At 36.6% G+C, this 57,671-nt stretch carries 53 protein-coding genes and 1 pseudogene (2 of these 54 cut by a window edge); 11 read left to right on the top strand and 43 right to left on the bottom strand.

Translation table 11 applies throughout. The features are described 5' to 3' along the window. Positions 1-1,833 carry the 5' portion of a DNA polymerase III subunit alpha gene (locus tag BW951_RS14950; RefSeq protein WP_076394296.1) on the bottom strand. It extends 1,233 nt beyond the left edge of the window, so the window shows 1,833 of its 3,066 coding nt (coding positions 1-1,833); its start codon is at positions 1,831-1,833; the stop codon falls past the left edge of the window. 10 nt (positions 1,834-1,843) lie between these two features. Then, the gene (gene dinB / locus BW951_RS14945) at positions 1,844-2,992 is read right to left on the bottom strand and encodes a DNA polymerase IV (protein ID WP_076394285.1); all 1,149 of its coding nucleotides are present in this window, start codon (positions 2,990-2,992) and stop codon (positions 1,844-1,846) included. A 77-nt stretch (positions 2,993-3,069) separates the two neighbouring features. Here dinB and BW951_RS14940 point away from each other — a divergent pair, with 77 nt between their 5' ends. Continuing rightward, complete coding sequence (locus BW951_RS14940; RefSeq protein WP_076394284.1) at positions 3,070-3,852, top strand: XRE family transcriptional regulator; 783 nt, start codon at positions 3,070-3,072, stop codon at positions 3,850-3,852. A 71-nt stretch (positions 3,853-3,923) separates the two neighbouring features. Here BW951_RS14940 and BW951_RS14935 read toward each other — a convergent pair whose 3' ends face one another. The 9 genes from BW951_RS14935 to BW951_RS14895 form a co-directional block, all read right to left on the bottom strand. Continuing rightward, a complete protein-coding gene (locus BW951_RS14935) occupies positions 3,924-4,106 on the bottom strand; it encodes a hypothetical protein (RefSeq protein WP_076351056.1) in 183 nt (60 codons plus the stop codon). Positions 4,107-4,174: 68 nt separating this feature from the next. Beyond that, on the bottom strand, positions 4,175-4,810 hold the full coding sequence (locus tag BW951_RS14930; RefSeq protein ID WP_076394283.1) for a hypothetical protein: 636 nt from the start codon (positions 4,808-4,810) through the stop codon (positions 4,175-4,177). Positions 4,811-4,953: 143 nt separating this feature from the next. After that, positions 4,954-5,979 carry a hypothetical protein gene (locus BW951_RS14925; protein WP_076394282.1) on the bottom strand — a complete coding sequence of 342 codons (1,026 nt, stop codon included), beginning with the start codon at positions 5,977-5,979 and terminating at the stop codon, positions 4,954-4,956. Between the two features lie 28 nt (positions 5,980-6,007). Beyond that, a complete protein-coding gene (locus BW951_RS14920; RefSeq protein ID WP_139326169.1) occupies positions 6,008-6,328 on the bottom strand; it encodes a hypothetical protein in 321 nt (106 codons plus the stop codon). 25 nt (positions 6,329-6,353) lie between these two features. After that, the gene (locus tag BW951_RS14915; RefSeq protein WP_076394280.1) at positions 6,354-7,121 is read right to left on the bottom strand and encodes a DUF2314 domain-containing protein; all 768 of its coding nucleotides are present in this window, start codon (positions 7,119-7,121) and stop codon (positions 6,354-6,356) included. A gap of 140 nt (positions 7,122-7,261) precedes the next feature. Next, positions 7,262-8,239, bottom strand: coding sequence for a hypothetical protein (locus BW951_RS14910; RefSeq protein ID WP_076394279.1), 978 nt, complete (start codon positions 8,237-8,239; stop codon positions 7,262-7,264). A 38-nt stretch (positions 8,240-8,277) separates the two neighbouring features. After that, positions 8,278-9,045, bottom strand: a complete 768-nt coding sequence (locus BW951_RS14905; RefSeq protein WP_076394278.1) for a DUF2314 domain-containing protein — start codon at positions 9,043-9,045, stop codon at positions 8,278-8,280. Between the two features lie 16 nt (positions 9,046-9,061). Beyond that, on the bottom strand, positions 9,062-10,117 hold the full coding sequence (locus tag BW951_RS14900) for an RHS repeat domain-containing protein (RefSeq protein ID WP_076394277.1): 1,056 nt from the start codon (positions 10,115-10,117) through the stop codon (positions 9,062-9,064). After that, positions 10,038-11,540 (bottom strand): transglutaminase family protein, encoded by a 1,503-nt coding sequence (locus BW951_RS14895; protein ID WP_139326168.1) that lies wholly within the window; start codon positions 11,538-11,540, stop codon positions 10,038-10,040. Before BW951_RS14895 ends, BW951_RS14900 begins: the two co-directional genes overlap by 80 nt. 625 nt (positions 11,541-12,165) lie before the next feature. Here BW951_RS14895 and BW951_RS14890 point away from each other — a divergent pair. The 5 genes from BW951_RS14890 to BW951_RS14870 all read left to right on the top strand — a co-directional run bounded on the left by BW951_RS14890 (position 12,166) and on the right by BW951_RS14870 (position 20,740). Further along, positions 12,166-12,690 (top strand): sigma-70 family RNA polymerase sigma factor, encoded by a 525-nt coding sequence (locus BW951_RS14890; protein WP_076394274.1) that lies wholly within the window; start codon positions 12,166-12,168, stop codon positions 12,688-12,690. A gap of 94 nt (positions 12,691-12,784) precedes the next feature. Then, positions 12,785-13,615 (top strand): FecR family protein, encoded by an 831-nt coding sequence (locus tag BW951_RS14885; protein WP_076394272.1) that lies wholly within the window; start codon positions 12,785-12,787, stop codon positions 13,613-13,615. Between the two features lie 152 nt (positions 13,616-13,767). Continuing rightward, positions 13,768-16,857 (top strand): SusC/RagA family TonB-linked outer membrane protein, encoded by a 3,090-nt coding sequence (locus BW951_RS14880; RefSeq protein ID WP_076394270.1) that lies wholly within the window; start codon positions 13,768-13,770, stop codon positions 16,855-16,857. 11 nt (positions 16,858-16,868) lie between these two features. Then, on the top strand, positions 16,869-18,230 hold the full coding sequence (locus BW951_RS14875) for a RagB/SusD family nutrient uptake outer membrane protein (RefSeq protein ID WP_076394268.1): 1,362 nt from the start codon (positions 16,869-16,871) through the stop codon (positions 18,228-18,230). Next, positions 18,230-20,740, top strand: coding sequence for a S9 family peptidase (locus BW951_RS14870; RefSeq protein WP_084196450.1), 2,511 nt, complete (start codon positions 18,230-18,232; stop codon positions 20,738-20,740). Before BW951_RS14875 ends, BW951_RS14870 begins: the two co-directional genes overlap by 1 nt. A 17-nt stretch (positions 20,741-20,757) precedes the next feature. Here BW951_RS14870 and BW951_RS14865 read toward each other — a convergent pair whose 3' ends face one another. From BW951_RS14865 to BW951_RS14775, 19 genes and pseudogenes are all read right to left on the bottom strand, one after another. Then, complete coding sequence (locus tag BW951_RS14865) at positions 20,758-21,003, bottom strand: DUF6520 family protein (protein WP_076394264.1); 246 nt, start codon at positions 21,001-21,003, stop codon at positions 20,758-20,760. A gap of 111 nt (positions 21,004-21,114) precedes the next feature. Continuing rightward, a complete protein-coding gene (locus BW951_RS14860) occupies positions 21,115-22,605 on the bottom strand; it encodes a DoxX family protein (protein ID WP_076394413.1) in 1,491 nt (496 codons plus the stop codon). Between the two features lie 97 nt (positions 22,606-22,702). Continuing rightward, complete coding sequence (locus BW951_RS14855) at positions 22,703-23,473, bottom strand: helix-turn-helix domain-containing protein (RefSeq protein ID WP_076394262.1); 771 nt, start codon at positions 23,471-23,473, stop codon at positions 22,703-22,705. 287 nt (positions 23,474-23,760) lie between these two features. Further along, positions 23,761-24,237, bottom strand: coding sequence for a DUF3872 domain-containing protein (locus BW951_RS14850; protein WP_076394260.1), 477 nt, complete (start codon positions 24,235-24,237; stop codon positions 23,761-23,763). A 12-nt stretch (positions 24,238-24,249) separates the two neighbouring features. Then, on the bottom strand, positions 24,250-24,807 hold the full coding sequence (locus BW951_RS14845) for a conjugal transfer protein TraO (RefSeq protein WP_076394258.1): 558 nt from the start codon (positions 24,805-24,807) through the stop codon (positions 24,250-24,252). 11 nt (positions 24,808-24,818) lie between these two features. Further along, complete coding sequence (gene traN / locus BW951_RS14840) at positions 24,819-25,706, bottom strand: conjugative transposon protein TraN (protein ID WP_076394256.1); 888 nt, start codon at positions 25,704-25,706, stop codon at positions 24,819-24,821. A gap of 14 nt (positions 25,707-25,720) precedes the next feature. Beyond that, complete coding sequence (traM, locus tag BW951_RS14835; RefSeq protein WP_076394254.1) at positions 25,721-27,070, bottom strand: conjugative transposon protein TraM; 1,350 nt, start codon at positions 27,068-27,070, stop codon at positions 25,721-25,723. Continuing rightward, positions 27,051-27,338 carry a TraL conjugative transposon family protein gene (locus BW951_RS14830; protein ID WP_076394252.1) on the bottom strand — a complete coding sequence of 96 codons (288 nt, stop codon included), beginning with the start codon at positions 27,336-27,338 and terminating at the stop codon, positions 27,051-27,053. Before BW951_RS14830 ends, traM begins: the two co-directional genes overlap by 20 nt. A 63-nt stretch (positions 27,339-27,401) precedes the next feature. Continuing rightward, on the bottom strand, positions 27,402-28,025 hold the full coding sequence (gene traK / locus BW951_RS14825; protein ID WP_076394250.1) for a conjugative transposon protein TraK: 624 nt from the start codon (positions 28,023-28,025) through the stop codon (positions 27,402-27,404). A 2-nt stretch (positions 28,026-28,027) separates the two neighbouring features. Next, a complete protein-coding gene (gene traJ / locus BW951_RS14820) occupies positions 28,028-29,047 on the bottom strand; it encodes a conjugative transposon protein TraJ (protein WP_076394248.1) in 1,020 nt (339 codons plus the stop codon). A gap of 15 nt (positions 29,048-29,062) precedes the next feature. Further along, entirely contained in the window at positions 29,063-29,695 is a 633-nt protein-coding gene (locus BW951_RS14815) for a DUF4141 domain-containing protein (protein WP_076394246.1), read from the bottom strand. A gap of 31 nt (positions 29,696-29,726) precedes the next feature. Then, a pseudogene (locus BW951_RS14810) lies at positions 29,727-32,293 on the bottom strand (TraG family conjugative transposon ATPase). After that, positions 32,290-32,625 (bottom strand): DUF4133 domain-containing protein, encoded by a 336-nt coding sequence (locus BW951_RS14805; protein WP_076394236.1) that lies wholly within the window; start codon positions 32,623-32,625, stop codon positions 32,290-32,292. Before BW951_RS14805 ends, BW951_RS14810 begins: the two are co-directional and overlap by 4 nt. An 8-nt stretch (positions 32,626-32,633) precedes the next feature. Continuing rightward, positions 32,634-32,942, bottom strand: coding sequence for a DUF4134 domain-containing protein (locus BW951_RS14800; protein WP_076394234.1), 309 nt, complete (start codon positions 32,940-32,942; stop codon positions 32,634-32,636). Between the two features lie 200 nt (positions 32,943-33,142). Further along, the gene (locus tag BW951_RS14795; protein WP_076394232.1) at positions 33,143-33,934 is read right to left on the bottom strand and encodes a hypothetical protein; all 792 of its coding nucleotides are present in this window, start codon (positions 33,932-33,934) and stop codon (positions 33,143-33,145) included. Between the two features lie 162 nt (positions 33,935-34,096). After that, entirely contained in the window at positions 34,097-34,714 is a 618-nt protein-coding gene (locus tag BW951_RS14790; protein ID WP_076394230.1) for a hypothetical protein, read from the bottom strand. A gap of 6 nt (positions 34,715-34,720) precedes the next feature. Continuing rightward, complete coding sequence (locus BW951_RS14785) at positions 34,721-35,017, bottom strand: DUF3408 domain-containing protein (protein ID WP_076394228.1); 297 nt, start codon at positions 35,015-35,017, stop codon at positions 34,721-34,723. Positions 35,018-35,023: 6 nt separating this feature from the next. Further along, on the bottom strand, positions 35,024-35,425 hold the full coding sequence (locus tag BW951_RS14780; RefSeq protein ID WP_076394226.1) for a DUF3408 domain-containing protein: 402 nt from the start codon (positions 35,423-35,425) through the stop codon (positions 35,024-35,026). Positions 35,426-35,436: 11 nt separating this feature from the next. Then, the gene (locus BW951_RS14775) at positions 35,437-36,204 is read right to left on the bottom strand and encodes a ParA family protein (RefSeq protein WP_076394224.1); all 768 of its coding nucleotides are present in this window, start codon (positions 36,202-36,204) and stop codon (positions 35,437-35,439) included. A gap of 673 nt (positions 36,205-36,877) precedes the next feature. Here BW951_RS14775 and mobA point away from each other — a divergent pair. Together mobA and mobB are read left to right on the top strand one after the other, a co-directional pair. Further along, a complete protein-coding gene (gene mobA / locus BW951_RS14770) occupies positions 36,878-37,303 on the top strand; it encodes a conjugal transfer protein MobA (RefSeq protein ID WP_084196455.1) in 426 nt (141 codons plus the stop codon). Continuing rightward, positions 37,303-38,580 carry a conjugal transfer protein MobB gene (gene mobB / locus BW951_RS14765; protein WP_076394211.1) on the top strand — a complete coding sequence of 426 codons (1,278 nt, stop codon included), beginning with the start codon at positions 37,303-37,305 and terminating at the stop codon, positions 38,578-38,580. Before mobA ends, mobB begins: the two co-directional genes overlap by 1 nt. Positions 38,581-38,616: 36 nt before the next feature. Here mobB and BW951_RS14760 read toward each other — a convergent pair whose 3' ends face one another. Both BW951_RS14760 and BW951_RS14755 read right to left on the bottom strand, forming a co-directional pair. Then, entirely contained in the window at positions 38,617-38,904 is a 288-nt protein-coding gene (locus BW951_RS14760; RefSeq protein ID WP_076394209.1) for a hypothetical protein, read from the bottom strand. A gap of 64 nt (positions 38,905-38,968) precedes the next feature. Continuing rightward, complete coding sequence (locus tag BW951_RS14755) at positions 38,969-39,223, bottom strand: hypothetical protein (RefSeq protein ID WP_076394207.1); 255 nt, start codon at positions 39,221-39,223, stop codon at positions 38,969-38,971. 232 nt (positions 39,224-39,455) lie between these two features. Between BW951_RS14755 and mobC the strand changes: the two genes are divergently transcribed. Then, the gene (gene mobC / locus BW951_RS14750) at positions 39,456-41,441 is read left to right on the top strand and encodes a conjugal transfer protein MobC (RefSeq protein WP_076394205.1); all 1,986 of its coding nucleotides are present in this window, start codon (positions 39,456-39,458) and stop codon (positions 41,439-41,441) included. A gap of 89 nt (positions 41,442-41,530) precedes the next feature. Then, positions 41,531-41,707 carry a histone H1 gene (locus BW951_RS14745; protein ID WP_076394203.1) on the top strand — a complete coding sequence of 59 codons (177 nt, stop codon included), beginning with the start codon at positions 41,531-41,533 and terminating at the stop codon, positions 41,705-41,707. Positions 41,708-41,777: 70 nt separating this feature from the next. On the opposite strand, the gene BW951_RS14740 is transcribed toward BW951_RS14745, so the two are convergent. From BW951_RS14740 to BW951_RS14705, 8 genes are all read right to left on the bottom strand, one after another. Further along, positions 41,778-47,126: an N-6 DNA methylase gene (locus BW951_RS14740; RefSeq protein ID WP_076394201.1), complete on the bottom strand. Its 5,349-nt coding sequence runs from the start codon at positions 47,124-47,126 to the stop codon at positions 41,778-41,780. Next, the gene (locus BW951_RS14735) at positions 47,113-47,550 is read right to left on the bottom strand and encodes a DUF1896 family protein (protein WP_076394199.1); all 438 of its coding nucleotides are present in this window, start codon (positions 47,548-47,550) and stop codon (positions 47,113-47,115) included. Before BW951_RS14735 ends, BW951_RS14740 begins: the two co-directional genes overlap by 14 nt. A gap of 175 nt (positions 47,551-47,725) precedes the next feature. Beyond that, positions 47,726-49,810 carry a type IA DNA topoisomerase gene (locus BW951_RS14730; RefSeq protein WP_076394197.1) on the bottom strand — a complete coding sequence of 695 codons (2,085 nt, stop codon included), beginning with the start codon at positions 49,808-49,810 and terminating at the stop codon, positions 47,726-47,728. Positions 49,811-49,821: 11 nt separating this feature from the next. Further along, positions 49,822-51,234, bottom strand: coding sequence for a DUF3945 domain-containing protein (locus BW951_RS14725; protein WP_076394195.1), 1,413 nt, complete (start codon positions 51,232-51,234; stop codon positions 49,822-49,824). 72 nt (positions 51,235-51,306) lie between these two features. Next, positions 51,307-51,606: a helix-turn-helix domain-containing protein gene (locus tag BW951_RS14720; protein WP_076350974.1), complete on the bottom strand. Its 300-nt coding sequence runs from the start codon at positions 51,604-51,606 to the stop codon at positions 51,307-51,309. Between the two features lie 318 nt (positions 51,607-51,924). After that, positions 51,925-52,767, bottom strand: coding sequence for an RteC domain-containing protein (locus BW951_RS14715; protein ID WP_076394193.1), 843 nt, complete (start codon positions 52,765-52,767; stop codon positions 51,925-51,927). Positions 52,768-53,208: 441 nt separating this feature from the next. Next, positions 53,209-53,412: a hypothetical protein gene (locus BW951_RS22795; RefSeq protein WP_076394191.1), complete on the bottom strand. Its 204-nt coding sequence runs from the start codon at positions 53,410-53,412 to the stop codon at positions 53,209-53,211. A gap of 727 nt (positions 53,413-54,139) precedes the next feature. Beyond that, on the bottom strand, positions 54,140-54,706 hold the full coding sequence (locus BW951_RS14705; protein ID WP_076394189.1) for a hypothetical protein: 567 nt from the start codon (positions 54,704-54,706) through the stop codon (positions 54,140-54,142). Positions 54,707-54,837: 131 nt separating this feature from the next. On the opposite strand from BW951_RS14705, the gene BW951_RS14700 reads away from it, so the two are divergent. Next, complete coding sequence (locus BW951_RS14700) at positions 54,838-55,086, top strand: helix-turn-helix transcriptional regulator (protein WP_076394177.1); 249 nt, start codon at positions 54,838-54,840, stop codon at positions 55,084-55,086. Between the two features lie 134 nt (positions 55,087-55,220). Here BW951_RS14700 and BW951_RS14695 read toward each other — a convergent pair whose 3' ends face one another. From BW951_RS14695 to BW951_RS23180, 3 genes are all read right to left on the bottom strand, one after another. Further along, positions 55,221-56,420, bottom strand: coding sequence for a ComEC/Rec2 family competence protein (locus BW951_RS14695; protein WP_076394175.1), 1,200 nt, complete (start codon positions 56,418-56,420; stop codon positions 55,221-55,223). A 233-nt stretch (positions 56,421-56,653) separates the two neighbouring features. Then, a complete protein-coding gene (locus BW951_RS14690; RefSeq protein WP_139326167.1) occupies positions 56,654-57,475 on the bottom strand; it encodes a hypothetical protein in 822 nt (273 codons plus the stop codon). Between the two features lie 181 nt (positions 57,476-57,656). Beyond that, a protein-coding gene (locus BW951_RS23180; protein ID WP_338076390.1) for a hypothetical protein crosses the window boundary here: on the bottom strand, positions 57,657-57,671 show its 3' end. Its footprint extends 141 nt past the window's final position; 15 of the gene's 156 nt are visible here — the last part of the coding sequence; its start codon lies beyond the right edge, outside the window — the gene reads right to left on this strand; it ends in the stop codon at positions 57,657-57,659.

Below are 57,671 nucleotides of genomic sequence, written 5' to 3'. Positions count from 1 at the left end.
CGCAATCTTAATAACATCTTCCTGGTACACCATGATGCCGTAGGTATCTCCGAGTTGGTCTTCAAAAACTTTATGGAAATATTCAAACTTATCTGGATTGTTGTGCCGAAAGATATATTCCCGCATCATGCCGCTCTGAGCGACCCCTGGACGTATAATAGACGATGCTGCCACCAGCACTTTATAGTTGTCACATTTTAACCTTCGCAGCAGCCCGCGCATCGCAGGACTTTCGATATAAAAACAACCTATTGTCCTTCCCTGGCTTAAAAATTCATTGCATTTTTCTTCATCCTTGGAAATGTTAGTGTCTTTGATGTTTACCTTAATTCCTCTTTTCTCTTCCAGAAGCCTAACTGTATCATTGATTGTACCCAGACCCCGCTGGGATAAGATATCGAATTTCTCAAATCCGATTTCCTCTGCCACATGCATATCCCATTGTACGATCGGAAATCCCTTGGGCGGCATTTCCAGTGCGGTAAAATTTGTCAAAGGTTCTTCAGAAATAATAATCCCACAAGAATGCATGGAACGCTGATTTGGAAACTTTTCTAAGAGCTTTCCATATTTCTGAACTTGCTGTACTATCTCATCTCGAAATACTCTTTCAGGATATTTCGACAATTCATCGAGTTCCTCTTTCGGTAAACCAAACACCTTCCCTACCTCCCTGATAATAGATCGGTACTTAAACTCAACATTCGTCCCACAGAACGCAACGTAATTTTTACCATAACGGTCAAAGATATAATCCAATATAGTATCCCGATCCTGCCAGCTCCAATCGATATCAAAGTCCGGTGGGCTTTTTCGGTTCTCATTTAAAAACCGCTCAAAATAGAGATCGAGTTCCAAGGGGCAGATATCGGTAATACCCAGACAGTAAGCGACAATACTATTTGCACCACTACCCCTACCAACATGCATGAAGCCCACACTATTACTATACCTGATAATATCCCATGTGATCAGGAAATATCCACTAAAATTAAGTTCATCAATAACTTTCAATTCCTTTTCGATCCGCTGTTTTGCCTTTCCGTGACTTTTCCCATAACGCCTTTCCAGTCCAACAAAAGCTAAACGTGTTAAAAGCCTCAGGTCATCTTTCTTAGAGCCTGTATAAAATTTTCTATTGCGTGGTGTTTCGAATGTAAAGTCAAAACTGCACTCCGAAAGAATTACAGTTGTATTCTGGATAATTTGCGGATAATTCCGGTAGGCATTTAAAATTACTTGTGGAGATTTTAAATATGCTGTTTTCGAGCAAATTTCGCTTTCTGGTAATTTAGAAAGCAATATATTATTATCAATAGCCCTCAAAATCCGGTGCAGATTGAATTCCTTCTTCGTGCTGAAAGTCACGGGGTGCAATATGACCATTTTGGGAATCAACCTATGATATTCTTTGCGGATCAACATATTTAGCTCTTCCTCCTGAATTCCAATATATTCATTATCATTAAGCTGTTCAGGTCTGTGAGCATTCAGTGGATAAATGATACAACAGTTTTCAAAATCTGGTCGCTCAGGTAGATCGATACCATCACAATTATAAGATGTTAGAACCCGATTTACCTCTCCTATACCTGTAAATTCTTTTGCAATGACAATATAGAGCAATTCACTCCCTTTACGTATCTCAACACCAACAATCGGCTTTATTCCTTTCTCTTCACATTTTTTCTTAAATTCATAAATGCCCGTAATCGTATTGATATCAGTAAGAACAAGCTCTTTAATACCCATTGCGGCTACCTGGCATACAAGATCGTCAATGGATAACGTTCCATAACGTAAGCTGTGATAGGAATGGCAGTTCAAATACATAGTTGAGCAATTAGCGTGAAAAATTAAAACCCACGGCTCTGCCGACCGCATCTTTTCCGAAACGATTCTTAATATTATCCATTGCCTGATAAAGGCTGATGAGCTCAGCATTATCCTCAAATAAATTCATCTGATAACTACCGTGGACAAGATCAGTAAATCTTAAACCCACTAAACGGAGACGCATTCTTCGCACATATACCTTATCGAAAAGTTCAAGCGCAACTCTTGCTAAAGTATGATCAGATGATGTATAGCTTACACGGCTCTGTTTGGTTTCGGTGTCAAAGTTTGAATACCTGATCTTAATTACTACGGTTGCTGTCAACCATTTTTCCTGGCGAAGCTGATGGGCCAACTGTTCAGCCATTCCCGAAATAATACTTCTAACTTCATACACATCCATCGTATCGCTACTAAAGGTTCTCTCTTTCGAGATTGATTTTCTCTCTGAATATGGTACGACAGGAGTTTCATCAATTCCATTGGCTTTCTTCCATAGATCAACACCATTCTTTCCGATCATCTGTTGGAGCACCTCAACCGGCATTTCTGATAAGGTGCCTATAGTTCTTATTCCAACTCTTGAAAATAGCTGAAAAGTTGCATTCCCTACCATAGGCATCTTTTTGATCGACAAAGGGTTTAAAAATGAATGAACGCCTACTGAAGGTATCTCACGATGACCGTGAGGTTTGGATTCCCCCGTTCCAATTTTGCTCACTGTTTTATTTATTGACAAAGCATAACTGATCGGAAGTCCTGTTTCTTTTTCAATTTTGGCACCTAACTCATTCGTCCATTTATATGCCCCGAAAAATTTATCCATACCGGTAAGGTCAAGATAAAACTCATCGATGGAAGCTTTCTCCATTACCGGTGCGCTTTCTTCAATAACTTCTGTAACAGTTTGGGACATCTTACTGTACAATTCCATATCGCCCTTCACTACTTTAGCCTGTGGGCAAAGACGTAGCGCCATTTTCATTGGCATGGCGGATCTAACGCCGAAAGTTCTTGCTTCATAACTACAGGAAGAAACCACACCGCGGTCTCCTCCACCAATAATCAATGGGATACCATTAAGCTGTGAGTTTACAAGCCGCTCGCAGGAAACAAAGAAGGTATCTAAATCCATATGTACGATAGACCGATTCATGTTTACTAAATTATTTAGCAAAATTGAGAAGATTTATCACAATTTATATTACTTTTGTTGTGATAAATTGTCACAAAATGTCAACACTCTCTATTCTAGCGGATAACATAAGGTATTTGCGACTTAAACAGGCTCCTAATCTCTCACAAGAAAAAATTGCTGAGAAATTGATGATTTCCAGAGATTCATACGCAAAATATGAAACTGCGAAATACACTCCTCCCCTGGATGTATTGTTAGGTATTTCCCGCTATTATCATATTAGTACAGATCTATTATTGACTGTTGACCTCAGAAAATATAAACTGGAAGAAATGCTCAATCTGCCGGATAACAGAATACTGCTTCCTATTAAGACGGACTCATTAGGGGAAAACAAGATAGAAATAGTTCCTTACAAAGCTAAAATGGGCTATCTTAAAGGATATGCAGATCCTGAATACATCGAGGGGTTACAGACAATGTCTCTTCCATTTCTAAGAAATGGTAAGTATAGGGCTTTTCCCGCAGAAGGCGATTCCATGCCCCCTTACAAAGATGGTACTTATGTTATTGGAGAATACGTAGAGCGTATTAGTGATATAAAATTAGGTAAAGTCTATCTCCTTATCACGCGAACCGATTTTATATTTAAGCGGATAGAAAGCGTAAATAAAAAGTCCATCACCGTGAAATCAAATGAAAGCTTCTATGAAAACTATGAAATTCCTTTTTCTGACTTATGGGAAATCTGGCAACATGCTGGCAGCTATTCACCCCAGGAACTTGAGATTATCGACTTTGCAAGCGAAGATGTAAAATCAATGTTATTGAGATTAATGCAGGAAATAAAGGAATTAAAGGCAGCTATAAAGAATTGAGTGAATTTAGGAAAACAATCGGGAGCCTGTCACCTTAGGAGACTTCCGATTGTTTTTGAAGATAACTGTTGCTATTCACTTTCATATTTAACCCAGGCACAGCCTGAAATATAAACTGCAAATTCGGTATCTCCAATGTGGCAGATCGTAAACTCGTCTTCCCTATCCGTATTGAATTTTTTAGTGAATTCTACACCCCCAAAAATAAACTTTTTATTCTCTGGAAGCGATCCTAGCGTTATTTCTTTCGTCATTATCCCAAAAATAATAAACAAAACACAGAGATTTTACGGTTTACCGTAATTCTTTGAAATAATCAGATTTATATTTTGATCAGCTTTGATATAAAAGAAATATCCGAACTTTTAACAATGACCCTAACGCCAGAAGGATATTCAATCATAACTGGAGTTTCAGCATAGTTAGAATCTCCTTCCACTGCATTCCCATTCATTAATTCATTTCTAACAATCTCCAGTGTATGACTTTGCGGCGAAATTGGCTCATGAAAGTTTTCAGGGGCTTTCACTTGAACAGATAACATCGAATCGGATACACCATGCTGCTCCAGATATGGATTGATCGGTTTTCCGGTTTCCTTGTGCTTTAAATATGCAAAATAGCTATACGGACGTGGTGTAAAATTCAAAAGCCAGGCCGCCATTTCTATAGCTAGTTCAGAAGTATTCTTGTCCTTTTTCAGGAAGTAAATTAAAGGCTTAAATTTTGCCGGATTAATCATTTTAACTTCCAAAAGCGAAACCTCGTCCTTCATCGACTTATCCATGAAATTTTTGAGTGTACGCATATCATAATGGTTCGAAATTTCCATGTAGCTCATAATACACTCATTTCTAACCTTCGCTGGAGTTAAGTACAGCATATTATTTGAAATTATCCCTTGTTCTTTGAGTATCAAATAATGGTTTCTTACAGCATCTCTATATTCATTCGTCATAATTTGAATTATTTATATGTCCTAACTATGATTTAAAGTTCATAATTTTTGGCATAATTTAATAATTCCGGACTGCTATAATACTATAATATCTTTTGTTAAAGGGAAATTTATTTGAGTCTACACTTAAAAACTAAACCGAACTAATGGGACAACCTCGTGTCTTCATATTTTTTTCGTTCAGTTTTCAAAGAAACCAACCATTCCAAATACATTCCTTCAGGCATATTTCGATAACCTATTTCATGAATATGCTTATATTCTTTATTCAACAAAGAAAGCAATTCTTTTGCTTTTGGTTCAGTAGCAACTAATTTTTGATATTGCTCCTTATGCGTTTCTGCTTTTAAAATCAATGCAGTCACTAAATAAGGATAAACCTCCAAAGCTCTTTCCGCACATTTCAGGGCGAAGCTTCCATCATTTTCGGGAAACGATCTCTTATAGCCATTGGCAAGATCCACCAAACATAGGGCAAGGCTTTCACGATCAGTTAAAGCCTTCATATAAACACCGTTCTGTATTGCATCCAAATGTATAAATCCCGATGCCATAAGCCATGCATCCTGTGGGAAAACACCACTCGTCAATTCCGTATTGTACCAACCTATTGACTTTATATTATGCTTAATATAGATGTGGTTTGGAGCTAGCGCCAAACTCGCATCAGCACCAATCTCTTCTGCAAGTATTTTATATAGGTATGGTAGAGAATTACAGTTACCTTTCTGCGTATTGACCAGTTTGGAAACAAAAAGGTTTGTTAACTCTTTATGACCAAATACGTCATTAAAATCATAAGAAAAGGGTTTATAATGAAGCGTATCCTTATTCATAACAATCGGTGTTTCTTGGCAGATAATTGAAAATATAGCGGCATATTTACTCACTGCTACTCTATCGTTTCCGTCATAGGTCAAGTCTCTACTTTCTATAATTTTTTTTGCAAAGTTGGCCATGAATTTTATTTTCCGGTTTACTTCGACTGTATCCAGCTTACCTTGATAATAAGCATCCTCAACACTTAGCACAGCAGTTTTAAAACTATAAGCCTGTTTATCAACCAACATATTATTTATCGTCTGAAAAGCATCATCGTAAAACTTATTTTGTTGTGCTTTGGCAAAATTGGTTATTGAAAGAACTAGGGTAATAATAAAGTATTTCATAATTTGGAACTCTTAATCATAAAGAGTATTAGATTTTATTGTTATCAAGATGATCAATGATTTCGATCACCAATACATCATCGGTTTTTTTATCATATTTCGCAAGGAACAAATCTATTAGTCGGCTTAATTCCTTCAACGAGCACAGACGTTCATAACTAATATTATGCTCTTTTAGCAATTCGCCCATGCCTATTTTTGACTTAAAAAACCGATATTCTGTATCTGTACTAACAGAATGTTCTGCAAAAATTATAATCTTGTCAAAATCCAGCTCTATATACTGATCGCCTAACAAGGTAGCTAGTGAATTGCGTCTGATTGCTTTAATAATATCTTCTAATTTCATCTCTATTCGCATTTCATAATTAATTTCATTCAACAAGGTTCAATACTTTCCAGCCATCTTTGCCAGAATACCATACCCACAGCCTATTTATCGTAACTGTACCGTCACTGTAAATAACCTTCTCCTCTATTAATTGCTGATCTTCCCTTTGATATTCAATGCTGAAAACCCTGTCTAAACCTTCAAATTTTGGAACCCCATTTAACTCTAACTCTTCAAAAAATGATACTTTCAAGGCTGATGTTATCATCTCATGGGTCTTCTCATTAATTTCTACAGAATGTTCTATCATAATATTCTCAGCTTCCTTTCTGAAATCTTTACAGGAAATAATTCCATCAAGATCTTTGTGGCTATAAAACTCCTCAATACTTAAAATTGCACCTTCAGGCGTAGAACGATCTGGTCTGAAAAAATCATTACCCTTGTCAATTCGAAATCCACATTCTATTTCAAAATTGAGTTTTTCCTCTTCTCCCAGCGTATTCCAATAATGTCTTATAGAATAGCCTCCAAGCATTCTTTGCCCCTCAATAATCATCCAGTCTATAGCTGTATTTAAAGGGACTTTTTTCGGCTCATTACTTTCTGACAAAACTCCACAGTAATAGCTATCTTCAATCCTGATATTTTCCAACCAAACAAAAATGCCATCCTTGTTCTGAAATTTGATCGCAGAATAACCAGAATAACCACTTTTAACTAGCTCGTTGAAATACCAGATTGTATTTTTTGCTTTATATAATAAATAGAGATAATCCTGATTTACCTCTAACTGAAAACTTTTATTCATGTTTCACAGGTGAATGTCACCGTTGTTTTATGGTTATCGTATTATAGCCGGGGAGACATCTTTTAATTTATAACTTTACCCATTGTATTTGGGTTATACAATGCAGTTCAAACTGATCTCAATTTATCGAGGATTATTCATCACAAAATAGCTCTTATCCACTGTGCCGATTTCAAAAATCGTTTTGCTGTATCATCCCCCCATTGCGCCCCATAATCAAACTCAAAGTTTTTGCAATTGTCATTTTTCAAAATTGTATTGGCGGTTAGTAAAAGCTTTTTACTATCAATAATTCCTGAAAGCTCCTGAAATTTCTTTTTCCAACCTGCGGATGGATTAGCACCACGCCCAGTATCAAAGAAATTAATAAGCTGAACTTTAATGTCAAAATCATCCCAATCGTCTTCAGAAAGCTCTAAATTAAAAATGCCATTCAAGATTTTATAGCAGCCCTGCTGATTTTCCACTTGAAATTTTTTCAGATAATCAATTAATGCGACATCCTTAGCCGAAACCAATTTTAAAATCTTTTTAAAACAGATAATATCATGGTGAAAGGTCTTTTGCTGAATAATATGCAGTATATTTTTCAAAGTTGAAAACTTAACATCGTCAGTAGCCTGTTTAAAAATACCACGAACGTGTTCTATTTTTAGAATGTCTTCTATGAAATTACTGTTAGGCGAAACGAAATAGTTATCTCTAAGATAAACAGTAATATGAAAAAAATCTTCTGGCGAATAGACAGTCATCTTATCATTTACTAACTTGGCTATCAAATTATCTCTGAGTAATGCTCCTAACCTTGCTACATATAACGATCTTAAAAAAGCACCATTAAATTCATTATTATAATTCAATAACTTAGGCAAAATGTATTTATAGCTTTTCCTCTCAATTTCTGATGAAATCAGTTCGTTAAAAGCGATTTCGAGATCCTGTTCTGTTTTTAATTGTTCTTCCCTATCACTAGATGATTCTTTATGCTTAAAAAGTAATAAGTCAAACCAGTTTTGGATTTTAATGAAATCACTCTCAGAAATAGCTAGTTCCCTAGCCAAGATTCTTGATTTTGCCAGTTCATCTTTTTTAAAGATTAAATATTTATCATCCATCATCGATATCACTTAATAACTGCTTACCTTTATCAAAAACACTATTCTATATTATTCAGCACTTTCCATTCCTGAGCTTCTGAATAAGCCACCCATAATGTATTGTTTACTGTAACACCATCAGGATAAATTACCTTTTCTCGGATCAGACATTTATTATCATGCTTCTCCATTAAGATAAAATTCCGTTCTATATTATTAAAAGAGGGAAATCCATTAGATTCTAGGTCTTCAATGAAAGATGCCTTCAAGGTTCCCGCAATTTCAAGTTGTAGCTCCTCAGTAACGTTCACCGACCTTTCTTCTAACAAATGTTTAGCTTCCTCCATAAAGTCTTTACAGGATAAGACCCCCATCAAATTCTTTTCTGAATAAAAGTTTTCAATTGTGATAATTGCTCCTTCTGGCGTTACTAAATCTGGTTTAAAAAAATCATTGCCATCGTCAATTTTAACGCCAAAGTCATTATCAAATGAAACCTTAGTATCTTCATCGAGCGTATCTCTATAATGTCGTATCGTGTAGCCGCCAATCAAACGTCCATCTTCGATAATCATCCAATCAATTACATCATTAATTAATACTTGTTGAGAAATACCATTTTCAGCGAGTTCACCCACAAAATAAATATCTTCAATATTTACCTTTTCCAACCAGACATAAACTCCCTTTTTATTTTTAAATTTAACGGAGTTATATCCAGAAAACCCTGCATAAATCAACTCATTAAAATACCATAACGTGTTTGCTGCCTTATATAGGTTGTAATTATAAAGATCGTTTTCTTCGATTTTTGCACTATTATTCATTTCATATTTATTTTAATTACGCACACCCAGGTATCCCTGCGCATGGATCTTTGGGTTTGGGAACAGGCATTAAAACAGGAGCCGGAGGATTATTAACATTAATATTATCCTTTTTAATCGGCGGTGCTTGTTTCAATTTTAGATCATTCAATTTTGTATCAGGATTATTATTTATCGCATCTTTTGCTTTATCCCTCAGATTTCTAACTCCATTTAATGCCTCAGACTTTGGTATTTCATCAAGCAATTGCTTAATTTGTTCATTGAGCTTTGGATGGTTTCCATGCCTGCCTTCTCCAGTAGCTTTATTGAACTTCTCCACAGTCAGCTTATTTTCTTTTCCTTCAAATTTATAACCTTCTTCCCTTGCTTGCTTTACAATTTCGTGATTTTTATGTTGTCGCGGTATTAAATGATGCTCATTTGATACTTTTCCGGTTGTCTCAGAGGTTTTAGTAACAGTTTCGACAACTGGGCTGGGACGCACAGATGAATTCTCCAAAAGCGGCATTAAACGAAATAGTCCCCAACAGCATTCAACTGCATCTTCTGGCGCAAGCCCTGTTGGATCTTTAAATTTCACAGGGTTGTTAAATGACATGTTATATGGGGTCCAATCTGGGAACTCCTCACTTAGCGGATCGGGACTTATCCAACGACCATGTGTGTCTCCAATTGGTTGGGCATCTGGATCGTCAAGATCGAATTCCAGAAAATCGACAACCTCACCCTTTTTGACATTGAAGCGTACTGATCCGATAGTGACAACACTATCCTGATCGTGAAATTCAAGGTATTTCCCTTTGCTTAATGTTGCAACTTTTGGATAGTACCCATATTTTTTAAAAGGATTTCCAGCAGCAATATTCTTTCTCCTTCTCTCGGCCTCTTCCGGACTAAGACTATCTCTAGTTTTTAGAACTTCCGCCATGTAAGGACGGGAGCGCTCTTCTTTTGTCAGCTTAACAGGATTGATCCACTCCTTTTTTTGGCTAACCTTTTTCTTGTGATTTACCTGCGCTTGGGAAAAGCTTAGCAGGAACAACACAAGAAAAAATAAAATCTTTCTCATAATTTGTTTGTTTTTGGTTAATGGTTAATAATTCTCTAAGTATTCTATAATCTTTGGGCTTTTCCTTTTTTGGAGGCACCGGTTTTGTTCGCTCCTTCGCTTTCCTAAGTTTCTGCGCATTTATGATTTTAATACGCTCGGCGATTTCGGCACTTTTTTGCTTGTTTTCTGTACTCCGTAATGAGCCAAGCCATTTTTCATATTGGTCAAGTGGCATCTGCGTAAAGCCTGATTGGTCTATATAATCGAAGTCAGACTTAATTTTAAGAAATTGTTCTTCTAATGGTGGATAATTACGGATATTTTGTAGCTGATCCTTATTTTCAGGATCAATACCAAATCTAGCACAGGCTTGCATAAAGCGCATTTGATCGGTATTGCTCTTCCATAGCGTAGCATTAATATTATTTGGATTTAATGCTAATGCTTTATCTAAAACTTTGGATACAAATTCATCATAACCATATTTATGAATATATCCACTGGCAAGATCAACATAGGTCTGTGATAAGATCTCCTGCTTACTTAGGTTCTGCATATACAATTTATTCTTTAATGCCTCAGCCTTGATATAGCCAGAATTAAGCACAAATGAATTGGCAGAAAACATTCCATTGGTGAGCTCTACACTTAGCATTTCACCATCAGCATCTTTAAACCGAATGTAGGAGTGATTAGGAGACATAACCAGATAAGCTTCTGCACCGATCTGTTCAGCTAAAATAAGGTATAACAAGGGCATCGAATGACATTGTCCTGTATTGGTTTTCATCAACTTGGAAACAAACATTTTGGAGTAATCCTTTGCGCCCATATAATCATCAAAATCATACTTCATTGCTTTATGCACTACTTTTCCGTTAAGTTTACTGTCTTCCGCGAAGTATTTGAAAATGGATAAGTTTTTAGAAACATTGTCGGAATCTTCAATTCCACTATTTTTTATTTCTTTACGAATGATATTTGTGGCTTTCTGGATTTGACCCTGATAAGTTACCTGAAAATTTTTATCATTGTTATTGTATGCATTTTCCACTATAAAAACTGCATCAGCAATTGAATAACTTTCAGAATCAAGTTTTGAAAGATGTTCAAATGCATTGTAATATGCACTAGTTCCTTTCTTGTCTGACAATGGAGATAGCTTAAAATTTCTTGAAAATGCTTCCGCACGAATCTCTGCCATCTGACGTTCAACTTCTTTATTTAGATGCTCCTGATCGGACTGGTAATTAACTTTCTTCTGTGGATTAACATAATTTGGGTGATTATTCATTCTAGAAGACAAATTGGATGTCTCATTCCGAATCACCGGAACACTATTTAAATTAGCTTGCTGAGGAGTTTCAGGAAGTTTTGGTAATCGTTGGCCATAGCAATAACATCCAACTATAAAATAGTAAAGTAAAATAATTTGTCTCATCGGTTTTAATGTGTTCTTATAGGTCGCTTTTTGGCTTCGCAATATATTTATTTTATAAAAACTAAAACATAGGGGTTTTCACGGAATTTTGAATAATTCTCTCTGCTTAGCTTTTCATTTCTAATTCTTTAAAAACAAAATTAAACTGCGATAACGCCAAAACCTGTCGTAATATAATAGATGTTATTACGAATTTGCACTTATGTACTTTTTAGGGGTAAAATACAAAAGGCATGGAACTATGACGCTATGTTAGAGAGGTACTGCGAGAACCCGACAACCATATAGACGACCTAGCCCATGCCCATATAATGGTACACGGGCGTAAGTCTGTCAAAAAATGGTTGTAAAGAAGATTCGCAGTTTTCTCTAACCAGTTGACAGCTTACGCTTTATTTGTTTTCGATAAATTTTAGGATGTAAATATATAAATATTTTTTAAACGAAATTTAATTTCACCATCAAAGGATGTAATTACACATATCTTAGACAATTATTGAGCAATTCCAATTTTACATAAAATTATTCAAATAATTGCAAGGTTTAATGCAAATCTATTACAAAAATTAACTCATTCAATAAAATATAATTAAATTTGTAAAGCGAGATCTCCGAAACCTTTTTAATGACTTTCTTTTCTAAACATATAATTGATGTCGAGGATATGTATAAATCCATATATAATACATATCGGGAACGTGTGTTTCATTATATCAATGGAAAGGTTAAGGACAGAAATGATATTCGTGATATCGTACAAAATGTGTTTTTCCATCTATGGGAATATAAAGAGTCTCTGGGAGGTGCTAATACTGAAAATATAATTTTTAAGACCTGTAATCAAGAAATTTCAAAATTTTTCAAGACACAACGAAAACATATATTTGAAAATAATTATAATATTCCTGAAACACCTGATGATGCTGTCGATCAGTTGGATTCTAAACTCATTAAAGAACAACAATTGCAAGCAATGCAGGATAGCATTGAGTTACTTCCGACTTCAAGCAAGAAAATGTTCACTATGAACAAGCTTGAGGGCGTCACTCAGGAAAAAATTGCGGTTCAGCTTAATTTGTCAAAAAAAATTGTGCAAAAACAAATTTCAGAAGCACTAATTTTTCTTCAAAATTTTCATAAAAACTCTTAAAACAAGTTAAAGTCAGTTAAAAAGAGTTAAATAAATGCTCCAAGAGGGGATCTTTTTTCATTTCGTTCCTAAATGTAATAAAAGACCCCTTTCTATGAACAATAATGAACCTTACGTAGAACCACTCACCCCCCAGGAGGCAGAAGAGGATTGGCTCGCTATTATCGCTCGGATAAGAGCGCACGAAGCCAAAAAGAGAAAAAGAAAAATCACCCGCTTTGTATCTGCAATTGCAGCATCAATCCTGCTGTTAATCAGTACTGTTTTAACTTACAGAATGTATGTGTTACCTGACATATACTTCGCTAAGGATAGTGATTTGGCAATAACCTTAAAGGATAATTCTCATATTACCCTTTCCAAAGGTGCAAAGTTAACAGTATACAAAACCTTTCCTTCTGATACTAGAGATGTTTTTCTTGAGGGTGATGCAGTCTTTAAGATAAGCAAATCAAAAGAGCATCCATTTATTGTACATGCAGGTTCCTATGAAGCTAAAGTTTTAGGAACTGTATTTAAAGTTGTGCAAACAGGCGCTACTTTTAACGTTGATCTGTATGAGGGAAAGGTTCAGGTGAGCAACTCTACAAAACCCAAAGAATCTTATATTATACAGCCCAAAGAAACATTTTCTAATATGGGCTCCAATCAAGTTGCTACTGTAGCACCAACAGCCCAAGGCGATTTCAAAAAGAAAAAGATAAGCGCTACACTAGCTTTTACCGACTTCTATTTACAGGACGCCTTAAAGATCATAGAAAGGACTTATGGGATTAAAATCATATTTCCCGCAGACCGGGCCTCTTCAAAAATATCTATTTTAAGTAAGGACGCCACGGTAGATCAGCTAATGGAAAATATCTCAATACAATTAAACCTAAATATAAAAAAAGCCAATGTTAATACTTTTGAACTGGAGGAATAAACTCCGGTCTTTGATTACTGCGGACATAATCCCAGACATTTGCCCTAAGTTAGGTTGGACTTAATAAAGAAGACCGACGGGCGCAACCGTCGGTCCTGTATCCAACTAATAAAACTGAACGGAATTATTAATTTTTAAATACATGCAAAAATATGAAAATTTTATGCAGTGCCGCTGTATTTCTATTATTCGGCTGGCACGGGCTACATGCCCAACAGAATCTCTCGCAAATGAGGGTAACTTTTGAAATCGGTAAAACTCCTGCAACAAAAGCAGTTGAAAAATTTCTAACCGAAAACAACATACAGTATAACTACTCTATTGATGACCTAAAAAATTATACGGTACAACCGCTAAAGTGTAAGAACGAACCTGTAATTGACTGTTTAAACAAGCTATTAAAAGATATACCGGTTGAAGCTTTAATAAATAATAATAGCGTCATTATTCGACGAAAAAAGAACAGACTAACAGCTGATAATATTGAATTTTCTGACCCCGCTATCGCAAAAGCAGATACCTTACGCGAAGCATCTAAAGTACAATCTATAGAGGAAGTTATCCTAAATGCTGGATATTACAATGTAAAGGACAAGGAACGTACTGGTAGTATTTCTAAGGTAACAGCAAAAGAAATAGAAAATCAACCTGTAACCAATGTATTATCTTCCATCCAAGGTCGTATGGCAGGTGTGAACATTGTGCAGAATAGTGGCGTTCCCGGCGGTGGTTTCGATATTCAGATAAGGGGACAGAACAGTTTGCGAACAGGCACTTTTACCGATCCAAGTGGTAATGTTCCACTATATGTCATAGACGGCGTTCCATTCAGTGAAATCTTATCTCAAAAATCCCAGATTTCCTCTACTATTTTTCCAACTGGAAATATCAACCCTTTGAATAGTATTAATCCAAATGATATTGAAAGTTTTGAGATATTAAAAGATGCCGACGCTACTGCAATCTACGGTTCCCGTGGTGCGAACGGAGTCATTTTAATCACTACTAAAAAAGGAAAAACGGGGACAGTTCGTTTGAATTTTTCTACCAATTATGGAATCAGCGAAAACATTTCAAACTTAAAATTATTGAATAAAGATCAATACCTAAAAATGCGTCGTGATGCTTATGCAAATGACAAAATTAACACATACCCTGTCAATGCCTATGATATTAATGGTACCTGGGATCAAAATCATGAGACCGATTGGGTTAAGACTTTAATCGGCAAAAAAGCAACCTTAAGTAACACCCAGCTTTCATTAAGTGGTGGAAGTGAAACAACAAATTTCATGATAAGTCTGGGGCATAACGAACAATCAACTGTATTTGGCAACGATTTCAAATACAATAGCAACAATTTCAATTCAAACATTTCACATCTTTCTAAAGACAACAAGTTTCTAATGAGTATATCAAATATGTTCTCTCAACAGAAAAATAACGTTGTTATGACAGATATGACCAGAAATGCCTATTTGTTATCCCCCATATCACCCCCACTTTATAAGGACGACGGAAATCTCAATTGGGCGAATAACACATTCACAAATCCATTGGCTGCTTATAATGCATCATATAATAATGACACAAAAACATTACAGAGTAATTTCAATTCCGAATACCGTCTTTATAAAGATCTCAAAATCAAATTGAATGCAGGTCTCAATTATACTACTATTAATGAATTAGCTTTAACTCCGAACACCATTTACAATCCAAATTTAGGAGCTGGAACATCAAGTGCTAATTCACAAGCAAATAAAAAGAACCAAGAGATATTCTCATATATAATTGAGCCACAAATAAATTGGCAGAAGAATTGGAACAAACATAAATTGGATGCACTTGTTGGAGGAAGCTTCCAGAAGAGTGATCGCCAAACGGATGATCGCCTTGGATTTGGATTTGAGAGCAACCAGTTTATTACTAACATTTCTGCGGCAAAAACCATATTAACCTTTGAAGATTCCGATATCGAATACCGTTATGCTGCACTATTTGGACGGCTTAATTACCAATTTGATGGTAAATATATTGTCAACGTTACAGGAAGACGGGACGGTAGCAGCCGTTTTGGTCCCAACAAACGCTTCGCCAATTTTGGAGCAGTAGGAATGGCCTGGCTCTTCTCAAAAGAAGGAATTTTCAAAGATTTGAAATGGCTAAGTTTTGGTAAACTTAGAGGAAGTTACGGTTCTGCGGGTAGCGACAATATCGGTGATTTTCAATTTCTTGATAACTATATTGTGTCATCATCCTCGATTTACAATAACATTACAGGTCTATCTCCGTCTCGTCTCTATAACCCAGATTACAGTTGGGAAATTACAAGAAAATTAGAGACAGCTCTTGAACTGGGCTTTTTCAAAAACCGTTTAAACATTACAACAGCGTGGTATCGTAACCGTTCTTCCAGCCAGTTGGTAGGTTACCAGCTTTCGGCAGTAACTGGGTTTACAAATGTGATAGCGAACCTACCAGCAACAATTCAAAATACCGGTTTAGAAATTGAACTATCAGGCCGTCCTATAACAGGAGAAAATTTCCGATGGGAATCTGGTTTTAATATTAGTTTTCCCACAAACAAGCTTTTATCATTTCCTGGACTTGCAGGCTCTTCCTACGCCAATCAGTACGTAGTAGGACAACCCACGAACATTATTAAGCTTTATCAATTGGAAGGCATTAACCCAGCAACAGGTCAATATCAGTTCACAGACTTCAATGGTGATGGTAAGATATCAGCTCCGGATGATCGTCAAGTTATAGAAAATCTTGGTGTCAGATTTTTTGGCGGATGGAATAACAATGTGTCTTTTAAGAATTGGAACCTCTCACTACTATTCCAATTTGTAAAAAAGAAAGGATTAAACTACAATTCAGTAATGACGATGCCGGGTTTAATGAACAATCAACCTGTTGAGGTCCTAAATGTATGGTCAGAAAGTAATCCTTCTGGATTTTATATGCCTTACAGTACCAAAAACGCAAGTAACCATGCCCTGTTCCGATCAAGTACGGCTACAGTCTCCGATGCATCTTTCATACGGCTAAAAAATTTACAATTAACGTACAAAATACCCCTGAAAAACGAAATTTTTAAAAGTGTTTCAATTTACTTTCAAGGACAAAACCTCTGGACATGGACAAAATTCTTTGGAGTAGATCCAGAGGCCTTGATTCCTGGTTTTTTGCCCCCTCTGAGAACCTATTCCTTTGGAGCTCAATTTAACCTTTAAAATCTATTAAAATGAAAAAAACAAAATTTATAATAATGATGATTGTAATATTGATTACTGCATCATGCGAAAAATTAATTGAAGTTGACATTCCTGACAATCAGATCGATAGAGAGGCTGTTTTTAAAGATGTACAAACAGCTAATTCGGCATTGGCGGCGTTGTATGCTGATGTAATGAAAAACTCGCCCATCGCCGGCGCAAACCTGGAAACCAATTTAAGCGCATATACTGATGAACTAGATAATTATACAACAGCTGCATCAGACACGAGAGATATTTTTCTTAACCAGCAAATAGATACAAACAGTATTGTTTATAGTCTTTGGGCAAACTCCTATAAGCATATTTACACGGCTAATTCCATCTTGGAAGGCATCGAAGGTTCAACTGCCATAACAGCTTCAGATAAGAAATATTTAAGAGGTGAGGCACTACTGACTAGAACCATTATGTTGTTCTATCTTAACCAACTTTATGGTGATATTCCTTATCCTGAGACCACTAATTATAACATCAATAATACGATCAATAAAACCGCTTCTACAGAAGTCCTTTCAAAAATGGAAAGCGACCTGCTTGAAGTTTCTCTCCTTCTCCAAAATGATTATAGGAATGCTGAGCGTATTTATCCCAATAGAATGGTAGCAAGATTGCTTTTGGCTAAAGTTTACATGGCAAAGCAAGAGTGGGATAAAGCTGAAAGCGCGCTGAAGGAAATTACACAAAGTCCATTGTATCAAATGACGAATGACATCAATAAGGTCTTTCAAAAAACGGAAAAGCACATCTTATGGCAGTTAAAGCCTCACAACAATCAGTCCTTGCCACAAGCGTCGATATACTATTTTGTTAATGCCGCACCTTCTACATATGCATTGGCAGCAACGTTAATTAACTCATTCTCTGTCGGTGACCTGCGAAAACAGCATTGGATTGCCGCTGTTAACTTTAATGGAAACACATATTACCGAGCAGAAAAGTATAAAAACCGGGACTTTAACAACACAATGGAATATTCCATTATCTTCAGACTTGAGGAAGCTTATTTATTACTGGCTGAAACACTTGTTCAACAAAATAAATTTACAGAAGCCTTGCCATATTTAAACACTACAAGGCAGAGAGCACAGATTCCCATTTTAGCCATGCCCATATCAAAAGATTTATTAATGGATGAAATTCTGCTTGAAAATAAGAGAGAGTTTTTTACAGAAATGGGACACCGTTTTCTTGACTTAAAAAGAACCGGAAAACTGAATACCCTTCCAAATACAAAACCTAGTTGGAAAGACTACCACAAACTCTGGCCTATTCCACAAAAAGAGATTCTACTTAACGCTAACCTTAAACCCCAAAATACAGGTTACTGATGAAGAATATTTTTTTTATATTATTGTTTGCTGGATGTCTAATGATTTCGGCGCAGGGACATCATGACACCATAACAAAATGGAAAGATAAATTTGCAACACTTGGCGGTGTTCCAAAGATATCATCGAATGGAAATTGGATTGGTATTCATAAAACGAATAAAATAGATGGAAACTGCTCTTTTGTTATTAGTACAAAAGGTGCTGCAAAAACGATATACAAGATACCACATTCCAAAATAGTCTTTTTAAAAGAAGAAGGTGTATTGGCGCAGACGGGACCAAAGGTCGAATTTCTAAATCTTATCACCGGTAAGACCTATAAGTATGAGGATAATTTAAAGGCTTATATCTTAGAAAAACTTAACAGATATGCACTTTTAACCAGCGATCATCATCTTAGAATCTTTGATACCTCAGGAAAGCTGCTTTGGGATATGACGGAAGTAGATGGGGTGGTCATAACCGATTCTAAAAGTAAACTATTCATCAAAAAAGAGAATGCTGGTAGGTCGGAGATTATAGAGATCACCGGAGATAAAGAAAAAGTTATTTATTCTACACAGAACTCCATCCGGAAAATGGAATTTACTGCTTCTTTAAAACAGTTGGTCATTACAGAAACCACAACAGATCTTGACAATGACAAATTGATTGTAATAGATCCTGAAAATTCTGGTAAAAAGTTGTTGGAACTGAATCTTCCCAAGCAGGCAGAAGTTGAATTAAATGAAGTACAAGAGGGCAAAGCCTACCTTATTAGTGCAAGAGTAAAATTCACCGAAGAAAAAGACCCCATTTTAGAAATTTGGTATGGTAATGATCCTTATGTCAATGAACATTACAAAATGTTTATAAATAAAAAATTCTGGATTTGGCATACGAAGAATAGCAAGTTGCAAGAGATAGTAGTTCCGAACGATAAGGAAGTTAATTCTCTTAACAACGATCGTTATTTCCTCACCTATCCACCTCGCAAAGATCATAATTTTGTTACCAGCGAACCGGAATTAAATGCCGCTAAAATTTATGATTTGAAATCAAATACCTTGACTGACATAGGAAATTTTAAATTGGTAAAACGGTTGTCCAAAGAATGGCCCTTGTTGCTTAATCATGAAGTTTTTTGCTCAGCAGACGGAAAATGGTTTTTAGCTAGCAAAGATGGTGTCAAATGGATTTTGTACAACTCCAATGGAAAAAAAGAAACTCTGATTGACAAAACAGGATTAGAACAACCTGTATTTTCCAAAAATGGAGATTACGTCTATTTTGAAAGCAGTGATGATCTCTGGAGTTTTAATATCAAACAGAAGAAATTGACCAGTCTGAGTGTCGGAAAGGGAAAAATGACCAGGATTATAAATTATGTTTCTAAAAGAGATAACTATACAATGATTTCTTTTTTGCCTACAGAAAGAATGATAGTTGAGATATATGATAAAGAAAAAAATGTAATCTCTTACAAACTGCTTGATTCTGGAAAATGGAAACTGGTTATACCACCAATGGAAAATAGAATAACTATGAATGGTTTGATGCATAATCCTGATATGACATTCTTTTATACCATGGAAGAAAATTATAATATGCCACCAGCTCTGTACAGTTATGATACCCGAGGGCAAAAACACATGATTTTTGACGGCAATATTCAAGATAATAGGGCTAAAAAGATAAGACAGGAAATTTACGGCTATTCAGCAGTTGGAAAGAACCTTAATGGAATTTTATATTATCCAATCAACTTTGATCCGAAGGACAAATACCCGATGATAGTTCTAGTATATGATATGCAAAGAAATCTTTCCAACCATTATCTTTCGCCCAATAGAGTACTACCTGAAGGCTCTCAGATAAGAACCTTACTTGAACGGGGCTATTTTGTATACCTACCAGATACTACTGTCAGTGAAAAGGGCCCCGGGCTATCAGCGCTGGAATGTGTGAACAATGCGTTAGATGCTGTACTGAATAATACCAATATCGACCACACGAAAATTGGGCTTTGCGGGCAATCGTATGGAGGTTATAAAACCAATTTTATAGCTACGCATTCCAATCGCTTTGCTGCTTACATATCTGGTGCCGGAATTAGTAATATTATCAGTGATTTTTATTCGTATAATTATAACTTTAGAAAACCAAATTATTTTATATATAATACAGTTTATCAGATGCACACCACTGTTTCAGAAGATAAGAACAGGTATATAAAAAATAGTCCTATTTTAAATGTTGAAAAAGTAAATGCCCCGATACTATTATGGGCTGGAAAAAATGATACTACTGTACCATGGAATCAAACAATGGAGTTTTATATTGGACTCAGACGTTATCAAAAAAATGTTGTCGCACTTTTTTATCATAACGGAGACCATTCATTCCTAAATGAAACCCCTGAAGAATTAGACCTAAGTTCCAAGGTACTCGACTGGTGGGATTACTTCCTATTGAATAAAAAAGATATAACCTGGATAAATAATCAAATAAAAAAGGATGCCCAATAGGGCATCCTTCCTGCTTATTAATTACTTCTGCTAAGCGCAGTAGAACAAGTTGTCTCATTCAGTTTGAATTTGTACAATTGCGTAACTCCATCATCATTCAAAGTACAAATTACGCCAGGTGCTTCATTACATTCCTGTTGCACCTCAACACATTGACCTTCTTCTATGTGATAAGTTGGCATTGCTTTACTTACCTTACTACCTGCATAAGCACCACCAAATCCCATTGCTACAATAAGAGTTGGTAATAATAATTTTTTCATGCGATCATAATTTAATTGGTTATTGCCTAATCTGTTACAGGGTTTTCGGCTAATCCCCTATATATCCGTATCCATTGAAAATTCCCAGAATCATCAATTTCGTTTTGTTTCTTATTTAAATGCGTCCTTTCTAATCCTATAGCGTTGCAATTCGTTGTCAACAAGCACATACAAGTAAATCCCGTCGCTTATCATAGCTGACATCGCTTTACCATTTTTATTCCTTATGTAGAAACTTCCTATATACCGCTGTTCATCTGTCCTGTAGACATCAATTATAGAAGAAGTTTTCCATGAGCCCGCCGGTTCATGTTTTCCTTTTAAATTCGAACGGTTTAAAATTAAATCACCTAACAAAGCAAACCCTTTATTTACGCTGAAAGATGGCGCATTCATTTTTTTTCTTCCGTCAGACAGCTTGGTTACAGATATATTCGCGGTTTTAGTGGTATCAATCGTGTTAAGTCGCTTACGTATATTCAAGTTACTGTCCATTACGATGTATTCATTTCGATAATAATAAGTATAAACTACTTTATCTGCACCAGCTTCAACTCCTAAGATACCATCTACATCAAAAACACCGTCAATCTGTTTCTCCAGAACTGTAGGCTTTAATTCAAGCTTCGGGTTTTTGTTAAGGTCTAGCGAGGCCATCGAGTATTGCTTATCGGACCTTTTTTGTACGCGGAGTACAAATTTCCCTGAATCTAAAACCGATAGTTGATTGAAAAATGCATCCCCGTAGCTAATTGTATGTGCTATAGAATCATTAAGTTTCCCACGATAGATAATAGGTACATTACCATCATACAGATAATAGTAAGGGGACTTGACTTGAAGCTGGATATTTCTAAAGGGATAGTCTTTCTTATCCAAAGTTATCTTAACTCTTGTCAGGTTTTGGAAACCGGTATCAATCATTGCTATGAACAATGGTGTAGTCAGATTTCCGAGATAGATTTTACCCTCTGCTATTCCTGCAAAATAATAGGAATTCACACTCAAATTCACCGTTTTATCGTCAAAAATAGGATGCTGCAAGAACCGTCTTGTAAAGTTGTTTTCCTTCTTAATAATATTTTCCGAAGAGATAAACATGATAATTACAACAAGACAGCTGACAATGACCGTACTTATTGATAAAAGTATTGCGTTCCAAGTCTTCCCCTTGTTTTTTCTAACAAGAACGAAAATTCCTAGTGCAGACAAAACAACAAAACAAATATTAAAGATTAGATGCTCGGTCCAGCCTAAATTTTCAAGAATTCCTCCACAACTACAGGGGATGAAGTCACTGTAATTTAGTATAAGATAGATATAAATGGTAAAAGCACTCATTAATCCAAGGGATGCATACAACCCCGCCTGTCTGGAATCACTCAAACAGAGCATGACTGCAACAATTAATTCAATGGTAATAATTCCGTAAGATATTATCCCAGCATATGCGCTCAGAAGCGGTGATTGTGCCAATTGCACCTGAAAGTTTTCAAAATCTAATAGTTTGTTGGCGGCAGCATACATAAAAAGCAAGGCCAGCAAAATACTGACAATCTTCACAAAATGCTTCCCTATAAAATTTACAACTATCATAATCATTAGCATTGATTATGACAAATTTCGCCAATATAGGAAATTATAATACGGACAATATTGATGATAATATTTCCATTTTGAGGAAAAACATGCCAAATATTTATTTACCAACCTTAAGTTTGGCCAATCGCGGAATATCACCAAGACGAATTCCATTCCTTACAAAAACCTTGTGCATGTTCTCGTAATCAGAAAAATTGTTTTTGAATGCTATTTCCTTCAAGCTAAGGGTAGTAAAGGCGATATCACCAACAGCTTCCAACATCTTAATTTTTAACCAAAACCGATAGAAAGAATCACCAAGACATAGCTTGGAGTCGCGCTGAAAATGTTCGTAATTATAACCTTTGGATTCAATATAATTTTGAAGGGTCTGTTTAAATCCCAAATTATACGACTTTAGTAAATCCTTTATGTATGAAACATCGGATGGCACGTCTTGTAGTACATGCTTTGGGACCGATAGGTCAACAAAATGCAAGTAACCATTCCTTATGTCTTCCAAATATGCTATTCCAACCACAAGGTGCATGCTGTCCCCTTCTGTATATCTGTGATGAACTGGAAACACATCCTTAAAAGCCTGGGCTTTCCAGTTCAGCTTAGCAATAACGTCAAGCACGATAGGTTCGTAATCATTTAAATCTGTAAAATCAAAACTACATACATGCTCCTTCTTAAATGCTTCTTTTGGAATAATATCAAGCTTTTTTAAAATAGCATAAAAGCTATCCACAATACTTTGCAAACGCCCAGATAATTCCAGTTGGTCGGAGAACAAAACGGCTGGCTTCACAAAGTTTAAATTGCAAAATTTAGAGATATTTCGCCCAGCCAAATCATCCAATAATGAAATGGTGTAAAAATTCATTGTAACCTTTAATTAGTTTTCAAAGTAAGACCGATCTCAGAGCTGGCTTTGTAATAAGTTTTCGTATAGTGTAATTTACGGCCTATAGTTTTTTAAATATAATATTTTTAATCTAATAAAGAAATAACAGCCAATAAATTACCAATTAAATGCATTACCATACATTACCAATCCTTTAATTGTAACAAAAAAGGACGGCTTTAAGGCCGTCCAATCGAGCATGGGCTCATTCTGGTAGTGTAGGATTTTCGTTTTATAAAAGTAACAAACAATTACAGATTTAGAAATTATCTAATTGGACCAATAATAATAGGGCCTAGCTTCTTATTGTTAAACTGGAAAGATAGCTGCTTTTCATTACCAAAACTATCACTGATCCATACGTCAAAATTCTGTGCTACAAATGACTCAGAGGTATAATAAAGTCTGAATTCCTTTTGCATTAACGGGTAAAGATCATTTGGCAGATAAGGTTTATGATCAAAATATCTCAATGTTCCTTGTCCATCGTTCTGAAAATAGCGAATGTGATACTTATTTTCAGCATAATCCCCAATGGAGATAATCGCCATTCTAATTTCCACTGTTTCACCCAGTGCAATATCTTTTGGTACAGGCATTACCTTTACCTCAAAAGGAAAATTCTCCTGGATATCCAAATTATCTTTTGTACATCCTGACAAGGAGAGAATTCCAACAATCGCCATCAAACCCAGTACAAGCGTACCAAATGACATTTGACTAATATGCATTATATTTTTCATAACATTATTTTTTCAAAAGTTAATGCGTAATCCAATCCCTGAAAAGGGTCTGAATTGATCCAAATCTGTTCCCCAAAGCACCCTAACGCGCCCCTGCAAAAGCAAAACGATCCTATCCGACAAATAAGTTTCAAGAGATAATCTACCTGCAGTACCGAAGATGAAACCACCGTCATTCAATAACAGCGCACCGTCTGAAAGTATGCTATCACCACGATTCAAAACTTCATATCCAGCAACACCGGTCAATCCCGCATTAAGTGTGATAAACTTTCTTGCATCCGAAAGCAACTGTACACTATATCCAATCTCACCCAAATAATTTTCCAAAGGGAGCGTCCACTGCTTATAATCTGTAGTACGCCGCTGAAATTCTGCACTCCAAATCCAGTAGTTCCCTCGCCTTCCGAAGCTATTTACGGTTAAATTGACGTAGTAATTGGAACTTAAATCTTTACTTGCCAGCATTCCGACACTTACCTCTAGCGCTTTTTGTTTATAGACCATGCGTTGGGAATATCCATGAATACTTATAAGCATAAGTATCAAAACAATGATATAATTTTTCATAAGATATTTTTTTACTGACTAATTTTGATTTTCATATCCGAAACAGATTTCGCATTCACCAGATCGGAATTCTCTATTTCTAACACCTGATTTCGACCTCCATTCTTCTCATACAATCCTATCTTTAGAACCTGATCATCACTAATGGTAAATTGATCGAGAAGCACGACATTTGATGCCGATGATTCATCTGACACGATCTCCATCATCGGATATTCACGTAATGGTGCAAGCTGTTTTTCCTGCGATACTGTCCTTTTACCAACCTGTTTATCCACAATCTTGAAAGTGCAATAATCAATTAAGTAAGGAACGTTAGATTTATTCTTAACCTCCGTATGAAAGTAAAATTTACCATTGTGCACAAATATGCCCTTCAGGATAAATTGCACACCATAGGATTTAGATCCAATGTGTCTGATGTACCGTTTGTCTTGCTGATAAATGGTCTTCATCACCGTTTCTGTTAATGATGGTGGGTTAAAACCAAGTTCCTCAAACTGGACATTTTTTTGCTCGACACGTTCACCCTCTTGTTGCATTTTAAGCAGGTCATAATTTAATGTTTGCGGATAACCATTGTATGTCACATTAAAATTATAGAATTGCCCATCCTTTGTAATTACACTAAAATTAGTTTCTTCACTAAAATCCTTTACCGCAGCTTTAACACGCAGAACGTTCTGAGCATCTTCCGCTATTCCAGCAGTTAGAAACTCTGAACCCAGATCTGCATATCTTATCGCAACAGGAAAGATTAAATGAGTAGTCTTGTTGTAGGTTACCTCAAGCCTATAGGCTTCGACCCTTCCCTTTTCAAGATCAGATTGTTGTCCAAAAGTTTTTATAAATAGTCCCACCAAAAGGACTAATAAAACTGTATTCCTTATGATATTCATCTTTTTAATTTTTGTTAATTATTCTTTTTCGTAACCAGCAAGACTTGCTGGCCGGCTTTAAGGGTCACCTTGACAGTCCTTATTTTTTTTGAAAAATATCCCGAAACTCCCTGCACAAGACCGCGTGTCAGGTCCCCAACAACCTGCTGTCCTGCTGAACGCGACATGGAAATATTCATACCGGAACTTTGACTCATATTAGCAGCTATCTCCCCAGCAGCATTAATTTCGTCAGACCTTGGAACGGATAACCCTAATTGACCATTCACATCATAAGCAAGTACCTCAACAGGCAGGATATTCCCCTTTACCTCAACTGATGAAACTTTTAACTGTAACCTATTCCCCTGAAATTTTGTACCAGCCTCCAGTTCCGTCCCTTTGGGAACGCTGTAGCCTGCAATCGTTGCATCTTCCAATAATCTCAGTTTTACAGAGCCATCCGCAGTAACAGTTTTAGTTTCCATAATTATAGCGCGTATACTATTTCTTGCAATCCCCTTTTTTTCTCTTGCCCCTACCGTTAAAAAGGAATGATTCCTTTCTCCTTCCAGGCTTGCCAGGAAAGTGCTGTCATCTTGTTCGCGATATAAAGCGCTCACTATACTTTTACGTACTCCCTTTAAACTCTCCGTTTTTTCGGTTTTACTTTGAATTTTATGATTTGTACCATTTGCTGAATCTGTAATAGTTGTTGAAGCTGTCATATCCGTTCCTTGAGTTCCACTAGGAAGATATTTTGACGCCATTTGATATGATTTTTCCATTAAAGTTAGCTGGTCATTCAAGGTAGGAGCAGCCGGAACATCCTTTGCAGAAAGCTTCTCTTGCAATTGATCAACTTTCCTGCGCAATTCCAATTTCTCCCTGTCATCATCTTGATAAAAGGAACTCAGCGTACTTTGCGCATTTCTGTAGCTCGTTAACGAATTATTTTGGTAACCTGGGTTTCCATAATTTCCAGATGTATTTCCAACACTTGCGGTAGAAGCAGGAAATTCTGCTGTAGTACTATCGCCGTTGTTATTCCAATAATCAGCCAGTGATTGCAATGAACTTCTTTTTTCAGCTTCCTTTTCATCCAACATCTCTTTCTCGTATGCCTTTTGTTTGTCCGCCTGCAAACCTTTGTCCGTAGCTTCGGGAACAACATTTTTTAATCCCTTTTCATCTATTGCGCTACCAGAGCTTTTCGGCTTAAATATCAAATACAGGCACGCAATAAAGACAATTCCCAGGAGCCCAAAAATCAACGGTTTTTTGAGCTTGTCAACTTTTGATTTGCTCTCGGTTAAACTGGAATTATCACCCCCAGTTTCATCATCGACGATTAAACTTATCCGTTTATTTTCTTTCTCTTCCATTTCTATATTTTTTATAGTTAATTATGGTAGAATCCTTCCTCGCTGATGAGCCTTCACTAATGGAGGGAGATTCTATATGGCTTATCTCCATTTGCCGATCCTCTTTGCCCAGATCATAACATACCTTGACAAGCACACCAACCCCCATTGTGAGGTAAAAAGCAAAAAGAATAATGACATATCTGCACTGGGTCTTCAGCGGTAATGCCTGCCACCTATTATCGAGTTTTTCTAACTCGGTTTCGATTGTATTTCTAAAATTTTTCATACTAGTTTTTTAGCTATAATGAACCTTTGTTATGCAGTTTTTTCATTCGTTAACAACTTATTTCTACCGCTCAACAACCTCCTCGTCCTTATTTACTAATACACCGAATTTCAAAATCTGAAATCCCTGTGGGTTATTATCTGATTTCACACTGTTCAAGAGTGTACAGGAAGTGACCAAACTTCGCCTCGTCAGATTACTAGATCTGATAATGAACTGCTTGGCATAGGTAGTTACAGCATAGGGGTAAGAATTAAAATTGCATACAACGCTATCAACCTCAATTCGTTGCTGCACATTACCAGAGATAATCCTATTATAGTATCCCTTCTCTGAAAGATCATGGTAGTAGTCGTAGGCACTTTTATCTGCCAGATCAAATGCGCGTTTCATATTACTTTCAATAGCCGCTTTGTCCGGAGCAAGCGTAAAAAACAGCTCGTGAAATCTACGCACATGCTCTCTGGCCATAACCGGCCTATTAATGGCAGCGTCCTGAGATAAAGCCAACATTAGCGATTTACCTTGATCCAAAACATAAATCTTTTCCCGTTGTACATTTGCAAAAGAATAGGATTTCCAGACTGAAAATCCAGTCACTCCAAAGCAAAGCAATGCAAAAACAATAGCGTATAGCCGGATCTGTCTAAAGCTATTCTCTATATTTCTTAAAGTTTTAAACTCCATAACTATTTCGTTTTTTGCCCACCTTGATTATTACCCATAAGCTGACCTCCTACTTCGCCGATGGCAGCTCCAGCACCAGCAGCTGCGACATTTCCGCTACGCATAGCCATCTGACTAACATTTCTGGTAAAATTCCCAGCGCCACCAGCCTGAATAATCCATCCCGTTACCGTAGGTATGGTGAAGTAACCAACAATTCCAATGATCATGAATATCACATATACGGTGTTACTGGTGTCGGGAATAAATGTTGGATCATTGAGCATTTCAATATCCCGCTCTAATATTAAAGACTGGATTTTCGCAAGCATTGCACTGAACATATCCGCCACAGGAAGCCATAGGTAAACACTTATATACCTTGTCAGCCACTGGCTTAACGTACTTTGAAAGCCGTCCCATACGCTGATCGCAAATGCTATGGGGCCTAAAATCGACAGCACGATCAGAAAAAATGTTCGAATTGTATCGACAACCAAAGCAGCTGCCTGAAAGAGAATTTCCAGCAGTTCCCGAAGCCACTTTTTTGTTGCCTGCTCCATATTATAAGCCGTGCGATCCATATACATTCCCGCCATCGTAACCAGATCATTTGGCGCCCATCCCAACTCTTCCAGTTTTTTGTCGAATTCCTCGTTATTGACCAGATAGGCTGTTTCTGGATTTCTCAGTGTTGCTTCCTTTTCCAATAGGTCTTTCTGCTCCTGTAACTTATTGAGGTCAAGCACCTGATCGTCCAGCATACTATGTGTTCCTTGAACAACCGGGCTTAAAACTGCATTAATAGTTCCCAGTACGATGGTTGGAAAAAACATGATGCAGATTCCAATCGCAAACGGTCGCAGTAAAGGGAAAACATCGATAGGTTCAGCTCTGCTCAATGCCTGCCACACTTTTAGTGCTACATAGAACAATGCACCCAATCCGGCAACACCTTTGGCAACAGTTGCCATTGTAGCAGACATCGGAAGCATCTCATCGTAGAGCCCCCGAAGGAGCTCATGTAGATTATTAAATTCCATAATTTTTCTTCTGATTTACCAATACTTTTGTCCATCTGTTCCATATAATTCCATTACCCTTTTGGTATTGTTTTGCTTCTTTGCACGAAGAATACTGACAGAAATATTTTTACTCGTATAGTATCGAACAAGGCTGTGGTATTCTTTGACCTCCTTATATACGCGGTCGATAATTTCCATTCGTTCCTTATCATTCAATGAAAGACTGCTGGAAGTAACGATCTGCTTGAGATCCTTAAGCAGATCAGTACTCTCATTTAACAGTGCAGAATAGCCGTTACCGATAGCCATAAGTTCATTCGGAGAAAAATTCTTGTCATTCAACATTTTCCCAAAATTGTTTACATACATGGAACTGACATCTCCGACCAACAATACCGTCTGCTGCACCTTCCTGGCATCTTTGACTAAATTGTTTACGGCCTTTAGCTTATCATAGTATTCCTTCCCCTGCTCGTAAACTTTCTTGACTTCGTTAAAATTTTTCACAACATTTGATACCGTACTAGAGGTCTGTACAATTTCATTGGCGGAATTTAAAATTCCCGAAGCAAGATTTGTCGGGTCGGTTACGACCCACTGTGCTTGTACTTTTTGGGTAATGGATACTGTTAACACCATTACTACGGTGATAATAAAATTTTTCATTTTCTAAATTTTTAGGATTGTTATTAAATAGTTAATTGTCTTCTCTCGACAGTCCCTTGATCCTTCGTAAGGATATTTTCTTGATTGCTCCCTCAACATCGCCACCCATTTCCTGCGCAAGATTCATCACTTCTAATTTTTCAGATTCTTCAGTTGTATACGCCAAATACTCGTGGTGGCTAACTTCTGTGGCATATACTGCGGAATGCGTTCCACCTAAACCGATCCAAACTTCTTTGTAGAGGCGTGTGGGGTCATTATCCTGATTAATACTTAAAATCTGAGATTTTTCGCGTTCGGTCAGCCCCAGCATTTTTTGAATATCATCAAACTTATTAGCGTACTTTCGTTGATCGAGCAGTATCTTGCAGTCTGAATTATTAATAATACTTTCACGTACAATCGGTGAATGAATAATGTCGTCCACTTCCTGGGTTACCACTACGGCTTCGCCAAAAAACTTCCTAACCGTTTTAAAGAGATACTTTAAATATTCCGCCATTCCTTCCTTCGCAATGGCCTTCCAGGCTTCTTCAATTAGTATCATTTTACGAACACCTTTTAACCTACGCATCTTATTTATAAAGGTTTCCATTATGATTATTGTCACAACAGGAAATAGAATTTTATGATCTTTTATTGCATCAATTTCAAAAACAATAAATCTCTTATTAAGCAAATCAAGCTCTTTTTCTGAGTTTAGTAAATAGTCATATTCTCCACCTTTGTAATATGGTTCCAGCACATTTAGAAAATTTGCCAGGTCGAAATCTTTTTCGCGGACTTCCTTTTCCTGAAGGACCCTTCTATAATCTCCTTTCACATATTCATAAAAGCCATTAAAACTTGGTTGAACAGAGGATGATTTTATTTGCTCGATGTATCCCGCAACCGCATTTGACAAAGCCACCTCTTCACTACGCCTCGGCGCTTCGTCATCACGTTTCCAAAGGGTAAGGATAAGCGTCTTGATGCTCTCTCTTTTTTCGATGTCAAACACATTATCGTCCGTGAAGAAAGGGTTGAACGCAATCGGATTATCTTCGGTGTAAGTAAAATAAACGCCATCACCGCCTTTCGTTTTTCCTTTGATAAGCTCACATAAACCCTGATAAGAATTTCCAGTGTCCACTAAAAGTACATGCGTCCCTTGTTCATAATACTGTCTCACCATGTGGTTGGTGAAGAATGATTTTCCACTTCCATTTTTTTGGAGGGTTGGCGGGCTACTCAATTAAGGGTAGCCCGCCAACCCCCAGATGGCCCCAGAATGAAACGGTTTCTATTGGTAATAATACCTTTTTTCATAGGCAAGTCCGAAATATCCAAATGAATTGGCTTACCAGTCAGCCTATCTGCGAGTTTGATCCCAAATGGCGACAATGAATCCTTATAGTTCGTTTCCTCTGTAAAAAAGCAAAGAGCTGGTTCAATGAAGGTGTAAAAGGATTCTTCAGAGGGGAAGTCACCTGCGTTGCCGGGTATCCCCGCCCAAAATAATGTGGCAGCGTCAACTGTGTTGTGACGTGGTTTACATTCCATCAATGCCAGGGCACTTCCTACATCGTTCTTTATTTGTCGTAATTCTTCTCGATCTTCAGACCAGGCAAATACATTGAAATGCGCCCGAATAGAAGGAGACCCATGAGAATGTGCCTCATTCAAATACCTTTCGATCCATTCCCTATTTATCTGATTGGCACGGCTATATCTTGCGAGTGAATGCATATTACGGGCAGATTTTTCGAACTTTCGTAAGTTATCGGAACTATTGTCAATGAAGAGGTATTGATTATAAATGTGATTACAGCTCAACATTAGACCAACCGGGGAGGCAAAGGATAACATACAGTCACTTCTGTCGGTCGATAATCTGTCATAGCGTTGCGATTCAGAAACGGCACCGGGTAGATCATCGGTATCTGAAAGAGCATGCAATACCATTCGGTTGCTTCCAATTCTTAGTTCCTCGGCACCGAGTGCCAGATCTTCTAAGGGTACATCTTTTTCGCGTGATAGTGTGAAATACTGATCCAATAATCCACGACCATCTTTAGTACCGATAATGTCAGACTCTTCGAGCTGATTCATTTTGATGTATCCACTGTCATTGATGATACGCTGGAATTGCGCAACGTTCTCTACAAATCGTCGCATACCTTCCCTATCTCTTACCTCCTTTGAGATTAAGTTTCCCTTACAAAGACTACTGAAATTGCTTTGCATGCGCATCCTATCTTTAGTAGTTTTGGTTATAAAAACATAGCAGTAGTGATTTAAAAAAGGGCGTTCGTTAAAATGCATTTGAAAGGAGCGCGATAAAAAACTGTGCTCAGCATTTTCTAAGTCGGGTCTATATTTTTCTTTTAAGTACCAATCCTGCTTATGCACAATGGTAAAATCAGGAAGTGTTTTTACAGCCTTGCTCCATGTAGAATGAATAGATTCGTAAACATCTGCTCCTACGGTGAAGAGCTCAGGAAGAAAAATTTGAAAACATAGCGTGATATCTCCTTCCTTTGAGATGATGCAATTATTTTCTACTGCCAGCAATGGAAATCTACTTTCCAAGGTGGTCGTTTTGGATATGTTTCTCATAAAATTTGTTTTTTGGTGGTGAGATTTCTTTTTAAATACCTATGGACTGGTTTACGGCAAATAATGTATCGGGGATGCACCCTTCTTGCACCAAGTTTCATTAGCCCATGCTCACCATATTTTGCATTAAGTGCGAAAGTTTTCCAGATTATAATTGATGCAGCACCGATTCCGAAACTCAAACAGATGTACGTATGAATTCCAGCCATATACATGATCATCACAAGAATGAGAACTGTAAGCAGTCCACCGGCGAAAACAAAAAGATATTGAGCTTTCAAACCTTTGAATTCAACCGTCCTTCCTATTCCTTTATTGATATGATACTTCATAGTCAATTTTATAGAAAGAATGAACGCAGTATTGTTGCTGCCACAATGAGGAAAATACAAGCTCCGAACCAGCTCGCCGCTGTTTTACTCGTGTCAGGGTCTCCAGAAGAAAACTTGTTGTACACTTTCACCCCTCCAATCAGTCCCACGACAGCACCGATCGCATAGATCAGCTTGGTTGCAGGATCAAAATAGCTGGTTACCATTTGGGTTGCTTCTGAGATACCTGCTACACCATTTCCTTGGGCTAGGAGCACACTTTGGAAGGAAAGGCAAATAGCAAATACTAACAGAATTTTTAGTCTTCGATTTTTCATGTTTCATTACATTTTTTGTTCGTAATCCCCGTCTGTGCGGGCTTGGAAACAAAGGTGTCACCGGAATGAAATGAAATTGGGAAGAGTGGTATAGAGCGGACTAAATTGGCCTAAGGTTTCCTAATTGGGCATATTTTGGGACAAAAAAACCGCCAAAGTACTCAACTTTGACGGCTCCTTATTGTTACCCATCTATATAATTATAGCTTTGGTCCTCTTTTGTTTTTGAAAGAATTTTCCTGTGCTTTGACGGCTTTCTGGATAGGTTTCTTTAATCTATTTTCAGTAATAAGATCATCTATCCCCGTTTGTTTCCAGGGAATGATCTTAGCATCAAATTCGAGCGTCAATCCAACCCACTTTAGATCATCTGTTTCAGGCCATCCGTTTCGCCTGTTCCAGCCGACAGGATCGAGTACCTTCACATCTGGAATTTCAACAAATAACAGATCCTTTGGATATTCAGTAATATTCTCATAGTCCAGTTTTGCAATTTCATGCGTTCGCGGATTATAGGGAAATGCATAAGTGTTGGTTTCCACAACATAATAATCGTCAAGGTCGTCAAAACGGATTCCCATTGTTGAAAAATCATCTTTGGGCCTTAATAGATCTATTCGCGCATCTGCATAGAAAATACTATCGCCAATTGTAATAGTTGGAAGTTGACCGGAAGAAATTCGATTTTTAAGCAAGCCCTGATCTACCATAACCTCAAAATCACTTGCCCCCTTAATTTCTTCCAGGGACTTATTGTATTTTAAAGCCATACCACTCGGATCTAAAGTCATTAACGGGGGCAGATTGACCTTGACGCATCTACCGGTAGATTCCTCGTAGTGCTCAAATGTGTAACCGTCTTTCCCAAGATCGTCCATTTGCCATAACAAATAGATATTTTTTGGATCTGATTTTTCCCATACATTGTTGTTCTGAACATCAATGATAAACTCAAAATTTTCCCATTTAAATACTGGCAAGTTTGTTTCCATAACATTTTGATTTTAGTTTTTCTTAATTCCAAGACTGCTAAAATCTGCGGAAACAGGAAAAGGATGAGCAGAATGAGATAATGAAATACTAATTATTCCTATAGTGTCCCATTACTGCATTGTTTTTCGTCAAGCTCTACCTTCCAATCGAAATTGACCCACTCATAAAAAATTACCAATGTCAAAATCGTCCAAGTTGCCTTCAGATGGCGCCAGATCGTTCAAGTTCTTGCTATCTAAAGTTTTATCAAGTAAGATTGCTACCCTTTGGGAAGCACCTTCAATTGTATTCTCTAAAACATTGTATAAATCCGTCCCCTGTATTTTTTGCATAACATCAATTACCTTATTTTGCTGCTCCGATCCGAGATCATTTTGCTGGAGAAGTTTTCCTACCGTCAACAACTCTTCAAGAGAAACACCCTGACTGAATCTTTCATCATAAGGTGGAAATTCATCCTCCAACCATTCTTCATCCTCGATCGTATCAATAGGTAGTTCACTCTCCAGTTGTGGCTTTAATGGATTTTCCAAAACTTTGTTAGGTTGATCAAATTCATTATTTTTAGGTTTTATCAATGGCCTACCGCTAATTCTTTCTTCTCTTAAGCTATGATCTGCGTCCTTATGGGTTTTGCCCATAACGTCGGGTAATTGGGAAGAAACCGCCTTCGGTTCCGGTGTTTCCACGGACTTAACTATTTTAACCTTATCAATAGCAAGCAAAACGATAATTGTAAAAAGGCAGAACAGGATCACAATTTGTATTACAGCTTCCATAACAAATCAAAAAATAGGTTTACAGTTAGCTTCAAATTCCTCAATTATCATCGACTCAAATAGGTCAAAAAGATGTGAAAGTATATTGTCGAGGTAGCTGTGGAGGGGGATCTTATCTCCGCTAATGATTTGGGCAATCCGGGATAAACGTTGGTCGTACTCTTCCCGCAAATAGATACTTTTTTCACCTCTTTTTTCCATATTTTTTTTGTTCAGGAACAACTTTTCATATGTTCCCTTAGCAATTCCTGTTTCTTGATTTACCTTAATGGTAACTTCAACTTTGTTTTGTGTCTTTTTCATTGTCAATTATATTATCGGTTTAAAGCGGTCATTGAAGTAATCAGTGATGTCACCTCCAAATTCCCTGAAATGATATTCCAAAATATTGTCGATGTAAGAGTACAGCGTTACTTTATCTTCCCTTGTCAATTGTACGATCCGTAGCAAACGTTCATGGAATTCCGATCGAATGTATACAACCTTACCACTTCTTCCCGAAGGAAAACGGTTGACCAGAAACGTTTCTTCATAATCAACTTTCTTAGCTAATGATGACTTTGCCCGTTCGCGGGGTTTGCTCTCTTTTTGTTCATCCTGTTTATCGATAATCTTATCTGGTGCCGGCTCATCCCCACTCATAATCTGCATAAGATAATCTTCATCGACGACAGGTCTGTCAAAATCTTTTCGTTCCTTTCCTCTTGCCATTTCTTTAAAATTTATAAGTGAATGATCTTTAGAAACTCCGTTATAAACAGGTCAAAGCGAGTAACCTTCAATAGCTGCAATTCAGCTGGTAGCAGACTGGATCGAAAAACGTAATTAATCGTATCATCCGTCTCTTTTCTAAACCGCTTACTATCCCGAATACCTGTTTTCATCATAAGTAGACCAAGCTCCTCGATCACCTCTTGGTATGCATTGTAGAGACCAGTCTTTTCACGACCGTCAACCTGGTTCCAAAACAGCCAGAGGGCTAGCCCTTCGTTCTCATCATCTGAGGGAGGAAGCTGAAGAAAGGCCTTACTGAACGAAAGTGTACTCTCCACGACCAGACGATCAGCAGTAATCGGAGAAAAAATAAAATCCATCGACTTTAACGCGGTTAACACGCCTTTAGTATTGGCTGTACCCGGTAAATCAAAGAATACAATATCTGGCTCAACAGAAAGCTGACTTATATTCTCTAAAGCTGCTTCCAGAGCTGTATCCGCCTTACTCTTTATAATCGGGTACGCTTTCTTATTAATGGTCTGGAACTGCTTCATAGCTGCCTTCTTGTGATATTCACTTTTCATGATACTTACTTTATCTCTTTCTCGCATATTACTCAGACTATGCTGTGGGAAGTCACAGTCCATAACCATAACATTAAAACCTAATCGATAATGCAGGACACTTGCCAACAAAGTTGTGATTGTGGACTTCCCTACCCCTCCTTTTTGAGTATAAATGCTGACCTTTAAAGTTTTCTTCGTTTTTTCCATTGCTTATATATTATTAATCATTTTACCATTTAACCCCCAAAGCGGGAACACAGAAATATATTTTACCTTTTAACTTCTAAAATGGTTATTTACAAAACCTTAGACATAATTTGTTCTATTACCTTTTGTATTATTACCAAGTAGAAAATATGACCATAAATGAAAATGTAAAACCATTCACACGTAGATGCATAAGACATTTTGCCAACTTTACCGCTTTTATGCTTTTACACTTTTATGTTTTTAAAACCTAATACTTTTATTACCTACTTATTGACATATTACTTTACTGACCAAAATGCAGTTTTACCAATCTTCCCCAATTGCTGTAAAGGAAAACAGTTTTACTAGACATTTTAGCTACCATGAGCATACTAACCTATCTTTTCCGAAATTGACTTAATCCATTTAGGATTAACATCCAGTGTAATATTTTTTTTATTTCTGTTCCCGTGAACAGAGCAAGTTGTGTTTTGAGTGCCTCAAAACTCGTTTTGTGCCCCAAAACGACTTGCTCCTGCCGAGAGCTTAGCACATCCTCCGAAGTCGGATGTACTATTTAATTTTTTTATTAGGTATAGTTTTCTTTTCGGCTATTAAACGCCGACTTAGGAAAGAATAAGCAAAAACCCAGTTTGCTATTCTAAAATCAGATATGTTTTGGCAAAAAGATATGAAAGCTCAACACAAAGGCGGGAGAAATCCAAAAATAAACAGGGCGATACACCGCTATGTATTCCGATTGACAGATGCAGAAAACACTAAGTTTTTATCACTTTTCGAGCAGAGTGGACTGGATACAAAAGCAAAGTTTATTGTATCATTATTATTTGAGAGACGCATAAAATCAATTAAAATAGATGCTGGCGCAAACGAATACACAACAAAATTATCGCATTTCTTCGCACAATTCAGAGCCATCGGCGTAAATTATAACCAGGTTGTTAAGGTGCTACATACAAACTTCAGTGATAAAAAAACGATACTATATGTTGGTAAATTGGAAAAACACACCCTTGAATTAGCCAATTTATGTAAGGAAATACTGATTCTCACCAAACAGTTTGAAACAGAGTACCTGCTAAAAAAAGAAAATTAATGGTCGCAAAAATCGGAAGAGGAACTAATATATATGGAGCTTTACTGTACAACCACAGCAAAGTTCTCAATAATAATGGCGAGATTTTGCACCTTCATCATATGAAGGAAACTGCTGACGGAAATTATACGGCAATGCAACTCTTAACTTCTTTTGCCCCTTATTTACTGGCAAATAAAAACACCGAAAAAACAGCGCTTCATATTTCACTTAATCCAGATCCAAACGATAGTATTTCTGATGAGGACTATATAAAGATTGCTGAGGAATACATGCAAAAATTGGGCTATGGCGAACAACCTTATGTCGTCTTCAAGCATACTGACATCGAACGTACGCATATACACATTGTATCAACAACAGTTGATTGTAAGGGTATTAAAATTCCGGATTCATTTGAAAAGAAAAAATCAATGGATATCTGTAGAGAACTCGAAACAAAGTTTAACCTATCGCCTGCACCTGAAAAGCAGTTCTTTGAGTCCAGCATCCCATTAAATCCTGTGAATTTTGCCACAGGAAATATCAAAGCTCAGATCGCATCTATTGTTCGTCATCTTCCAAAATATTACCAATTCCAGAGCCTGGGCAGTTACAACGCATTGTTGTCGCTTTTTAATATAACGTCTGAGCACATCAAAAAGGAATATCGAGGGGAAATCAAAGAGGGATTGGTTTATTTCGCTACAAATGAAAATGGGAATAAAGTAAGCAATCCCTTTAAATCTTCATTGTTTGGTAAACAGGCAGGACTACAAGAACTCAGGGCTCATTTTGATAAAAGTAGAGCGAACAGCGCATCAGCTAAATCTTCCATTATAGAAGTAATCCAGCAGGCAATGCAGCTAAATTCCAACGAAATGACTTTTAAGGACTATTTGATCCAGCATGGCATTAATACTGTTATCAGGAGAAATGAGCAAGAAAGAATTTACGGCATTACCTTCATAGACCATAATACAAGGAATGTGTTTAACGGTTCCCAACTAGGAAAGCAACTCTCAGCGAATGTCTTTCAAGAACTATTTTCTAGTCACGACTTAAAACTGAACCAAAATAAAATAGTACAGCCAATTATTATTAATCAGACAAATTCAACTAATAATACAACCACATCTGATCACTTACATCCGTTTTTTGATTTTATGGTAAATCTTTCTAACATTGATGGTTTTGGGTTCCTCGAATCACTACTCACTGGCACATTTGCCGAAGATCCCGAAGAGCAAGCCTTTGAATATCAGATGAAGAAAAAACGAAAAAAACGTCCCACCTGATAATCGCCAACAAAAGCGTCAGAAAGATGGTACAGCCTACAAAAAACCGTAAGTGGCCTGCACTTCTTGAATAAGGTCTTCTAATCTCTCTGCCATATATGAACTTTTATAGACGCGATCCTGCCATATTTCAACGCACCAATATCCCAGTTCATCATTCCACCATACAAGCCCGTGAAAATTACTGGCCGTACATTCAGCACAGTAATTCTTTCCCTGTATCCAAAATGCCACATTATGATCCACCTCATTATCAAAATTTGAAAAGACCGCCCCTTTTGGATATATAACAAACTTTTTAGGTATCCTCAAATCTACTTTCATAAATGACCTATAATTTATATTGATTGAATTCCCAAAAATGTAGACGATTAGGCTAACTTGGATATCATAACCTATAACGAAGAGCTATTTGGCGCCAGATGTCTTCTGCCAGATCGTTATCTTCGCCATGTGCAAAATGCCATTTTCCATCTCGCTTAATAAGAGTCTGAACCAGCCCATCTAATAAAACGGAAAATTCTTCTTGGTCCTTCGTTAAATCTTTTTTCAATAAAACAATCTGGAAATCACGGGTTTTAAATGTAATTCTAAAAGTCTGCTTATTAAAATGTTCTTCATATTGTCCGATTGTATCCAGCATGATAATATATTTACTTTCGAAATTCTTTTTAATAATATGAATTTTATCTCAAAATAGAAATTCTCTGAAAATATTCCAATTTTAAAAACCCACATTTCACACCAATTTTTCGTGTCTCTAAAAACTGGTTTTTACCCTTGATATAAGACATTACAGGACAACTTATACCGCTTGGAACAACTTCCCAAATTTTCATCCGCTGAGATAATATCTATGGTGAAAATTTTCACTTATGCAAGAAGACGATTTGCGAGGATTAGCCAAAATTATGGCCTTTATGCGTGCAGTTAGTATCCTATTGGTACTTATGAATTTCTACTGGTTCTGTTATTCTTTTTTCTACGACCAGGGATGGACACTTGAGGTTCTGGAAAGGATATTAAAGAACTTTCAAAGGACAGCCGGCCTGTTCGACAATTCGCTATATAGTAAAGTATTTGCGTTGATCTTATTGGCGCTCAGTTGCCTTGGGACCAAAGGTGTAAAAAATGAAAAAATTAAATGGAAAAACATTTACATATGCCTGATATCCGGTTCAGTTCTTTTTCTTTTAAATTTTCCGCTCCTTAAAATTTCAAATCCACTTTATATACTTACTACTTCAGCGGGATTTATCCTGCTGATGGTAGCTGGCTTATGGATGAGCAGGCTACTAAAAAACAGGTTAATGGACGACCCTTTCAACAACGAAAATGAAAGTTTCATGCAGGAAAGCCGTCTTATCGAAAATGAATACTCCATTAATCTACCTACACAATTCTATTATCAAGGAAAATGGAACGATGGATGGATAAATGTTGTTAATCCTTTCCGTGCTGCAATAGTCGCCGGTACTCCAGGATCAGGAAAAAGTTATGCTATTATAAACAATTATATCAAGCAGCACATTGAGAAAGGATTCTCTATGTATGTATTCGATTTCAAATTCGACGATCTTTCATTAATCGTTTATAACCATTTGTTGAAACATTATGATAAGTATAACGTTAAACCACAGTTTTACGTCTTAAACTTTGATGATCCCCGTCGCAGTCATCGATGTAATCCTTTAAGCCCCTCATTTTTGAGTGATATTTCCGATGCGTACGAATCTGCCTATACGATAATGTTAAATTTAAACAGGACATGGATTCAGAAACAGGGAGATTTTTTTGTAGAATCACCCATCATTCTGCTCGCCTCCATTATTTGGTTCCTCAAGATATATCAAAACGGTATTTATTGTACGTTTCCCCATGCCATTGAACTTCTAAATAAGAAATACTCCGATCTATTTACGATTCTGACAAGCTATCCAGAACTTGAGAACTACTTAAGCCCTTTTTTGGATGCGTGGGAAGGTGGAGCACAAGACCAGCTACAGGGTCAGATCGCATCCGCAAAAATACCATTATCAAGAATCATATCTCCAAAATTATACTGGGTAATGACCGGGAATGATTTTTCACTTGACATCAATAATCCAAATGAACCCAAGATCTTATGTGTTGGTAGTAACCCGGACAGACAAAATATATATTCCGCTGCGCTAGGACTTTATAATTCAAGAATTGTTCGTCTAATCAATAAAAAAAAGCAGCTAAAGTGCTCGCTGATTATCGATGAGCTACCCCAAATTTATTTTCGAGGCTTGGACAACTTGATAGCCTCCGCCAGGAGTAATTTAATATCCGTATGCTTGGGATTGCAAGACTTTTCAATGTTAACGCGAGATTATGGCGATAAAGAATCTAAAGTAATCCAAAATATAGTAGGTAATATTTTTGCGGGACAAGTGGTTGGCGACACTGCAAAAACATTATCAGAAAGGTTCGGGAAAATTGTACAAAAAAGACAATCCATTAGTATCAACAGAAATGATACCAGCTCTTCCATCTCCACACAGCTCGATAGCCTGATTCCTGCATCAAAGATCTCAACCTTATCACAGGGGATGTTTGTTGGAGCCGTAGCTGACAATTTTGGTGAAAAAATAGAACAAAAGATATTCCATGCCCAGATCGTTGTAGATACCGAGAAGGTCGCCAACGAGACCAAGAATTATCAACCCATTCCGCAGATACGTTCTTTCCTATCCGAATCTGGTGAAGATAATATGGAACAGGAAATTAACGAAAATTATAAACAGATTAAACAGGATGTCACTGTTATTATAGAGAAAGAAATGTCACGTATACAGAATGATCCTGATCTTGCTCATCTGATCCGACCGGATTAATTTTGCTGTTTGAAGGCAAGTACATGTGTTTTTTTGGTTTAAAATTAATAAAAGTCTATTTTTGCTCTGAAAAATTATTCTACTTGAACATGAAAGAACTTATCGAAAAAATTAACGTTGCTGTAGAAGCATTCAAAACTGATGCGGAATTACAAGCCGAAAAAGGAAACAAAGCTGCAGGAACAAGAGCTCGCAAAGCATCTCTAGAACTTGAAAAACTTTTTAAGGAGTTTAGAAAAACGTCTGTGGAAGCTTCTAAAGCCTAAAATCCAGCCCCTCCATACATCATATGAAGGGGCTATTTTTATAGAGTTACCGGCACCTGATTGTATATTCTCACGGTTTAAGATGCGATATTTTTTTTGAAGGTTCATTCTTTGTTACAATATCTTCTACTTGTCGAACGTTCTCTTTACCCGCATCCAGGGATAATAGGATTTTCCGCTCCATCGCAGCTAACTGAATTCTCAACTCCTCTAAACTTCCGTCCTTTTTCCAGTCTCCAGATACAATTTCACGAAGTACCAGCTCATCTTTTGTTAATGCAGAAACCTTCTTTTCCTCCACTTCTATCAATCCCGGAATCTTCTGCAAAGCGCTTAGAAAATTCAAGGAAGCACGCTCCGGGTCACTTGCCATAATTCCATTATTATGTGTGTATTTTAAGTTACCTTCACCACTGATGAAAAAACGGTTATCTCTTTCTAAAGAATCCTTCTTTTCAGAAAATTCTGTTTTCACCAAAAGTCTAAAGCCATATAATGAGCCAATTTCCCTATAATCTCCTCCTGTTCTCATAGTAAATGATAACTTATTCAGGTGGTCACCGATTTCTTTCACTGTAGCCTTTTCATTCAAGCCATCGAGACTAATAGCGTTTATAATGTTTCCAGTATCAGTTTTTTTAACACGTTCATTAAAATTAGTCCAATCTGTTTTTAGACGTTCAAGAAGTGACTTGCCAGTCTTCAAATCTTCTGAAATAGTTTCAAGTTTATATAATGAACTTCTCTTAGACCGCATGAATGACATTTTTTCTCCTTCGAGGGCTGCAATCCGCTTCTGCAATTTAGCTTTCTCCAGCAAATCTGTGTTACCTGACAAAATAGCCTGATACTCCGAATAGCTCATTCCCGTTTTTTCATCCATGGCTCCCTCATCGATAGTCCGCACACCTACATTATTACTCTTCAATTGGTCAATAAAAATCTGTTTATTATATAGTGTGTTAAATTTGTAGCTGTCTAAAGACTTTTCAACGGCATAAATAAAGACATCTACTATATTGTTTCCAAAGTGCTTGGCAATCTCATTCCCCTTTCTTATGGCACGTCCATCACGCTGGGCCAGATCAGAAGGCCGCCAAGGAATATCCAGATGATGTACAGCGACCGCACGCTTTTGAGCATTAACACCCGTACCCAGCATTTCCGTTGAACCAAAGAGTATCCGTATTTTTCCCTCATTGGTAGCTTTAATAAGTTCTTTCCGATGGTCGCCAGTTTTAGCCTCCTGGATAAAGCGGATCTGATGAGCCGGAATATCATAGTCATGCATTAGCTTGCCCTTGATTTCCGAGTAAATATTCCACTGATCCGGCTTGTAGGTTCCCAAGTCTGAAAAAACAAATTGTGTCCCTTTTTGAGCATCGAATCTTCTATAATATTTGGCAAGGTTCGCGGCACAAACAGATGCCTTATTACCGGGGTGATCACCGTACTCAGAGGAGATCATACGCATATCAAGCGACATTTTCCGCGCATAATCTGTTGCGATCAACATTTTAGCTTTCTCTTCTGTCGGAGAAAGTGGCTCTCTTCCCAACAATTCGGCCTTTCCGGTTTCCGCGAACTCCATTAATTTCTTTATGAATCTTTCCTGATCCGGTGTTGGGGGGATATGAACTAAGCTTTCTTTTTTCTCAGGACGGTCAATTCCTATATCCTTAGCTGTCCTATAGTCTGTTATCTCCGAATAAAATTGCGCCAGTTCAGGAACCTTAATGAAATGCCTGAACCTTTCTTTTTGAACAATATTATTGGCTACCGAAAATTCATAATCAACCGATTTTCGAGCATAAATTGCCGCCCATGCGTCGAAACAGTTTATCCCCTGTCTTTCCAGTGCTTTTGGACGCAGGTATTTGAACAACAGATATAGCTCCGTTAAAGAATTACTTATTGTGGTACCTGACAAAAAGGTGGCTCCAAGATCTTTCCCCGTACGCTCCTGTATGGTTCTGATTGCAAACAGTAGATTTAAAGCCCGCTGACTCCCCTGTGCATTTCCCAATCCTGCAACACGTTCATGCCGGGTATTGAACATCAGGTTTTTAAATCGGTGGCTCTCGTCCACGAACAAGTGGTCAATACACATCATTTTAAAGTCAACCACATCATCTTTTCGGTTTTCAATGTCGCTTTCCAGGATTTTCAGCTTTACATTTAGGTTTTTTTTCCTGATCTCAACTCCTTTAAGCATTGCACCGGAAACATCTTTACCCTGCGATCTCAAAACTTCAAGATTACGCTCAATTCCTTCCAGTTCAATATTCAAAATTTCTTTTTGAAGTTCTGACGATTGGGGAATCATACTGAACTGCTCATGCGTAAGAATAATACAGTCCCAATCATTATTTTTTATTTCGCCGAAGATTCTCAGTCGGTTCTGCGGAGTAAAATCCTTTTTTCCAGGATATAATAGTTTGGCGTGGGGATATGCTTTGCGATAAGTCTCGGCGATTTCATGTACATTGGCTTTTAAAGCAATAATCATCGGCTTATGAACCAATCCCAGCCGCTTCATTTCTTGGGCAGCAGTACACATAATTAACGTCTTTCCAGCACCAACCTCGTGGTCGCAGATCCCGCCACCATTACATTTGATCATCCATACCGCATCTTTCTGACTACCATATAGATCTTCAATACCTACAGCTCTTCGGTTGAGCCCAGGAAAAGCCTGATGGCTACCGTCGTATTGTGGCCGCACATGACAATTAAATAAGTCATTATACTTTTCAGTGAGTCCATCTTTAAATTCTTCACTTTGGTCGAATAACCAGTCCGTAAAAGCCCTTCTAATATCATCAATTTTGCTATTTGCAGCTTGAATAGCTTCCATATCCCGCACCTTTACCTCAGTACCGTCTGCTAAATACGCTTTCTTTGTAATATCCGGTGTGGTATTGACTAATGCATGCCGTAAGAGATTCAGTCCGTCAAAATTTCTACTGTCTGACTTTACCGCATACTTTTCTGTTATGATTATATTGCTGCCGCTGCATTGCACTGAAAAGTCATCCGAACTTTCAGTATATTGAATTGAGACTTTCGTTTCAAAAAGATGGCTGGCAAACCTGCTATAAATGTCTGTGTCAATCCAGCGTTCACCAAGATTAAAATCCAGCTCTTCAAATGATATTAAAGTAGGTCGAACCTCTTGGAGAGCTTTTAAACTTTCTTCACCCTGTTGGTCTGTGACATGCTCCGAAAAAAATTTGCTAAGCTGCTTTGTCTTTTCGACAACATTCCCAGATAAAAATGTTTGCGAGGTTTCGTATAATCCCAGGAGCGGATTAAAATAAATCCTTCCTTTCAACTGCTCTTTCAGCTCTTCAACTGAAATTCCAGAAATGTTAAACATGAAATCAAGATCAACTTTAGCAGAAAGATTAAGGGAAGCCGATAACGCTTCACTGGCGCTATTGACTGCTAAATCATCAGTTGAAAAACTAACGGGATGGTCAAAAATGTCCGCTTTGTGTATTATTCCTCCAATAACACGTTCCAGATAAGGGATTTCATTTCCCGAAGCATCTGTTTTAATAACTTTGATATTCTCCGCAGCATTTAAATTGCCATATTTCTTTACAAATGCGTCATACTGAATATTGAGCAATCTCCGACCTAAAGTATCTTCTTCTTTCTGAGTTACCTCATAGTGATATAAGTTATGATAACAGTCCCTAAATTTTATATAATCTTCGATCCTACTTTTTTGCTTTACAGCAAGTATAAGCGGGTGAAAAATGTACTGTCCTTTCCGGAAATTCCATTTGATTGATCCAACATTACCATTGTAAGCCACCAAAGTGTTATCCCTATAGTATTCTTTTTTTTCTCCTTCAAACACAACTGACTCCATTAGTTCGGCCTGTTCAGTAATTTCTGAAAAAAGAGAAAGCGCATGTGCTCTATTCGATTGATTATCTTTTAGATCAGCAGTTTTTTTACTCCGTTTTGTATTATTATCTCTGATGCTTTGGTCAGAATCTGTCGTCTTTGTCTTATCATTTGTAGATGCATGTTCGAATAACGAAAGTTGCTGTACTTTACTTTGTTGCTTCGTTTTACGAACTGTTTTTTTTGAAAACGAACGTTGCGTAAAACTATCAATTTGTTGGTCAGAAAATAAACTTAGTTGAACAGGTTGCTCATCATTATTCCGTGTATTTTTACTTTTAGAAGTAGAATCTCCTCCCAAGGGAGTTTGCAAAATATCCTTTTGTTGCGAATCTGAATCCATTTTAACAGCAAAACCATTGTATAGTTTGAAATTAAAAAAGGTGCTGAAATCGGCTGCAAGCTTTTCTTTGAGATCACTGGCGATCCCTTCTGTTCCGCCATCATGCAGATAGATTGTCCTCTTTTTACCATATGCATCTGTATCCTCAATGTATCGGGTGGATACAATATGGTTAGGATTAAAAAACAAGGTATTGCAGTGTGAACCCTGGTCACCTGATACTGTATGGATAAAATCTTTTGCCCGATGTGATAACGAATCTCTATCGCTGCTCTTTTGCAAAACGATCAGATCACTCCCTACCTCCGTTCCTGCCCCTTCAAATAGATTATTAGGAAGTCTTATTGCAGTGACTAACAGGTGCTCCCGCATCAGTGCCTCGCGGACGGGCTGATTGGATGGACTGTCCATAATACCCTGTGAGGTTATAAAGGCCAGGATACCGCCCTCCCTAAGCTTATCTGTAGCCTTTAAAAAGAAATAGTTGTGAACACTTTTGGTTGCAATTTTACGTGCTTCATCCTTACCTCTCGCAAAGGAAAGATCAAATACGGAACTCGTCCCAAAGGGTATATTACTTACAATTAGGTCATAAAGTCCTTCTTCCTGATCAGCGATACTTTCAAAACCAGTCACTCGTACATCTGCCTCTGGATGCAGTAGTTTCAAAATCTTTCCGGTCAAAGGATCTTGTTCATAGGCCGTAACACGAAGGTTCGTTTTGTTTTTAAAAGGATGAATAAAGGCGCCAACACCCGCTGAGGGTTCGAGTACTTTATTGATTCCTAAATCATCCCCTCCTATTACTGACACGATAACTTCGGTTATTTCTTTTGGTGTATAGAATGCATCTAATACAGAACTCTTAACACCGCTGACCCAATTTTTATATTCAATATCATTTTTAGCGTGTTCACGTAATAAACCGTAGAGTTCTTTTGTCAGAGCAAACAATGGCTTTTCACTGCTATTCCATTTTTCAATGTCTTCTGGTAATTCGGCTGGATTAAGCACACATTTTAGCCCGCCAAATCCCACATATAATGACAATTGTTGCTCTTCGCCCGATGTTGGTTTACGTTTTTTATTTTCAACATTGAAAGCAATTTTCAGAGCATCAATATTCTGCTGGAGGTGCTGCCTCTTATTGAATGCCATGTTGCTCGATCCATATGGCGATGAAACCTGTCATTTCTATGTATAGCAGGTCATAATCATTTGAATATGCAAAATCATCGGTTAGATCATACTTTGCAAAAACCTCTTCGCAGGTAGGAAGTATTTTTAATGCAAAATCCCTGAATTCAAAATCAAACAGCAGGTCGCTGAACTCGTATGTCAGCACCTCAAAAAGCGTAGTGAATTTTGAAAAGTGAAGCCCCTCATAAAGTATGTAATCGGCTATTTCATCGCATTTAGTAATATGGTTGCCTGACCTGAAAGCTCCATCATAAGCATTAGCTGCCCACCGCGCCCGTTGGGCGATAAATTTCGTATCCTCTAATTTTTCAGGAAAACTCGCTTCTATATGTTCCTGTAGCTTTAATTGGTAGTAGGAAAAATCCTTTTGCTCTTTTTTCATGTGTCAATTGTTTACTTGTTAGGTAAACCTAGCCACAGAAGCCCTCGTAAAGCAGTTTAGGGGGTATTCTAACCTAAGAAGTCCGTCATTTTCCTAATTGAAAAAATGAGATAAAAAAAAAGAAGCCTGAAATCACCGGGGATCTCAGGCTTCACACCAAATCACATCATGAAAATTATCGGAACTTTCGTTTCTTTTTCTGCTCAAATTCAAAAGAAGTAGTACCATCCTCTGATAACACAATATAGGCATCAAATGGCTTTCCACTGTGACCGACCATCTTGCGGATCAATGGTGTTCTTTTCTTGGTAAGCAAAGCTTCTACAATTTTATATGTTAATTGTATTCCGCACACCTTTCGAAAAAGTATCCATCCGCATTCATCACTACAGCATTTGATTACCTTTTCACGCAAACAGGCTTTACTACTACATTTAGGGCAGTAAAGATCTTGAGGACCCGTCTCCGCAATTTTCTCGGTCAGGAGCTCCTTGGTAACCTCTTGGGTTAGCTTCTCAAGTTCAGCATGAAATTCCTTAGCAGACATTTCATTATTCTGTATCTTTTCGAATGAAAGTTCCCATTGCGCCGTCATAGAAACATCTGCTATCTTTTTATCTTCTACTATCTGATAAACAAGAAGGCCCTTCTCAGTAGGAATGATCGACTTCTTCTCCCGACGGATATAATCCCTGTCGAAAAGCGTTTCAATAACCGAAGCACGGGTAGCAGGTGTACCTATCCCAATGGTTTTAAGTGCTTTTCTCTCCTCAATATCCGTAATGCTATTACCGGCATTTTCCATTGCTGATAAAAGTTCTGCTTCAGTATATAATGCGGGTGGCTTTGTTTTCTTGGAAAGAAGCGTCGCAGTGCTTAACTGCAAGAGATCGCCCTTCTGTAAATCTGGCAGGTCATAAATAGCATTGTCCTCTTCTTCATTAAAAATCCCATTGATCGACTTCCAGCCTGGGGACGTAATCTTTATTGCTTTAATTACAAAATTATAATGGAGTATTTCTAATATTGCCGAAGTAGTTTCCCTGTGGCAGGCTGGTGAAATAGCTTCAAGAAGTCGGCAGGCTATTAAATCATACAATGCATTTTCGTGCGCGTTCAAAATGCTAGGAATATTCTCGGTTATTAAAATTCCATGATGGTCAGTTACCTTCACGTCATTGACGATATGTTTGTTATATCTCTCCCATTTAACCTCTTCGACCTTTTCTTTAAAAGCATTGGAAGCCCCTAAAGCGACAATCAGATTTGGAATTTCGCTCCAAACGTCCTCTGGAATGTACTTTGATCCCGTACGGGGGTAACTTATCAATTTCTTTTCATACAAGATCTGCGCTATTTCCAACGTTTTTTCTGCGGAAAAACCCAGTTTCCTATTGGCCTCTTTTTGTAAGCCTGTCAAATCAAAAAGTAATGGTGCCTGCAATGAACCGGATTTCTTTTCAACATCCACAACAAGTACAGTTCCAGCACGCCCAATAGATCTTATTGCAGATTCTACTTTAGTTCGTTCTTCCCATTTATCAACCGATAAACTCTTGAAAATAGTCCCCTCTTTTTGATGTTCCAGCTCAATCTGGAAATAGCTTTTTACTTCAAACGATTTATGATCTATATATCTTTTACAGATAAGCGATAAAGTAGGTGTCTGAACACGCCCTAAAGAATATAAACCATCCCCTAAACTGATCGTCAGGGCTTGCGTGGCATTGATCCCGATCATCCAGTCAGACTGTGACCGCTCGCGTCCGGCATAATAGAGACCATCAAAATCAGCACCAGGCTTCAAATTGTTTAATCCGCTTATGATTGCTTTCTCGGTTAAACTACTGATCCAAAGCCTCTCAAATGATTTACCGCAGCCTAAATATTCATATATGTATCGGAAAATTACTTCACCCTCCCTACCCGCATCGGTAGCAACAATAATACTGTCGCACTTTTCGAAAACTTCGCCAATTATTTCTAATTGCCGTTTTGAACCTTCATCGTAAACATAACCATTACCAGCCTTTACTTTTCTACAGGTAAGCATAAAATTTTCTGGTATGATGGGAAGGGATTCCCTATTGAACCCCTTTATTCCATAGTCCGCAGGCATCGCCAGTCCTACAAGATGTCCATAAGCCCATGTGACCATAAAATCACCCCCCAAAAAATATCCATCTTTTCTTTCAGTTGCTCCTACAATTCGGGCTAGTTCATGTGCTACAGAGGGCTTTTCTGCTAAGATTGCTTTCATAATGGCTTACTTTAGTGAAGTTTCGGTCGTCTTGTAGGGGTCTTTCTTTCTTGCGCATCAGTCTTTGCAGTATTACGTGCGGCCTGTTTTGAATCATCTTTTTGCACCGGAGATTGTCGCTGTTTCTTCTCTTGATTTGTATCACCCAGGACTTGCTCCAGCTGATTTTCCAAATGAGGTTTTTGGAAGGAGAAGTCAACCTTTCCTTTTTGTTCATTGTAGAAGGCATAACCTGAATATATTCTATTTTGATCCTTATTGACAAGATCTTCCAGATAAATAGCTTTACCCTCTTTTAGCTGATCCTGTTCTTTTTCGCTAAGCTGTCGGTCTCTAAAGACAGGTGGAATTACCCTTGTAAGCTGTTGTTCAATATTCAGGGTTTCTTTATTGCCGGCAAATACAATTTTTCTGTCATCAGCGCTGAACTGCAACGTTTGGCTGAACAGTTCCTCTGTTTTTGTATTTACCATACCATCAACGAGCACGGGCTTTCCTTCCATGAGTTCCTGCTTTTGTTCCTTACTTAACTTTACGCCACCAAATTTATCATTGATTTTAATCCATTCAAGCGGATATGATACCGGCTCCTTTGTATATTTATCCAAACTGATCAATGACTTTACTGTAATACCCTGTGTATTCGTCAGTTCAGCCACCCGTCCCATATTTCCAGTTTTTATCAGGTTCTCCTTATCCTCTCTTGTAAATCTATGGCCATAAAAAGGATTTTCCAAAGGAGCTTTATGTCGTATACCATGCGTCAAAATAACAATCTTATTATCGACTTGTCTTAAAGAAAGACGAGCATCGCCTTTTAATGCGAGCCCTTCAAAATTTCCTTCAATCTTAAATATTGTATCTGATTTGTATCCTTTTAGCAATTTGTCCAATTGTCCATTTTTCTCTAACAGCTCCCTGTTCAAGCCAAATTTATGAGCTGTATTCCAGTCAATTTCATCTGCATTATAACGATTCACATTTTTTGCATCATCTTTGGTTTTCCCTTGATTAACTTCTTGTTTCGTTTCCATATCTTGTTTTTTTTGTTTATTGTCATGTTTCACTTCCAATGCGTCCAGCAATTTATTTCCTTCCGGTGTTGGATTATCGAGAGCAGATTGTAATTTCTTCGCTATCGCCTCCATATCGATGTCGGCAATTTTAAAGAACTTGTATCCTGTAGGATCGTTGAGTTTTCGCCAGAAATTAGAAAAGAAATTGCTGAAAATATCGCTTTTGTCTACGCGAATAAAATCCAACAAATTCTTCTGTTTGGGCTCTCCTGTTTCCAGTTTCCCATCCTTATCAACTCCTTTTACAGCTTCGATCCTGTTCTTAACTTTGTCAAGAACCAATAGGATATCGGACAGCGGCTCTAACGCTTTGGCTACCTTTTCGTCAGTGATTGTTTGTTCGTTCATAATAAAAAAGTTTTAAGTTTATCGAAAGTAGAATGGGAATCGTTACAGTATTATATCTATTCCGTTAGAAACCTATTTTTGCCTATATTTTCCGCCGTGATAACTGTCTCTAATAAACTGTTGCACATCAGAACTCTTGTAATAAATTTTACCACTGATAGTGAAAAACTTTATTCTGCCGATTGTACGGTAACGCTGAAGACATCGGTAAGTGATCTTTAGCATTTGAAGCACGTCTTGATTATCGAGCAGTTCATCACCGTCGATACTCAATCTCTTTTTGTCGCGGATTTCAAGATCCCCTGCGAGTATATCAAATCGCTTCATGATACGATCCATCCAAGCGAGGAATTCAACTCGATCTATATTCATAGCCTTTTACATTTGGTTTACATACCAAAATTGGCCTTGATTTTCCGCTAAATCGTACAAGGTAGTATCAAGGATATACCAAGAGAAATGAACTTTTTTTTCGTTATTTTTTTAATAGTGGCGCCAGTTTGCATTGGTATCCTATGACTAGTATATTGGTACATACTAAAAGTATGAACTGTCGAAACCAGCTGTGTAAATTTCAGGTTAATTATTCCTACGAATAAATTCAGTATAACGGGACAGCATAAATTTCGGCAATAAAAAACAGGTCATCGATTTGATTACCTGTCTTGTACAATAGATTTACTACCTACCTTAAAGTTCTCTATCCATATATTGTTCTAGAGAACTTTTTAAGAAAAGTAAATAGCTGGTTTTCTCTCCTGCCCTGAACTTCATCTGATGGAATGCATGATGAATATCCCCCAATTTGATTTCAAACACTTCCTCAAATAGTTTACTCATTTTTCGCAGGCCAGCTCTTCCATTAGACACACTACCTGCGGCATGTAGTGCATAAATCAGTTCAATTAACGCATTCTTGGAATCCGTCCAAGAAAAATTTCCATTTTCAGGCATAGGGGAACTGCCGGTGTTATTGGAGTCTTTCTGACTAATTTTCGACAAATAATAGGAAAAAAGCAAGTCCATCGCTATGATCTGAGCGACTTTATAATCATAATAGGTAGAAAACTCAATATCAACTTCAAAGAAAAAACTGTCTACACCATCGAAGAAATTAATATTACCTAATCTAAAATAGGAATTGTCTTTATCGCAGCGACCAGAACGATAATACCAGTAAAAATCCGAACTCTCCAGGTGCTTTTTATATTCTTTATTTAAAAGCTTGATCTGCTCGTTGTAATAAGCTTGTACCAAATCATAAAGTTCCGGGTTAATAACTTCCAAACGGACAAGCTTATTATAGTAAATGAGTTTTCCTAAAATCTCGGGCTTGACAGTCTTAAAAAAGACTACTTCGTCGTCGGCTGTAGCAAAACCATTTTTAGCAATTTGGGTTTTAAGATCGCTTAATAATTGGCGAAGAAAAGAAACCATATGATAAGCTTCTTCAATGGTGCTTTTCGTACTTCGTTCTAGATTCTTCTCCTGTTGTTCGATTGATAATAGAATATTTTTATATAATTGTTTCATGGTTACTTTTTTAAAGTGAATAACCTCCACACAGTCGTTTTCCCTTTAAATTATATCTCTCCACGTTGAGATATAAAATTAAATATACAATATATTTTTTTTCTAATAATCAATAGTTTAGGCCAGTTATTATTCGCCGACACTAAATCAGAATTCGTACGAATATACTCATAATCTGCAATTGAATGAAATATGTTTGCTCATTAAAAAATTATTATTTCCCAATAAAACAAAGATTATTCTTTAAGATACTGTAAAAATTAAACCAATGAAATTTATACCTTTTATCTAATATAAAATGAAACAAAAGATTTTTAATCAAAATTCTGGTTAGAATTAATGCATAAAAGAGACCACCATTTAAGTAATCTCTTCTATTGTACCCTAATCTAATCTGGGAATTTTTGTAATTAAATCTTTCCGTTCAAGAATTTAATAGCCTTACTTGTATTCTCTAGCGTACCATGCGAGATGAAAAATATCAGATGGATCATATTCAAATCCTTCATTTGGCTCGATTTCCATTGTTAATTTATTAAATGTAACCTTGTACTTTATAAAAAAGCCAATTGGTTGGAGGCAGTCCTCTTTAGCGTCGTTGATAGCCTTGATCGCATCGCTACTTGGTAATGTTATTTTAATCATATTGCTAAATTACATTTGCAGATATTTTTATTTTTACGGTTACCCGTAAGATTATAATTTTTATTAAAATTTGAATTTTGATGGTTTAGGTTTTAAATCGATCTGCCCTAAAAAATGTAAAGCTGCTTTGTCCAAGTGCTCCAATTCATACGGAGAAAAATCCCTTTTTTGATTAGGAAATCCCTAGACTAAATAGGATAAGAATTTCAATCTTATCTTTGTTGACAGCCAATTTGTTTAATTAGTGCTACATCTCTAAAAATATAGCAAACATCTATATTAAAAGGACAAATATTTTGTAAGTCAAGCTCTTGCAGATTAATTTTAAAATTATGAATAAAAAAAGAAAACCCAAGTCAGAACTGGCAAATAATCACACTAAAAATTACCATTACAGATAAAAATAATTGGTTGGTAGGCGCGCAAAAGATTCGAACTACGAATTGAAATATTTTAAAATTACAATCCCATGAAGATAACTTAGCAGGAATCAAACAAAATAAACAATAACATAAATGCTTTATTTTCAACTACATAACTCTAGAATATTTTCAATATCGTTATAAAAATAGTTTGGATAGCCTACCAGCGAGTTCACAAAAACCGGCATTAGAAGTTTACTTCATGCCGGTTTTTTTATTATTTTACTTGACTCTCTAACTCTTTTTTTTAAATTAAACTATAAAGGTATAATTTTCTGATCGCGTTTGATTGAAATGAAATATTGTCATAACTGAAGTTCAGCAATTGACTCCTCATGCGGAAGTTTTTCCCTGTTATTTTCACGTTCCAGAATCAGCCATGCTGCATCCAGCATTTTGGTGAGGTGCAAATACGGATCTACGATATTGCGCTCCGGTGCATTGTTGAAGTTTCCGAGCGAGAAATACACGACTTCCGACAGAAACTCCTCGAATTCCTCGAGACGGTATTTTTTAAAGGCTTTTCTGAAAACTTTTGCCGGATCGCAGTATTCTTTTTCCGACAGCGAACCCTGCAACATCGGGTTTTTATGTTCCGAAAGTTCATGAACCAACCATTTTCCGTGCTTTTTTCTAAGGGAATATGCTGCGCGAATAAACGACCGTAGCGACTGGTAAAAATAAAAGATAACAGAAGGATCTTCCGGAGTCCGTATTTTGCGCTGTGCGGCGTATTGCATGATGAGATTTAGATGTTCTTTGGCGGTTACCAAATCATGGAACTGGAAAAATACTTCCATCAGCGAAATTGCGGAATATTTCTTCCGACCGCACCAAAAACGGGATTCAAAATCTATGCTGTTCTTTTTCATACGAAGAAAGTTTTGTGTTTTTATTGTTTTTTGGGGTTGCTTATGTAACTTATTTTACAAATGTAATAATATTTCATTATTGCGCACAGAAAACCGCACTGTTTTTTTTCTCTTTCTTTTAATTTGTTAACATGGACGATGAAAAAGACGTAATCATTTCTATTTGCAAATACATTTACACTAATTGGATTTCAAAAGCGGAATCGCAAAGAGATTTTGCGTCAAAATGCGGCGTAGAAGAAAGTACCATAAGAAGAATTAAAAATATTGCGTTAGGAACATCAAAGACTGATTATAATATGTCCTTAAAAACTTTAATCAGAATTTGTCGAAAAAAGGAGATTACCTTAGAAGAATTTTTTGGAAATATAAATAAATGAAAATCCTAACAAGAGTTGGGATTTCAAATACATATATTATAATAAACCAGAATATCATTCTTAATTAAGTAATAATGAATATATTTAGGCTATTATACAAAATCGTAAAGTTGATTTTAAATTTTGATCAATTTTTAAAGCTGAATAATTATATCATTATTTGTAAGTATAGTCTGCTCAACTATGTAACGATTCGATTTTAATAAGTTAATATTTTTTTTTAAAGGATGTCCATAACTATTTTTTCCTGAAGAAATTATTGCTCTTCCTGGAATAACATTTTTTGGAATTTCGTAAATGTAATTACCTGCTTTTCCTCCATGGTGAGGCACAACAAGATGATGTTGATGTTTAAAATTCAGATGAGGAAGAATATCTCGCGAAATTTGTCCATAATGACAATCACCAGATAAAATCACACTATTATTTTTTGATTTGACTGACAAAACTAAGCCGGAAATATTCCTATCTTTATGTTCTTCTGCATTATACAAAACAATTTGATCTGTGATAGGGTTAATATTTTTAAACAAAACTACTCCACGTTTAGAATTTTTTACATTTGCACTGATTGGATAAGTTTTTGCTATTCCTAAGGCATTTTCTATTCTAGAAAAAAGTTTTCTTGACGTTAGATTTGGCTTATTACTCCTACAAATAAATGCCGAAAAATTATTTCTTAACTCTGAATCAGTCATTCCTAATAATGCATGGTAATGATCTTTGTCCCAATGTGATAGTATTAAAATGGGTTTTGCGTTATTATATTCAATATTTCTGTTGTCAATTATTTTTCTGATATTCGACTTTGATTCATTTAATGATGCTCCTGCATCAAAAACAATTTTCACCTCATCATTAGAAAGTATTTCATTCCAGTTACCATGTCCCACATTTCTTATAATCACCTTTAATTTTCCCTTTATATCAAATGTAAATTTTGATAAATCTATGTATCTATTAAAATATCCATCTAATTTTTTTACTGAAATCGAAGATCCAAAAATTTTTGTCTCAATATTTTCTACGTTTATAGTAAATCCAATTAGAAAAGAATTTTCGTTTTGTGAGATTAAATTAATATTATTTCTCAAAAAATCAATTACATCTAAATTTATCTTGTAAATTGTGTCTTCTTTAATATTATATCGATAACCATTCAACATAACCATTGTGGGGCTATCAAGATTATATTCAATACCCATTTCATTGGTAAAAACTTGATAATAATTTGAATCAAAAAAATCGATAAGAACAGTCTTCTCTTTCTTATTAAATTCTTCTATATATACATAAATGTCGGGATTACTGATTTTTGAATTTAATAAATTCATGGTTAAAATAGTTTACTAATATTTATAAAGATAATAATTTGTGAATGAATAAAAATTTCTGTTCTCTACATTAATATAAAAATTTTATTAGTTTTTTTATATACTTATCTAATACAGAAATAATTTAATAGAGAACTCAAAAAATTGTGATTTATATTGTTAATATAATAAAAATCCTTTTGAACTATCTATGCGTTAGTTTTGGTCAATACTAATATTATAATTTAGGCTTGCTATTTACCATATTGCATCCATCTAGCGTAGTCGTATCCATCTGATAACTCAATATGATTAAAGCCTTTTTCGTGGATCATATCGAAATAGTCCAATGTTTCAAATTTTCGAAACCATACATCATTAAAGAGAATATAGGTCAATCTTATTTTTTTATTGTCTTTGCCAAAAACCGCGACTTTAATATCTAAACCTTTATCTAACAACAAATTTCTAAGATTTTCTCCATATTTCAATCGCATTTTAGATTCTTCCAAAGAGGTCTTTCTATCTAAATCAGCAATCTGTTTTTTGCCAATTGCATCTTTATTTTTTATTAATGAATCTTTGGTTTTCTCAATTCTTTTTGCAAATTCAGAACCTTTAGTTTTTTTAGCTAGCCCTGTAAACCTTATAATCTCAGTCTCTACAAAATACTTTTGCGATTTTAAGATTTCATAAGCATTTTTGACTTCATCTGCTAAATTATTGATGGGAATTTCATGTTGAAGTAAAATTTCAACTTCAGTTGATGTTAAGCCCAATCTTTTTATATCATTTTCTCGTGCTAATTTTTCTGCTGAAATCTTATCTGATTTTTCCTTCCTTTCTTTTTCAGCTGCTATTTCAGATTCTGTTTTATAAAAAAAATTAATGTATAGCATTGCAATAAATATCATTGCTAGTCCCGAAGTCAAAACTGTTTGTCTAACTTTTTCTGTTGATCGTAAGTTTTCATTTTTAGTTTTATCAGGGAATTTATTTTCTCTAAATCTTACTATCAGGAAATTGACCAGTAACACGATAAATAAAAGCACTAAAATTGTTGTAAAAGTTATCATAATAGATGTTGGTTATTATTTTTCAAATATAGATAAAGCACATATGAGGAAATTGTGGAAAACCGTAAATCTAAATATGATAACAATAAAGCAAATTTTAAGCTTGTTGATTATCTTAAAAGTCATCAATACCAAACAAAAAAATCCCGGACAACCGGGATTTTAAATTTCATATTCAAACTTACTTAATCTCCAC

Source organism: Chryseobacterium gambrini (assembly GCF_900156825.1).
GTDB lineage: Bacteria > Bacteroidota > Bacteroidia > Flavobacteriales > Weeksellaceae > Chryseobacterium > Chryseobacterium gambrini.
This window is presented reverse-complemented; position numbering and strand designations above follow the sequence as displayed.

Bases quoted from the DNA above. Each gene is read 5' to 3' on its own strand.
- BW951_RS14870 (WP_084196450.1), top strand. From the start codon at position 18,230: ATGAAGAATATTTTTTTTATATTATTGTTTGCTGGATGTCTAATGATT.
- BW951_RS14935 (WP_076351056.1), bottom strand. From the start codon at position 4,106: ATGACGAAAGAAATAACGCTAGGATCGCTTCCAGAGAATAAAAAGTTT.
- BW951_RS14785 (WP_076394228.1), bottom strand. From the start codon at position 35,017: ATGAAAAAGACACAAAACAAAGTTGAAGTTACCATTAAGGTAAATCAA.
- BW951_RS14800 (WP_076394234.1), bottom strand. From the start codon at position 32,942: ATGAAAAATCGAAGACTAAAAATTCTGTTAGTATTTGCTATTTGCCTT.
- BW951_RS14875 (WP_076394268.1), top strand. From the start codon at position 16,869: ATGAAAAAAACAAAATTTATAATAATGATGATTGTAATATTGATTACT.
- BW951_RS14905 (WP_076394278.1), bottom strand. From the start codon at position 9,045: ATGAATAATAGTGCAAAAATCGAAGAAAACGATCTTTATAATTACAAC.
- BW951_RS14720 (WP_076350974.1), bottom strand. From the start codon at position 51,606: ATGAATATAGATCGAGTTGAATTCCTCGCTTGGATGGATCGTATCATG.
- BW951_RS14895 (WP_139326168.1), bottom strand. From the start codon at position 11,540: ATGAGACAAATTATTTTACTTTACTATTTTATAGTTGGATGTTATTGC.
- BW951_RS14725 (WP_076394195.1), bottom strand. From the start codon at position 51,234: ATGAACGAACAAACAATCACTGACGAAAAGGTAGCCAAAGCGTTAGAG.
- BW951_RS14690 (WP_139326167.1), bottom strand. From the start codon at position 57,475: ATGATAACTTTTACAACAATTTTAGTGCTTTTATTTATCGTGTTACTG.
- BW951_RS14845 (WP_076394258.1), bottom strand. From the start codon at position 24,807: ATGAAAAATTATATCATTGTTTTGATACTTATGCTTATAAGTATTCAT.
- traN (WP_076394256.1), bottom strand. From the start codon at position 25,706: ATGAATATCATAAGGAATACAGTTTTATTAGTCCTTTTGGTGGGACTA.
- BW951_RS14830 (WP_076394252.1), bottom strand. From the start codon at position 27,338: ATGAAAAATTTTAGAAATACAATCGAAACCGAGTTAGAAAAACTCGAT.
- BW951_RS14890 (WP_076394274.1), top strand. From the start codon at position 12,166: ATGACTTTCTTTTCTAAACATATAATTGATGTCGAGGATATGTATAAA.
- BW951_RS14745 (WP_076394203.1), top strand. From the start codon at position 41,531: ATGAAAGAACTTATCGAAAAAATTAACGTTGCTGTAGAAGCATTCAAA.
- BW951_RS14850 (WP_076394260.1), bottom strand. From the start codon at position 24,237: ATGAAAAATATAATGCATATTAGTCAAATGTCATTTGGTACGCTTGTA.
- BW951_RS14775 (WP_076394224.1), bottom strand. From the start codon at position 36,204: ATGGAAAAAACGAAGAAAACTTTAAAGGTCAGCATTTATACTCAAAAA.
- BW951_RS14900 (WP_076394277.1), bottom strand. From the start codon at position 10,117: ATGAGAAAGATTTTATTTTTTCTTGTGTTGTTCCTGCTAAGCTTTTCC.
- BW951_RS14940 (WP_076394284.1), top strand. From the start codon at position 3,070: ATGTCAACACTCTCTATTCTAGCGGATAACATAAGGTATTTGCGACTT.
- BW951_RS14915 (WP_076394280.1), bottom strand. From the start codon at position 7,121: ATGAATAAAAGTTTTCAGTTAGAGGTAAATCAGGATTATCTCTATTTA.
- BW951_RS14700 (WP_076394177.1), top strand. From the start codon at position 54,838: ATGGACGATGAAAAAGACGTAATCATTTCTATTTGCAAATACATTTAC.
- traJ (WP_076394248.1), bottom strand. From the start codon at position 29,047: ATGGAATTTAATAATCTACATGAGCTCCTTCGGGGGCTCTACGATGAG.
- traM (WP_076394254.1), bottom strand. From the start codon at position 27,070: ATGGAAGAGAAAGAAAATAAACGGATAAGTTTAATCGTCGATGATGAA.
- BW951_RS14885 (WP_076394272.1), top strand. From the start codon at position 12,785: ATGAACAATAATGAACCTTACGTAGAACCACTCACCCCCCAGGAGGCA.
- traK (WP_076394250.1), bottom strand. From the start codon at position 28,025: ATGGAGTTTAAAACTTTAAGAAATATAGAGAATAGCTTTAGACAGATC.
- BW951_RS14760 (WP_076394209.1), bottom strand. From the start codon at position 38,904: ATGAAAGTAGATTTGAGGATACCTAAAAAGTTTGTTATATATCCAAAA.
- BW951_RS14855 (WP_076394262.1), bottom strand. From the start codon at position 23,473: ATGAATTTTTACACCATTTCATTATTGGATGATTTGGCTGGGCGAAAT.
- BW951_RS14740 (WP_076394201.1), bottom strand. From the start codon at position 47,126: ATGGCATTCAATAAGAGGCAGCACCTCCAGCAGAATATTGATGCTCTG.
- mobC (WP_076394205.1), top strand. From the start codon at position 39,456: ATGCAAGAAGACGATTTGCGAGGATTAGCCAAAATTATGGCCTTTATG.
- BW951_RS14860 (WP_076394413.1), bottom strand. From the start codon at position 22,605: ATGATTATGATAGTTGTAAATTTTATAGGGAAGCATTTTGTGAAGATT.
- BW951_RS22795 (WP_076394191.1), bottom strand. From the start codon at position 53,412: ATGATTAAAATAACATTACCAAGTAGCGATGCGATCAAGGCTATCAAC.
- BW951_RS14815 (WP_076394246.1), bottom strand. From the start codon at position 29,695: ATGAAAAATTTTATTATCACCGTAGTAATGGTGTTAACAGTATCCATT.
- BW951_RS14880 (WP_076394270.1), top strand. From the start codon at position 13,768: ATGAAAATTTTATGCAGTGCCGCTGTATTTCTATTATTCGGCTGGCAC.
- BW951_RS14790 (WP_076394230.1), bottom strand. From the start codon at position 34,714: ATGGAAGCTGTAATACAAATTGTGATCCTGTTCTGCCTTTTTACAATT.
- mobB (WP_076394211.1), top strand. From the start codon at position 37,303: ATGGTCGCAAAAATCGGAAGAGGAACTAATATATATGGAGCTTTACTG.
- BW951_RS14930 (WP_076394283.1), bottom strand. From the start codon at position 4,810: ATGACGAATGAATATAGAGATGCTGTAAGAAACCATTATTTGATACTC.
- BW951_RS14920 (WP_139326169.1), bottom strand. From the start codon at position 6,328: ATGAAATTAGAAGATATTATTAAAGCAATCAGACGCAATTCACTAGCT.
- BW951_RS14705 (WP_076394189.1), bottom strand. From the start codon at position 54,706: ATGAAAAAGAACAGCATAGATTTTGAATCCCGTTTTTGGTGCGGTCGG.
- BW951_RS14865 (WP_076394264.1), bottom strand. From the start codon at position 21,003: ATGAAAAAATTATTATTACCAACTCTTATTGTAGCAATGGGATTTGGT.
- BW951_RS14735 (WP_076394199.1), bottom strand. From the start codon at position 47,550: ATGAAAAAAGAGCAAAAGGATTTTTCCTACTACCAATTAAAGCTACAG.
- BW951_RS14805 (WP_076394236.1), bottom strand. From the start codon at position 32,625: ATGAAGTATCATATCAATAAAGGAATAGGAAGGACGGTTGAATTCAAA.
- BW951_RS14695 (WP_076394175.1), bottom strand. From the start codon at position 56,420: ATGAATTTATTAAATTCAAAAATCAGTAATCCCGACATTTATGTATAT.
- BW951_RS14795 (WP_076394232.1), bottom strand. From the start codon at position 33,934: ATGGAAACAAACTTGCCAGTATTTAAATGGGAAAATTTTGAGTTTATC.
- BW951_RS14730 (WP_076394197.1), bottom strand. From the start codon at position 49,810: ATGAAAGCAATCTTAGCAGAAAAGCCCTCTGTAGCACATGAACTAGCC.
- BW951_RS14715 (WP_076394193.1), bottom strand. From the start codon at position 52,767: ATGAAACAATTATATAAAAATATTCTATTATCAATCGAACAACAGGAG.
- mobA (WP_084196455.1), top strand. From the start codon at position 36,878: ATGAAAGCTCAACACAAAGGCGGGAGAAATCCAAAAATAAACAGGGCG.
- BW951_RS14780 (WP_076394226.1), bottom strand. From the start codon at position 35,425: ATGGCAAGAGGAAAGGAACGAAAAGATTTTGACAGACCTGTCGTCGAT.
- BW951_RS14910 (WP_076394279.1), bottom strand. From the start codon at position 8,239: ATGATGGATGATAAATATTTAATCTTTAAAAAAGATGAACTGGCAAAA.
- BW951_RS14925 (WP_076394282.1), bottom strand. From the start codon at position 5,979: ATGAAATACTTTATTATTACCCTAGTTCTTTCAATAACCAATTTTGCC.
- BW951_RS14755 (WP_076394207.1), bottom strand. From the start codon at position 39,223: ATGCTGGATACAATCGGACAATATGAAGAACATTTTAATAAGCAGACT.
- dinB (WP_076394285.1), bottom strand. From the start codon at position 2,992: ATGAATCGGTCTATCGTACATATGGATTTAGATACCTTCTTTGTTTCC.